Source organism: Candidatus Woesebacteria bacterium (genome assembly GCA_016700095.1).
Lineage (GTDB): Bacteria > Patescibacteriota > Microgenomatia > UBA8517 > UBA8517.
In genome coordinates this window covers 749,126-806,494 of the sequence record CP065002.1, presented here as the reverse complement: position 1 = coordinate 806,494, position 57,369 = coordinate 749,126, and the positions used below count along the sequence as shown (strand labels likewise).

Here is a 57,369-nt window from a genome sequence, read left to right as displayed (position 1 = left end):
TAAATAAAACGTTAATGAACTGTGAGCGATGGACGGGAGTCGAACCCGCGACCTTCTGCTTGGGAAGCAGACGCTCTACCAGCTGAGCTACCATCGCATATACGATATTAAATTTATTCATAATTCGCTAAAAACCGTTGGCAATTAGCCCGCGTCTCAAGCGAAGCTGTGAACAAACTTTTCGAGTTTTTTTAAGAAAACCACGGGATTTAAGCCGTAGTTGTTTATTCAATTTTATTCAATCCACCAAAACGTATATCTTGGCTCATAAAAGAATCAAATAAACCAAAACTCGTTTGCTACGAGTAGTATATCAACCAGTATAACACGTGCACTTATCGAGGTATTACAAACACGTTTCCTGCGTGAATAATACTAGGATTAACCAGTTTGTTGGCTTTGGCAATATCAACCCATTTATAACCGTCCCCATATGCTCTTTCGGCGATTTTCCAAAGATTATCGCCTCTAACGACGGTATAGGTTTCTCCTTCAATTTTATCGCTTGGCATGTCACTCTCGCCTGTTTCGTCTGCATTGATAGTTGTATCTACGACTTCATCGCTTGCGGCTTCAGACAAAAGAGTTCCGCGATCAGGCTCGTTTGTGGGTGTTATTTCCACTAGGGTAACCAAAGGTTGCGTTTCCATAGTATTTGTTGGTATTACGGTCACATTTTGATTGTCGGCTAACTCTGACCCGATTAATTTCGGTTCTGTGTTAGGAAGTGTAAGCACTTGTCCTTCCTTGATGCTACCAGGACTTGTAAGATTATTAGCTTGTGCAATATCGGTCCAGTTATATCCGGTTCCGTAGTAGTTTTCTGATATTTTCCACAGATCTTCACCGGCAACTACTGTATGTTGATTTGTTGGTGTTTCCAATTCGTTAGTTGTAATTTCCAATTCGTCTTGAGGAAGAACGGAAGGTGTTTCTATCGTCTTGAAATAATTTACTACTAATACGCCAACGATAATTATCACAATAGTACCTAACCCCATGCTAATCGTGGATTCATTTAATTTAATTTTCTTTAAAAATGATTTCAATGTGTATCACCCCCAATTTTATAATTGTTTTATAAATTTACGTAGGCAGAAGAACAGAATTGGTAAATTTGTCTACCAAGTATGTAGATATAGGTTAGTAAACTTATTATATTCTACTACGCCGAATGTAAACTATAAGGTGTCTGTTGTCAAGTAGATTTGTGCGAAAAAACGACACAATTCGACTGGTTCTCTTTCGTTATCGCGATAAATATAAGTAAAGTAATATTTTCACGCATTAACACGATATGGCAATAAGAGTAATATTTATACTCATTAATATTTCACGTACATACACGAAGGCTAATACTTACTAAAATGTATCACGATAAGAAAAATATTGACAGGCAACTTTGTATTAATTTATTTATAGTAGAGATATTAATAATTACTCAGTGATATAAATTTGTTTACTAATAACGGAATACTAGATAATTTAATCAATTGAAGTGGCCGATACTTTGTTGTAGTTATTTGTTTAACCTTGTCGACTAACTAATTCTGAGTTATAATTCTCATGCATAATTAGCTTGGCTAATTTGTGGGGTAGTAGCTCAGTTGGATCAGAGTGTCCGCCTGTCACGCGGAAGGTCGCGGGTTCGAGTCCCGTCTACCCCGCAAACAAGAAAATCCTCACCAGAGTGTGAGGATTATTGTTTTATGGATCGGGACGAGAAGTTTATAGTGAGCTTGTCGGGCTAAGTCCCGTCTACCCAGGAACAGTTAAATCTGTGTAGTACGATGGTTAGAATAAGACGAAATAAAACAGCAGATGACGTAGTTTATCTAACTGCAGAAGAAGGACCAAAAATAGTTGGAAGTGCTGTAGGGGGGCTGATGGCCATTTGGACAATATTCAAGTTGACAAAGATTACAGAAGAAAAGGTGTAGGAAGCGAATTGTTGCAAGGTTTTGAAAGTCATACAGGTGGAATTACTGCAGATTTTAGACCTCAGGGAATGAGCGATTCAGAGCTAGAGGAATTCTATAAGAAAAATGGTTGTACGGTCGAAAATGGAAGAATTCGTCGTGTTTGATTTTATATATATAACGCGATTTAGCATTTATAGTTTATCTGCATCCTAATGCATGCCTCTGTGTCTTTGTATTTGCATCAAACTTTAAATTTAATAATGACCGATAATGAAAGGTACACTTATTGAAATCAATGCACAAATGCCCCCAAAAATTATCATGAACCATTCCAAACAGGTTACAAAACCGAAAGTATATAGTTCGTAGATATGCTTTTCCAATTTCAATTCTTTCCCTGTTGGATTTATCTTATCTTTTCGATATTTATTTATGTTAAATTGGTTTCGACATAGTAGACTGAAAAAATTAGATGGCAATATTTTAGCAATATATTTAATTATTCCCGTAAATGGAATAAGTGTTACTGATAAAAAGAAAATAGGAACTAAAATATAAATGAAAACATTATTTGTTCGATCGATTTTTAAAATATTAGTAATTACCCAAAGCAATATTAGAGGAACAATAAACCCAAGTATTAGTAAAGTTTTAATGAACTTATTCTTGATCAGTATAGGAAGCTTACTTTGGACTGAACTTAAGTTGTTATTTGAAACAGGAATTTCACTTACATAAGCAGACTTTTGATATTTGTTTGGTTTTTTATCTTTTTCGCATTGTTGAATGGCTTCTTGAACAGCTTTACGTTCTTCTTGGCTCGTAGTTTTTTCAATATGAGTTTTAAAATCAGATCTAGCTTGCTCAATTTCTTTATGATTCATTATTGACTTTGAGTTAAACATAATATCTTTATTCTAGCAAAGCTAAATATATAAACACAGACAAGGAAATTGTTTGTACCCGATTTGATTAAATAACCTAAAAATTAGTCGTTTAAGCATACACAAAGTCATGATATTCTTTCAGTAATTTTATAATAGTAATTACGAATGATTCTAGATGGAGTCCCGTCTACCCCGCAAACGAAAATCCTCACCAAAGTGTGAGGTTTTTTGTTTTATGGATCGGGACGAGAAGTTTATAGTGAGCTTGTCGAACCAAGTCCCGTCTACCCCGCTTCGTTTTTAGCTTCAATGATTAACCAAAATTGTATAGACAGTAGTGTTGGTTCGAACCTTTGATTATACTAACTATATGGCACTTAAACCACCAAAACTAAATGCTGGAGATACGATTGGTGTAGTTGCTCCAGCCCATCCGTTCCCCAATAACGATAATAAAGAATATCTGGAACAATATATGCTTGGACGAAAAGAGATCGAAAATATGGGTTTTAGATTAAAGGAATCAAAAAACCTAAGGAAAAGAGAATGGTGGAGGGCAGGTTCCCCACAGGAAAGAGCAGATGATATAAATGCTATGTATGCAGATCCAGAAGTTAAAGCTGTTATTGCTCATGACGGCGGAAATGATTGCATCACTGTACTAGAGCATTTAGATTACGAATTAGTTAAGAAAAACCCCAAACCATTTATTGGTTTTAGTAATATGACCAATATTCACAGTGCTTTTTACACCAAAGCTAATTTAGTGGGTTTTCATATGGGTTTGCTTTCGTATGAGTTAGGATGGGTATGGAACCAATTTGCACCGAACAATAAAGATAAAGGTTCAACTTACTTTAAGCAGGTTCTCACATCAGACACTGCTATCGGGGAGGTAAAACGACTAACTAAATGGCACAGTTGGAGGTCAGGAAAAGCTGAAGGACTCCTCTTTGGAGGCAATTTGAGTATGATAGACTCACTTATGGGTACGGAATATTTTCCAACAATTTCTTCACTTAGAGATTCTATTTTCTTTTGGGAGTTGGATAACTCACCTTCATATAGAGTTGAACGAGTATTAACACATCTAAAATACGTTGGGCTATTCGACGTAATATCTGGTATGTTGGTGGGTAAGTTAGTTGACATGAAACAGACATCAATAAATGGAATGACTGAACCTTCCTTTAAAGAAATTGTCTTAAGATGCACAAATGAATATAATTTTCCTATTCTCGCGGATGTCGACTTTGGTCATAAGATGGTTCAACTTCCGATGCCTATCGGAATAAAAACTTCAATAGATAGCGAAAAGCTAACGATGGCATTTCTAGAAGCAGCAGTTGTTTAAATAATAGGTTCGAACATCGTTCACTAAGTCCCGCCTCGATTTTTAGCCTCAATTGTTGTTTGTGATATCAGCATATTCTTGTATAATCCAACTATGACAGAAAGTCTTCCAGATGAAAATTCTAAGCGCTTTATGGCTATTCTTAATAAAAAAGTAGAAACGGGTAAACTACTTAATGCACTCGGACACATAACAGCTGGATTGGCTGGTGGGTCTGGAAAAAATAGTGAGATGTACTTTCTGCAATACAGGGATAAGGATGGCGGTACACATCCAAACATTTCACACTACCCATTCATTGTATTAAAAGCTGATAACTCCAATAAAATCAGAAAAGTAAGAAAAGAGGCAATTGAAAGAAATATTCCCTTTTCTGACTTTACCAGTACCATGACAATAGGAACATCACAGGAACAGCAAAATGCAACAAGTGAAACACCAGAAGAAGATCTTGAATATTACGGAATCGTTTTGTTTGGGTCAACTGAAGAACTTAGAGAATTTACAGGTAAGTTTTCTCTGTACAAATAATAGGTTCGAACTTCGTTCACTAAGTCCCGCAAACAAGAAAATCCTTACCAAAGTGTGAGGTTTTTTGTTTTATAGATCGGGACGAGAAGTTTAGAGTGAGCTTGTCGAACTAAGTCCCGTCTACCCCGCACACCTTTTGTCGTATTCGGGTGTTGGATTAATAGCTATAATAATGTAATGACATCTGAAATTGATATGCCTTCGATGCTTCTTGAATCATTTCTTGCCAGTATCCCCAATGCATTGAAAATTACTTGGCCGATTTGGGTATTTTTGTTTGTATCTCTGGTGGTAAGAATTGTCTACAAAATATACAAACTAAAAAGATTATCGAAGGCAGGAATGAATGAGATTGACAAAATGGATGGTCAGGCATTCGAAGAATACCTAACTAATTTGTTTAGGAATATGGGATATTCAGTAAGACATGTAGGTTCATATCACGGTGATTATGGTGCTGATTTAATTGTTTCAAAGAATGGAAAAACTATTGCTGTTCAAGTAAAACGGCATAAGTCATATATTGGTGTGGATGCAGTTAGAGAAGCGCTAGGATCAATCAAAATGTATAAGTGTAATGGAGCAATGGTTGTGACAAATAGTTATTTTACACGTCAAGCTAAAAGATTAGCACGAGTTAATGGAGTGGAATTGTGGGATAGGAATGTGTTGGTGGGTAAAATATTAGAGTTTATTGATTAGATTGCTTCAATAGCATAATCCACAAACTTCATATTCACAAATCTCGTTATTAACCGATGGTATCAGCATTTTACTTTGTCACTAATTAGTAGTATAAAGAGCCAAATAACAACTAAATTAAATTATGCGGTATATATTTTATATACCTGCCATTGTTCTCTTCTTATTTTTATTGTCAACAGATTATATTAATGCTCGCTCGGGTTGCTGTTCTCACCATGGCGGAGTGTGTGGTTGTGGATGTTGCGATGGGACATCATTATCTAGTACATGTGCTCCATATTATCCTAATTGCTCAGCGCCTGTATATGTTTATCCTACAAAAATGCCAACAAGGGTACCAACTTCAAAGCCTGTTTACGTTACTTCTACTCCCAAACAAAACTACAATCAATATAATAACTTAATTTCGGACTCTGAAAATAACTATAATCAAGAAGCTGACGATGATACTAATGATGACTCTGGTTGGGTATATACAGCGCTTCTTACGAGTGGTTTAGCTTATTACTACTATAAAGGATCGAAGAATAAGAAACAGTGATTGGGAAGTTGGATTTTTTTACAGTTCCCAAGTTATGGTTTAATTCGCCGTTAATCTAAAATTATCAAAAAAGCTTCCACTATTTCCATTCATTAATCCAGACTTGCCATCGCGTTTGGTTGTCGTAGCATGATGAGTAAACAATTTTACTCCATTTACATAAACATCTATATTTCCACTATCACTATCAGCAAAGGTTTTAAAAGTGTACCAAGTGGAATAGGCTGACAAATATGGATACTTGGTTACACTTGAGACTCCATTCTCCCATTGTTCTACCCATATTTCTGCATAACCAGGATACATTCTTATATAAATTAGGTTGTCATAATCTTGAAACCAAATAACAAAACCGCCATATCCAGCAGGATCATTGTGCTTCATATCTACTTCAAGTGTTTGTGTACTTAAGTTAAGGTTATCGGCAAAAATCATATACCCATCACCTCCGTTGGTTTGAAGCAATTCTCCATTTTCAACTCTCCAGCTACCTAGATCAGAATGTACTTTATGTGAACCAATGATTTCCCAGTTGTCTATGTTGCCGTCATTAAAATCACCTGAGAACACTACTGAAGAATTAGGGCATATAAAACTAGCATTATTTCTTTCTTGTTCTGCGTAAAACGAAATGTTTGCTGTGAAACTATCTGTTTGTGCAATGTTCCCAACATCACTCGGTAATGACCATCCAAATCCTAAATAATAGCTCTCATTTCCGTTTAAAGATTGACCAGATATTCCAGTAAAGATGTTGCTTGTACTATCGGCAAGTGCAAAAGTCGCTGATTCATTATTTACGTTTTCAGTTATATTCTCATCACAGTCTTCTTTATAAATATTATCTCCGGGAACTGCAGGAAATAAATCGCAAACATCAGCCCAAACATGGAAGGTCATATTTTGCCTTAATTCACCATCCCAGAGATTAGCTGCATCTTCCTGAGTTTCTCCCAATTCCTGCAATTCAGGTTCAGTCGAACTCGTATCATCATTTGAGGTTGAAACAATTGCCATACACAGCCAAGACGGATTATCTTCTACTCTTAGATTTATAGTGTTTTCTCCGTAATCACCTGGTTTGATATCGGAAAAATTGAATAATTTCTCGAGCGCTAAATTAGTTGAGTCCCATGTGCCACACTCCGTTGAAGCCTGTCCATTATACGTACATTCACTACCGACAAGTAAATCCACCTTTCCCGCCTCAAACACATTACCTTTTGAAGTTTCTGTGTCACTGAAGAAAGCATTTGTTGAATAAACGACTAATATCCCAATAATACCGATTACAAAAAAACTACTTAATACTTTTTTCATATTAATTCCTATTTACTATATACCCTAATTCTATATTTAATATGATAGTAAAGGTGAAATAATACAAGGATTAAATAAAGTGTGAAGTTCTAAACTCATCCCCCTTCGGCAATGCTCAGGACAATGCATTTAGCCTGCCACGATTTTTTACTTCTGATATAATTTATTCATGACAAAGTTGTTGAATATTGCCACTGACCCTAAGCAGTATGATCGCAAGGATGTTAAATATGAAGGAGTGAAAGGTCTAGATGATCCCCACCGAAAACATTTTCTTTATTGGATTGAAAAAGTACACCCCAAATGGAAAGACAAAACAGTTTTAGACATAGGTGCTGGCAGTGGGTGGTTAGTTAAATATGTAAAAGAAAAGGGGGCAAGAGAGGCTGTTGGTTTTGATCCTTCATCAAACAACGTAAAGCTAGCTAAAGAAAATTTTGATATTGAGTTAATAGAATCTAGTTTACAAGATTTTTTTTATCCCGAGAAAGAATCTTTTGATACTGCTATTGCACTTTATGTTTTGACCCACGTTGAAGATTTAGATGGTGCGTTTGAGAAGATCTCAGAATATCTAAAAAGTGGTGGAATGTTTATCGCAATTATTTCGGATCCTGAATATGCTAAACGACCCAAAGAAGGTGTGAGAAAAGACATTGAATATCTAAAGGGTGATAAATATAACACTTTTATAATCAGAGCTTACAGAAAGACAGGGACCATAGCTGACATTGTAAGAGATCCAAAAGCATATATCGACTCTGCTAATAAAAATGGATTCATTCTTAAAAATCAGATTAACATGAAACCGAGTAAGTATTTAACAGAAGCTTACGAAAAACACCAAAAGCTAAAAGAAAAGAATGTAACTTTATCTCAAATGCTTGTGTTTGAAAAGAAATGAAGCTTTTTTTTGCTGTGTATTAATTCACATAAAACAGGTTCGAACATCGTTCCCTCCAGAGGCGGGCATCCACTAAGTCCCGCTAAGATTTTTTATCTTCTATTTTATAGTACCAAATAAAGAAAATGTGTTATTCTTTTATATGGATTTAGAAAAATCATCTAAGAATCTTTCATATTTTTCTTCTATACTTTCTGTCATATTATTTCTCGGTAGTTATTTTTCTTTAAATATATTAGATCAAGACTCTATATTTGTGCTTTATTCTCTCGTAGGGTCTTTTATATTTATAATTTTAGTTGCTGCTCTAAGGTTCTCAAAATATAAACTATCGAAAGTTTATATAACTCTAGTAGTAGTTTTCTTATGGTTTAGCAGTATATTAAGTTTTGTAGATGGGTATGGAATCGACATCATACCAGTATTACTTTTTAATATCCCGCTTACTGTATATTCATATCATATTACAATAAATCATGATAAAGCTGGTAGTACATTAAAATTTAAAAGAACTGAACGAGATAATGTCTATAAAGGGCAATCATTGTTTTTGCTACTTATGGTTGCTCTAATAGGAGTCCTTGTTACTGAGGTAAGTGTCAGATCAATCCTAATTTGTGAGAGAGAGTTGATTTTCTGCATATATATATTTTTTGCACAAATAATTGGAGGTATGGTCTTCTCAGTTGGCGTAGGATTAATAGCTGGTCTGTTTTATTTTATTTGGAAGAAAATAAAGTCAATGCCAATATACCTCTGGGAGTTTACCAGATTCGTTCTGCTTGTATCACTATTAGTTTCGATAATCGCATTGCTTGGGACTAAATATACTTAAATTTAGGTATGGCAAAAAATAAAGGTTATCAATCTGATCTACTAAAGCCTGTTTCGATTATTAGTCTCAGGAATGTATATCTTGTTGGGACCAATTATTCTTGATATACGAAATACGAGTTATGAAACTCTCTGAAAATGCTATTGATAAGTTATTAAAAGTTATACGTGCATTCTACCTGTTCATGTTCTGTTTTGGTATTATTTCTATTGCAGCTCATTCTACTTCGGAATTAGTTTGTTGACGGGCGTATTGGGAATAATTATGGGAGGATCAATATATATGGGACTCAATCAGAGAAAGCCTTGGGTTGTTTCTGTAATATTCTTTTTAGCTTCACTTGGGTTAATTAGCCAATTATTCACCTTCCCAGAAAATATTAAGGAATTAATTGTAAAAGTATTTATCCTACTCTTTAATTCCTTTGAGTTATACTTTTTCACCCGTAAGGAAGTAAAGAGACACTTCAAAGCAAAAAGTATATTACTCTTTGGTTACTAGTTCTGGACATACCAGTTTCAAACATCGTTCCATCCAAAGGCGGACAGGCACTAAGCCATGCCAACTTTAGTTCACGATTTGCCAAAATATGAGGAAGGTTTTACATCTTGTTTGTTCGACTGCGGTGCGAATATCAGACTGGCTACAGAACGGTGAGTTTCGTAGAGAAATCTTTTGTTATTCCCGTAGTTTTGTCAGTAAAGGTCATTGTTCCTTCATAAACACCTTCAGGAACGTTGCTAAACACTTGTATCTCTAGTTGTATTGTTTGGCCTGCATAGTTTGCTCCTGAGGCTGGACGCCAATTTATGCCTCCCTGATACTGTGGTGTACCTGAAAACAGAAAACTTGTGGATCCTGTAGAAGTGAATGAAAGTACTCCATACACTTGACCGGTGTTATTTACGACAGTGTCAATCGAGTTTTTACTAAATACATATCCCATCTGATTCTTTGGGGCAGTCGTGGGTGGTGTTGCTGGCGAACTAGTAATTATTTGTGTAGAAGTAGGTGCTGGGGTGCTAGTGCTAGTTGGATTTTGTTTTGTGTTAGTATTACTGTTTGATGAGTTCTGTGCAGCGGTTGGTGATGGTTTAACTGTTTTTGGTAACTTGACACTTTGACCAGTTGGCGTAGTGGTTTCGGGTTGTGGGTCAATGTCCGTTTTCTCAACAACCATCTCAGTATCGTTTTGAATATCAGTTAATTTATCTGGATTAGATTTATTTCTGTTAAGATAAAAAAGTGCACCTACAACAATCAAAACAAGAACAATTGGTGTCAAAAGATGGACAAAGCCCTTCCTCATTGTTATTCAGTGTAGCACTGTTTGCCGGATAAACAAAAACCTCACTGTTTATTTGCAAACAACAACTACGCTCTCAAGTTGCTTGTGTGATGAGTTCCGCTCTTAATTGCTTTTGATATACTTCAAGTATGAAATGGCATGCTGCTGAAATAAATGATTTGGCTAAAATTGACCAAGAGCTGAGAAAAAAGTTGGAAAGCGAAGATTCAAAAACACTTTGGGATAAAATAAATAAAGTTGATAGAGAAAACACCAAAAGATTAAAGAGCATAGTCGCAGATATCGGACTGCCAACTATCTCAAAAGTGGGCAAGAAGGCTTCGTGTAATGCATGGCTTTTGGTACAACACTCACCCGATTTGAAATTCCAAAAAGCTTATCTCAAAATGATGCTGAAACACAAAAATGACATTGCCCTAAAAAATATAGCATTTTTAACTGATAGAATTTTAATGTATGAAGGGAAAAGGCAGATTTATGGTACACAAGTGTCATTTGACAAAAAGACTAATAGATGGGAATTATATCAAGTAACAGATAAGAAGAAATTAAATAGACTTCGAAAAGAAATGGGATTAGGTACAATCGAAAAATATCTGAGAGGTTTTTGCTAATACTTATGTAAATAGGTTCGAACATCGTTCCCTCTAAAAGCGGGCAGGCACTAAGTCCCGCAAAGGTCATAATTACGAACTTTTTATTGTCTTGTATTAGTATCTGTAATCTTCTCGTTTATAAGGTCCTGTTTTCTTAACGCCGAGATACTTTTCCTGTTCGTCAGTAAGTATAGTCAACTTGCCACTAATGCCAGGGAAGTTGAGTCTGGCTGCCTTCTCGTCTAATTCTCTTGGTAAACGATATATTTCTCCCTTTTTATATTTCCCTTTGTTACCTAATAAATCCAATATTGCAAGAATATGATTGGTATATGTAATACTCATTACTCTTGGTGGATGCCCGTCACCACCAACGAGGTTTACTAAATACCCCTCCGCAAGTAAATAAAGTCGTTTGTCTGGACTTAACGTTATCTTTTGTAAATTATCGCTTATTTTTTCGACAATATGTTCCCTAGATCGAAGAAGGTAATCTGTATCTATTTCCATATTTCCATGACCCATATTCATAAGTACAGCTCCGTCATTCATTTTTTGAAGATCTTCTCTTGCAACTGTCTTAACACATCCTGTTGCGGTCACGAATATCTCTCCAATCTCAGCAGCCTCGTTTCTATTTACTACACTAAAACCTTCCATATATGCCTGCATGGCAATTATGGGATCAATTTCCACGATGTGAACGTTTGCCCCCAAACCTCGAAGTACTTTTGCACACCCTTTTCCTACTTCACCATATCCATAAATTACAGTCTTTTTTCCGCCAATCTGTAAATTTATACTTGACTGAAGACCCTCAATTAACGACTCTCTACTTCCATAGATATTGTCGAACTTAGATTTAGTAACAGATTCATTCACGTTTATAACTGCCGTATTCAGTCTTTTTTCCCCTTTTAAATTATAATGGGCGTTAACTCCACAGGTTGTCTGTTCGCAAGTGCCCAATATTGTTTCATATGCTTCTGGGTACTTTTCGTGTAAGAATCGAGTGATATCGCATCCATCATCAATTGTGATATCTGGCCAAACTGTATTCCCGTTTTTGTCTTTAAATTTAGCAGCTTGTTCAAAGCACCACTCATATTTTTCATCTGTTAGTTCGCTTGTTGCAAAGATAGGTATACCTTTTGAAGCAACAAAAGCACAGGCATCGTCTAGTGAGGCATACTTATTATCTGAGCACCAACGGAGATCTGCACCTAATTTTTTTAGAAGCAGTATAAATGCTGCCGTTTCATAGGTTACTATTACACAACCTGTGATTTTAATTCCGTTTAGTGGTTTTTTATCTTCATACAATCTAGCCAACTCCTCTAAACCTGGCATGTCCATCAATGAGATCTCAACAGCCTTTTTACCTTTTTCTGCAAGTGAAATGTCTTTAACGTAATAGTCCATGAGGTATTTTACACATTTTACCTATAATTGTACAAAACTTGTGTATGTCACTGAAGAATAACAGTTTCAAACATCGTTCCCTCCAGTGGCGGGCAGGCACTAAGTCCAGCCCCTTTTTGATATAATTTAGTTATGAACGAAGTAACTGATTTAGAACCACAACTTCAGTACGCAATTGTAATACCTGAAATAGTTAGACAATTAGTCACTGCTAAAGAAAATTCAATTCCATACCCTCCACTCCGAAGAGAAGTACTGCAAAATCCGACAGATGCAATTGTGAATTGGATAGATGTGCATGACGGGAATGGAATTGTTGTATATGGAGAAGCACATCATCACGGCGAGGGAACGCTGATGCATGAAGTGGAACTTGTTGAAAGTGTTGCGAAAAAACATGACCTTAAAACAGTTTTTTTAGAAGAAGACGAAAGCCAATCAGAAAATTTGAGAGCTTATCTCAAAACAGGAGTAATGCCAGAATCCTTAAAAGACTACCTAACTAGAGATAGTCTACGTAAAGACTCTATCGGACACAACTATAAGCTACAACTCGTAAGTAAGTGTTACGAACTCGGTGTTGAGGTCGTTTTTATTGATGATAAATCAAAAACTGACAGAGACGCAGATTGGATTACTAGAGTAGAAAACATACTCGGAAACAAAGTGGAAGGGGTGCATATATTAATCGCAGGTCGAGCACATGCATACAGAATGCCGATGCAGACAGTAAAACCACACTTCGTTGGTCAACCAGAGATACCCGGTCCAATAAAAACCAGCGTTGCAGGTCTTCTTGAAAAAAGATATGCAGGCAATGTTTTGACTGTTAATTCTTTAACAACAGAATGCGTGGAAAACAGTGATAGTCGCGTAAAGCTTGTTGACACTGGATTTTTACAGGGCTTAGCTGACCTTGGTGTAACAGAACCGGTAGCAATTGAAACACAAAAATCACCATATGGTGATAGATTGCTTGAAAATTCTAATACTCTAAAAGCTGGTGAATATGATCTAACTCTCATGTTGCCAGGTCGAGATCTATCGAAAGTACATTCTTTAATAAAACACAAAAAGTGAGTAAGAGTGGGGATTATATAGCCAAACCGGTTTTTTACTCACCCCCATCTTTCATTAGAATTTCAGAATGGCAGGGTATTTTACCCGTCATGATTTTTATAAAAGATAAATTAGAGTTTACTGAAATGTAGCTACTTTTTTCTCAACCTTATCTACTCTCTCGACAAGCTGATCAAATTCGTCAACCGTTGGTGCACCGTCTTCTAGCTCAGCAATCTGTAATCCAAGTTTATTTATTCTTGATCCATTTTTGTCAATCTTTTTGGAAAGTTTTTCTTCAACATACTTTATATCTTTACGAATTTGAACTTGTCCATCAAGAATTGCTTGAAGTATTTTTGTATCACTCATAATCCCATATTCCCATATGAAAACTTTTCGGTCAAGATGAATGGGCAGTAGTATGTCTAAATGGCGAATCCGGTTCTAAACTCATTCCCACCTTACATTGAAATTTCAGAATGGCAGGGCATTTAGCACGCCATGATTTTTCGCTTTTGATATACTATAAAAATGCCGAAAGTTAACAAATTATTCAGGCTATCAAAGTCTAAATCTAAAAATATTCACTTGATACCTATTATTTTATTGACTATGGGAGTATTTACGTTTGTTTTAGTTTCATATATATTTCTTCAAAAAGTGGAGAATACACTAAAAAGTTCTACATTTTCCAGACGACCTTGGGACAATGATGAGCAAACAATCAACCAACCATCAGCGATTATGCCTAGAAATCTTGCTGAGATGAGTCAACCTCATGAACAAATATATAGTTTCACAGACTTCGGAATTTATTCGCCACAATTTGTGGATGTAAGTATGGAGAAAACTGAATATAAATATAGCGGAGCAATAATTACAAAAAGGCAAATATATTTAAAGAGTAATATAAGCGTTAATAGTTGGACTATCGGTATTGATCCAAGTAAAAATGAAGTGGAACTTCCCCTATTGCCCAATAGATTACTAAACACAAGATCACCTTCAGGTGTTTATTATGATTTCCCAATTTTAGATGGCTACGAGGGTGGACCTTTCGTGTCTGGTGAAAAATATGTTTCTTGGAGAATCCCAGAAAACATCTCACCTGATAAAACATATATAAATGATGTTGGTATAAATGTAATCAAAAAATATAAAGCGTGTCCAAAGTCTGTATGTGGCGTAAGAATGGAGTTTCATACAATTAACAGCGAAAGTAATAGGCAAGTTTTTTTTACACTTAGTAAAGAAGTAGATTATTTTGATATAGACGAGAAAGAATTAAACATGAGACTCGAAGCGGCGTTTGTTGAATTAGAACATTTTTTTGATACGCTTTCATTTGAGAAATATTAAAAGGAAGATCTTAAGATAGTTCACTAAGTCACTTTGTAATTATCAATCTGAAGTAAAGAAATACTTTTACAAAGAAGCGATTTTCTTTTCCACTTTTTCTACTCTTTTTTCCAGTTCATCAAATTCCTCGATTGTTGGAGCACCCGCCTGCAGAAGCTATGCTTTTAGCATTGCGGGCAGGTCATCTTCTAACTCGGCAATCTGTAATCCGAGTTTATCTATTCTCGATCCATTCTCGTCTATCTTTTTGGAAAGTTTTTCTTCAACATACTTTATATCTTTACGAATTTGAACTTGTCCATCAAGAATTGCTTGAAGTATTTTTGTATCACTCATAATCCCATATTCCCATATGAAAACTTTTCGGTCAAGATAAATCGGTAAGTAGTATGTCTAAATGGCGAATCCGGTTCTAAACCCATCCCCCTTCGGCAATGCTCAGGACAATGCATTTAGCCCGCTTCAATTTTTAGTCTCAGAAATTAATGGTTTATTGTATAACTAGTTCTAGCTCAAACTTATCTCAATGCTTTAGTTTTGATATACTTCGCTAATAGACAACTCTGATTATGCAAACGTTTTAAAACTAGTGATTTCCAACATTCCATCAGAAAAGTATTTGGTATTGGGTTCTGTAGCAACTCTCTCTTATACAAATGAGATTAATTATACAAGACAAATACACGATATTGATATTATTATGGACAAAGAACAAGTTTTGAACGTAAAAAAATCTTTGTTAAGACTTGGGTTCAAGTTGAGTACATTTATAGATAAAAGAATGCCATTCTATAAAGCGTTAGTTAAAAAATCAAAGTCGAGATATCTCCGCTTTTCGAAAGACGGTATTGCCATAGAGATATTGTCTACATATTTTGAATACGAGGGAGATACATTAAAATTTGATTTGTATCCTAAAATTTGGGTTAAAATCCCTGCAAAGTACTTATCGAAATCTAACTTTGAAAATGTATCTTTTAGTACATTAAATATAGACGTTCTCTGGGGAATAAAGAAAATATTAAATAATACAATTGGACGGATAGTAAAGTTTAAAGAAGCACAAAGGATGAATGACTTATTAGCGTTGGAAAATCTTGTAGACTTAAAATCAGCAAAAAAGAAAATTTCAAGCTGCAGATTCGGGGTTAGTAAATGGAGTTTTAGAGTTCCAAGTTTACTTCTCAGATAATAAATACCAGTTTCAAACATCGTTCCATCCAAGGGCGGACAGGCACTAAGCCATGCCAACTTTAGTTCACGATTTGCCAAAATTTGAGGAAGGTTTTACATCTTGTTTGTTCGACTGCGGTGCGAATATCAGACTGGCTACAGAACGGTGAGTTTCGTAGAGAAATCTTTTGTTATTCCCGTAGTTTTGTCAGTAAAGGTCATTGTTCCTTCATAAACACCTTCAGGAACGTTGCTAAACACTTGTATCTCTAGTTGTATTGTTTGGCCTGCATAGTTTGCTCCTGAGGCTGGACGCCAATTTATGCCTCCCTGATACTGTGGTGTACCTGAAAACAGAAAACTTGTGGATCCTGTAGAAGTGAATGAAAGTACTCCATACACTTGACCGGTGTTATTTACGACAGTGTCAATCGAGTTTTTACTAAATACATATCCCATCTGATTCTTTGGGGCAGTCGTGGGTGGTGTTGCTGGCGAACTAGTAATTATTTGTGTAGAAGTAGGTGCTGGGGTGCTAGTGCTAGTTGGATTTTGTTTTGTGTTAGTATTACTGTTTGATGAGTTCTGTGCAGCGGTTGGTGATGGTTTAACTGTTTTTGGTAACTTGACACTTTGACCAGTTGGCGTAGTGGTTTCGGGTTGTGGGTCAATGTCCGTTTTCTCAACAACCATCTCAGTATCGTTTTGAATATCAGTTAATTTATCTGGATTAGATTTATTTCTGTTAAGATAAAAAGTGCACCTACAACAATCAAAACAAGAACAATTGGTGTCAAAAGATGGACAAAGCCCTTCCTCATTGTTATTCAGTGTAGCACTGTTTGCCGGATAAACAAAAACCTCACTGTTTATTTGCAAACAACAACTACGCTCTCAAGTTGCTTGTGTGATGAGTTCCGCTCTTAATTGCTTTTGATATACTTCAAGTATGAAATGGCATGCTGCTGAAATAAATGATTTGGCTAAAATTGACCAAGAGCTGAGAAAAAAGTTGGAAAGCGAAGATTCAAAAACACTTTGGGATAAAATAAATAAAGTTGATAGAGAAAACACCAAAAGATTAAAGAGCATAGTCGCAGATATCGGACTGCCAACTATCTCAAAAGTGGGCAAGAAGGCTTCGTGTAATGCATGGCTTTTGGTACAACACTCACCCGATTTGAAATTCCAAAAAGCTTATCTCAAAATGATGCTGAAACACAAAAATGACATTGCCCTAAAAAATATAGCATTTTTAACTGATAGAATTTTAATGTATGAAGGGAAAAGGCAGATTTATGGTACACAAGTGTCATTTGACAAAAAGACTAATAGATGGGAATTATATCAAGTAACAGATAAGAAGAAATTAAATAGACTTCGAAAAGAAATGGGATTAGGTACAATCGAAAAATATCTGAGAGGTTTTTGCTAATACTTATGTAAATAGGTTCGAACATCGTTCCCTCTAAAAGCGGGCAGGCACTAAGTCCCGCTTCGTTTTTAGCTTCAGAAATTACATAAAATTGTATAGACACCTGTGTTGGTTCGAACTTCTGGTATACTTCCTTTATGGATGCTGTTCTTATACTTGGGGCATTTTTTACTTTATATTTAGCTTTTTATTTAGCAAAAAATACCAATATAAACAACTGGCTCACGAAAAAACAGAAGAAAAAACGTGAACGTTTCATAATAATATTGTTGGTTCCTTCGTTTATTGCAGTGTTAGGATTTTTTATATTCTTAGACTATATACTCGTACTTTCTTACTACAGTTTAAGTGTTAGTAGGGGATTGAACCAAATTTACTCTATCTTGTTATCAATTTCTATAATACTCATTCCTACGCTAAGGCTTGCAAAAACAAAAGACAACTCTACTGAATGGAATCAGTTATCGGGTTTAATGAAAGTTATGAGCTTTGTACTTTTGGTACCCTCATATTTCTTCTCAAGAGGATTGCTGATATTGGTATTTGCAATCGTGCTAGATTATTTTAACAGCTTATCCAGCGGTGGTTTAATTATTTACTCTGTATTATTAATTGTCGATTTCTATTATTGGAGATATATAGCCAAAGTATTTTCATTGAGGAATGATCCGCTGCTCTGGAAATACTTCAAATATAATTTCCTAGAGCTAGTACTGTTTGGTCTTCTATCACTCACTATGGCAATCCTAAGATTAAATATCATTTTATAAAAAGTGAGTAAGAGTGGGGATTATATAGCCAAACCGGTTTTCTACTCACCCCCATACTTTGCCAGAGCCATGATGTGGCACGAAATTTTATCTGCCACAACTTTTATAAATAAATGAGGGTTTACTGAAATGTAGCTACTTTTTTCTCAACCTTATATACTCTCTCGACAAGCTGATCAAATTCGTCAACCGTTGGTGCATCATCCTGAAGATGTGCAACATCGGAACCGATTATGTCAAGTCTTGTATTTACCTGTTTGAATCCATCTTCAATTTGTTTTTGAAGTTTTACTTGTCCATCGATAAGAGTTTGAAGTATTTTTGTATCACTCATAATCCCATATTCCCATATGAAATCTTTTCGGTCAAGATGAATGGGTAACAGGATCCAGGATCGTTGCCAGTAAAAGTTGTAAAGAACTTAAACTTCAGGAGGTGTTTAAAGATATAATGATAAAGAAATTATGAAAAATATAATGTTAGATGTTAAATCATTTCAAGAAACTCTTGGAGGTGGTTACTGTGGTCCAGCTTCGCTGAAGATCGTACTAAATTATTACGGTATGAAAAAAAGCGAGAAAGAATTAGCAAAATTGTGCAATAGAGATGCTGACTTGGGTACAGATGACAAATCTATGAAGAAAGCTGCTGAATCACTTGGATTTAGGGTAGAAATAAAAAATGAGTCTAATTTTGATGATATCTTGGGTTGGCTTAAGAAAGGAGTACCTGTAATAGTTAACTGGTTTACTAGGGGTCGATATTATTACCCAGAAGATGAAGTTGCAGATGGACACTATTCAGTCATAATTGGTTTGGATGAAACGAGTATTTATTTACAAGACCCGGAAGTGGGGAGAGTGCGAAAAATAAAACGAGAAGATTTCTATAGAGTTTGGTTTGATTACACCTCTAACTTCATTGAAAAATGGGAAGATTTAATCATCAGGCAAATAATTGCGATTTATAAATAATATCCAGTGTTTATTGTGGGTGTGTGGATCATGATTTCAAATATGTTCTAAACTCATCCACCTTCGGCAATGCTCAGGACAATGCATTTAGCCCACTACAATTATCAATCTGAAGCAATGAAATACTTTTACAAAGAAGCGACTTTTTCTTCCACCTTTTCTAGTCTTTTTTCAAGTTTATCAAACTCTTCAATTGTAGGTGCGTCGTCTTCCAAATCTGCGATTTGCAATCCTAGCTTATCTATTCTCATCCCATTGTTATCCACTTTCTTTTCTACTTTTTTAATATCGTCTCGAATAGATTTTTGTCCATCAAGAATTGCTTGAAGTATTTTTGTATCACTCATAATCCCATATTCCCATATGAAATCTTTTCGGTCAAGATGAATGGGCAGTAGTATGTCTAAATGGCGAATCCGGTTCTAAACTCATTCCCACCTTACATTGAAATTTCAGAATGGCAGGATATTTTACCCGTCATGTTATTCACCTCTGATATACTTCATATATGCCAAATACAAGATTTGCAAAAAATACAAAAATAGATACATATACATTTAGTTTGTTTGAGTTGGCAAAAAAGATTTCAAAGACGGCTGAAAACTATACCAAGGAGTATTTCATAGGTGGAGGATTGGCGATTGATTTATATGTAGGTAAAGTAACTAGAAATCATCATGATATTGATTTTCATCCGATGTTAGATGACTATGAATGGTGGAAAAGTTGGTTCGTGGAAAACGGATACAAAATTGATGAGCCTGCCTCTGATAGTTATCCCGAAACGTGTAAAGTGCTTGACAAAGACTGTCAGGAAATTGTTGATATGTGGCCGTTCAAATTAACAAATGGTGTTCTGGAAATAAATAAAGAAGGGAAATATGTTGATGCACATAGAAAATGGTATGAAAATGAGACAGTTGAGTTTGAAGGTATAAAAATTAGAATAGAAAATCCGTTAAGAGTATTAGATCAAAAGAAAAGGCACTTTAAAGAAGGTCAAGACCTCAGGATTCAAGATAAACACGATTTTGAAGTACTAGGAAAATATTATTGAATAGCTTGGGAGCTTTGGCTAAATAAGTCCTGCACTTATCCACATCTTGTTTTTTCACACTAATGCGGCATTTTGCCCGTCTTTGAAGGCTTCTTGGTTACTTGTAAAATTGGATTTCTTTAAGTTCACAAAATATTTTTAGATAAATGATTGTCTTGACTGGATACAAAGTAGAAACAGTAACTTCTTAATTATGATTATTTTCTAATCAAATGCTTTCTATGTTTGATATGACTTCTTCGATGTTTTGGTGAACTTCTTCGGTGCTACTGTGCGTTGTAAAAAATGAAGGCAATATTTCGATAATTGTGCCATTATCTAACCTCAAGATGTATATCTTTCTACCGTCTCGAGTAATTTTATTTGTTACGGACAATATTTGAACAAGCTTCTCATTAATGGTTTTTGTTGATGTTGAATTTAATTCATCCTCAGATTGCAATAGACCTATTGCAAATATTTCTTCTCACGATTATATTTTTTTAGAGTTATCGCGTTTACTTGAAAAAATTGTTAGTGGAATCTATAAACTCCACTAAATTACCCGAAGGGTCATAAGCAAAGTAATTACGTTTGGGACAATCTAAATTAGTATTGGTGTCTTTCATGGAAGTGCCATCGTCGGTGTCAAAGACTCGAACACCTTTACTGATTAGATTTTGTAAAAATGGGATTAAGCCTTCTATTGTTATGGCAAAATGGTGAAAAGTATTCTTTCGTATTTGATTTGGATTTTCGTTAATATGGATATATTGATTTCCAACTTTCACCCACAAAGATTTTCCAATTACTTTTTTCTCTAAACCCAGTAAATCGCAATAAAAATATTGAGCTTTACTTTTGTCGTTTACGACAATGGTTACATGGTTTATTCCAACATGCATTGATTATTTATAGCATAAGATGATTATTTCATAATTTTGCGATTCTTAGCGTGCATTGTCCGACCATTCTGTCATAAATTATCTTTCAACTTTATTAAATCCTTTATGACTAGAAAAGCATGCGTAACTGGATTTACGTTTTCATAAACTTTCGCGATATTACCTTTTGGATTAATCAAAAACGAAGTTCTGGCAATGCCAAAATATTTTTTACCCAACATGTTCTTTTCTTGCCAGACTCCATAAGCGTTAATTACTTTTTTATCAATATCGGAAAGAAGTATAAACGGTAAAGTATACTTTTCTTTGAACTTTTTATGAATCGCAATGCTATCTGCACTTACACCTAAAACTACAGCATTGAGTTTTTCAAATTCTGAAAAATTGTCACGGATTTTGCAAGCCTCTTTGGTGCAACCAGGTGTATCGTCTTTGGGATAAAAGTATAAAAGAACCCACTTTCCGCGATACTTGTTTAAAGTGTTAATCCGACCATTCTCATCGGGTAAGGAGAATTTGGGAGCTTTAGTGTTTTGACTTGGTAATGCCACATTGTAAGTATACAAATTTTCTTTTAATTTGAATACTTAAGTTTACATTACACAAGTCGCAAAAAAATAGTAAGAATTAGGTCCATTATTGATTTATGAGATGACAAAGTATCCCTTAAACTAAACACGTTTTCTGCATAGTTATAATTAAGCATTGATAGAAATTCTGGAAGTTTAACTTTTTCCATACAATGTCCGACCTTTGCCGTAAGGCTAGTCAACATTAATTGATCTCTTGAGTATAATTTTACTTATGACAACCGAGCACTCAGATTCGAGATTTAGTTATCATCCCCATGTATTTTTTGGCCGATGAGGTAGTAGTTAGCAAACAAAAAAGTGTTAGATTGCTAATTGTCTTTTTAATAATTACTTTGGCTTCGATTTCACCATACGCCATTTCTAGTAACAAAATTGTTATTGGTATAGTGACCAGTTTGGTGAGTGTTTCATTGTTACTGCTTATTTTTGACAAAGGCTATACCGTCAATAAGCTTAATCAATAATTTATCTATATTAATAGTATTCAAGATACACATATTATTATCTTTTCGGTAATATATGTGTTTTTAATTCGATACACCTCATTAACGTCAAAAATATGACAGACTTAAACAATCCAGTTGCATATAAATGCACCTTATAAATTCGCTATAATTAATTAATGTCGGAAGAAGTTACCCCAAACCAAAACAAATTTGAACGAACTCCTGCCAACGAAAAAGATATCGCTTACTTAACTAGTATAATTGGTGCGGATGCAGTTCTATTTTTGGAGAAAATTGGAGCAAGTGTTGGTCTGTATGATGACGTTCATGTTGGCGAAAGACGACCTTTAAGAAAATTATTCGACAGATGGTACCCGCGAAAAATGGATTATGTAGTTACCTATGGTGAAAGGGAAATTGTTTTGTTTACTTCGCTGGCAAAATCAGGTGAAAAAAGCGTAGAGCCGATTATGCATTTTGAGGAATCGGTAAACAAAATCTCAGACAAGATTCAACAAGGTCATAAAAAATTAATTTCGATGGCATGTATACCCGAACCGTCAGGGATTTAGACAAACCGCCAACAATAGACGCGGTTGATTTCATGGTCAATATGTCTACTTTTTTGAAGACGATTGATCCCACTTGCCAAGTAAATTTGTTTCCGTCCGATGAAAAACGCCGAAAAATATACACTAATAGATTCAAAGGACACGACAATATTAATATTTATTAAATTGTAACAATAGTTATAATTTGCCAGTCTTGCCAATCTGCATTCGAAACATAGGTAAATATTTTTTACATTGTGATAACGGTATCTTCCTGGTTTGTTAATACTACTTCAATTTATTAAATCAACCTACAAACTGTCGATAAACAATTCTTTTTTTGAAATTACGTTATAGTTAAAAAAGTAAGTACCACCAAAGTGATAAGGTCTTTCAGCAACAATGACTTCATTTTCATTAATCCATTTTCTGCAGAAAGAATATTGTTGACCGGATTTAAGTTTGCTAACGGGAGTCAAAGTTACTATTTCATATCCCCAGTAACCCGAACTACCCCATTCAATGCAGGCATGTTTGAGATCTGGTGATAACAAGATATTTCCAAGATAATCAATTTGGGCGCTACCGGGAATAGCGAAAGTTTTTGTTTCTTTATCTGAATTAAGTACCAGCGTTTTGTCTAGATTGGCGCTTTCTTTCCATTCCGCTGTGCCGCTTTGGTTGGGGATTGGATATTGATTGAACTTACTTTGGTACTCGGTAATTTCACCGCTTGCAAGATGAAGTTTAAATATAGATTGTTTTGGGGTTGGCCCAAAATAAAAATACTTACTGTCACCGGAAAAGAACATCCGGTATGACTGATTATCGCGTTCACCGAGTTCTGGTTGTTGAAATGTTTCAATGTTTTTTAATACCAATGCCTCTTTGTAGTCGATTGAATTACTGTCAGCCGGTTGTAAGCGTGTGCTATATGGACTTGTCACATCAAAGTAAAATATAACAACTTTATCGGGAGTAAGAAGTGCCATCACATTATTCGAGTCGTTCCAGGTAATTATTCCCGTGAGATCGGAACTGCTTCTTAGTTTGCCAAGGGTGTTAATTTCCTTTGTGAGAATATCTATGTAAGGATCGTTTTCATTTACTTCAAACGACCATCTGATCGGTTCTTTTCCTGATGAGTCGGCGGTATAATAATCGCGTGAACGAGGTTGTATGTTAAGTGAGGCTGTCCAGTTTTCGTGCATATCAGTTCGGGAAAAATAAAGAAGCGCGACGTACTTGCCGTTTGGACTTTCAACCGGATCGATATTTATATAACTACTATTTTGTTTTGGTGTGCTTGATGGCACGGTTGGGGATGTAATTGGGTTCATGGATGGCACACCTTTTGTCGGTTCCTTGAAAACAAAAGTGGAAAAATTATTTGCAGTTATAATAAATAGCAATACAGTAATGATCAAAATGCCCAATAGCGCGAATTTTAGATATCTTTTGCGGATTATATATTTACGGAATCTATCCCAATACATGTTATAAATAATTCTACTGTTATAAAGTTGTTTAGTAAAACTGGATGTTTTTTGTCAGATTGTGAGATTGAAAACAATATAGGATATTAGATGAAAGACTGAAATGAACGAAGATTGGAGAAATAATGTAAATACCACTATGGTTGGTATGGAGACAGCGCTTAATTATCCAAAGATGTTTATAACACAACAAAATGGGGTAACAATTCTGACCTTGGCATATTTACATTAGATGAAAGTCAGATTTCGTTAACCAACATTTCTTCATGGACAATGGTGTTTATTTGTATAAGTGGTAATTTTCATTACGTTTCTCAAATAAGCCTTCGGTCTATGTAAACATACTGTGGTATCGATTGTGGTTTTAACAATAATTATTATGGCTATTCACGTAATAATTTTTTTCTCAAAATATTATATGAGATAATAAGTTTATGGCTGAAGAAAAGGGAATGGATAGAAGAACTGCTATGAAGATTATTAGTGGGACAATTTTGTTTGGTAGCGCAGCTGCAGCCGCAGCTACAAAAGGGATTAACCTAAATAAAGTAGCCGAGGGTCATAATAATCTGCCAACAACGCCAATTGCTCCAGACAAAAAAGCTACTCCAACCGAACAATTAGTTTTTAACGAGAATGGAGTGAAGGTATGGTACATAGACGGCATTCCCGTTAGCTGGGAAGACAATAACAACAAAGGCGAATTTGATAGAGAAAAACTTTTGGAGATTCAAAGACAAGCGGATGAAAAAAATGAACACATGGTTGCTCAGGTTGTACGTGTGCAAGGTAACGAGGTAGTCTCTACACCTACGCCAAAGGAAGTATCTGCAAACGAAGGAATAAAAAAATTACCAAAGGATGTAGTTAGTAGAAAAGATCTAGCTGACCGAGGGATTGAAATATTTGATACTCCCAATGTAGGATTTCATATAAGGCAATCAGCATTTAGTGAAGGTGGATTAATGGAGCGATATAAAAAAGGTGGAGAAAGAAAATTAAAAATTTTATTAACAACTAATCCTACTTTAACCCAAGAAGCTTTTTTGGGTTTACAAAATGTAGACCATAAAGTAATTTTACAAACACTAATTTCGGCAGACGAGGCAAAACATCGTTTTCAGGTAAATTGGAAACCTGGGGATAATGAACAGCTTGAGCGTCACGAGCAATTGTTGCCATTTATTACAACAGATGAGATTGTGAAGTGGGGTTTAGTTGGTGGAGTTGGGATTGCTAAAGGATGTGGGGATGAGGGAGGCTCAGTGGATACGGATTATTTATTTCTTGCGATAAGTGAAAAGCAGGCAAAACCGCAAAGTATTAAATGCATTCAAATATTGGTTGGTCCGGAAAATTGGAGCGACGCAGGTTTTAATGTCAGTTTGCATCAAGTAGATTTAGATGAAATGTTTGCCCCTACAAGACCAATTTACCTTGATCCGACCCAAAGTTATACCGATCCAAAAAAATATACCAGACTCGCTTCACATGGGGAAGGTACTTTCGAGTGGAAGGTTTTAGCAGGGGTAGATCCAGCTACCAAAGATCCTTACTTTGTTGCGATGCATGAGTTGGAACATATGAATTTTTATGCCCAAAAAGCCGCACAGACCGTCAACCCAGAAGGAGTTGAGAATATGCGTTTTTATAGTGAACAAGAAGTTGATTGGACTACGTGGAGTAGACTAAAACTTGCATATGATAATTATATACTAGGTGATGATTCTGATTATCCAATTGTATTAGAAAACAAAAAAGACAATTATTTTGTTATTGGATAAAACTTTAAAAAAACAATAGTTGTATATTAATTTCACCTACGCCAAGATAATAAACTTGGGTGAAAAGTTGACAGGAAAAAATTACATTATTCGGTAATTATAAAAATATAATACTTGTGTAATATGGGATATTAAGTACTAATAATTGAATAAGGAATTGCTACTAGGTTTATTAAATGAAGAACGAAATTAAAAGAGATGTTCCTATCGAGCCTAGTTATTTTTGTGCTTACCCCAAAGGTTCTAAACAACCTGATCAAACAAAAATAAATACATACTACTTGTCAATTGGGTGTCCACACCTGGTTGATCTAAACCATAGAGACGAGGAGTCAAGAAAGAATGATACTAAATGATTAATGAGAATTAAGTAAACTAGCTACTTTCTGGTGATTGATTTTTAGTTTAAACTTATTTATCATTGCTTATGGGTGAAACTTTACAGCCATTGGAAACCAATACGTTTGATTTTCGTCAACTCAAAGCGCTAACAGAAGATCTTCATGGCAGAGGTGCTGTTCAAAAGCATACAAGAGAAACAGTTGTTACTAAAAAGTACGATGTTTATTGGGCACGAACACCAGATCGACTAATGGGTTATGATGTGCAACTTACGCTTAACTCGAATGAGCCTGTTGATAAGATGAAAATTACTAGCCAAGGAAGAGATGAGCAAATGGGTGTTTTGGCTAGAGTTTGGAAGTATTCCGAAATAGAGGGGGTTCCGCACGCTATTTGCTACAAACTTCTACGTGGTGCAAGTGGAAAAGACATCTGGATAAAACAAACATCAGATAAGGTTTCCAAGGACACAGAAAAAGGAGTTGATTATTGGGACCTAAGTGAGTCGTATCAGGTTCTCGATAAAGTAGATGGTAAAATGTTAAGTATGGATCTCAAGACTTTCTCACAGGCACAAAAACAACTCCAATCTAAATAATCACTGTTGTTTGAAAATTTAATATCTATTAGTAATCCTTATAGTTCATTGATTACTGTGTCTATGTAAATAATGCTAATGTTTTATTATCGTTGGTATTATAAATTGTAATCGATACTTTGTTTTTCTTTAGTGTTATGCTTCGAATGTAGCTCATCTAGCCGTAGGTTGAAAATTATGTGTCTATCCGGCCTCGTTCAGCTGTATTAGACGAAAAAAGTAGTGTGGTTATTGACAAAATCAGCTAAACAAGAAGAGAAAATAAATTTTGCGTGAAAATACTGTGAGAAGTTTGCTGAATTACAAAAATCATTTACAATATGCCAAGTGAAATTCCTTGTTTGACACATATCTATGAGTAAAGAAAACACAATGTCACCACATGTGGCCGGCACTTTAACAAATGTCGGAGCCGGTATGGCGTATGTTGCTTCACTTTACGAAAGAACGAGAAGTTCATTTCCGAACGATCCTCGTATTGAAGTATCAGCCAATATCGCAGCCTATGTATTGATAGCAGCAGTTATGACCAACTTAGTTTTATTAGTGCGACAAGTGGGTGAAGATTATGCATCTGGGAAGCCTCGTATAAGTGAAGATGATAAAATGTTAATAGCCAATATAGCTACGACTGCCGTGTTGATCGGCCTGAATGTAATAAATGGTAATATTTCATTCTAAATACTTCTTTACCAGAGTAACTTATGATTGAGGTATATTTAATTTTGCGAATTCTACGTGTCTAAGATATGGCTAGTAATTTGTATTAGGATAAATAAAAAATAATATAAGAAGTATAAAGTAAAATATCGTGTATAATTTCTGACATGTCAAAAGAAGGTACGCCGGCACTTGATTTAATGCTAAAAATAGATGCTGGTGCAGGTGCGTTTGCTTTGTATTCAAACTTCAATAGGGGCATGGGAACCGTTTCTGCAGAATTGGCAATTGCTAACGTGGCAATAAATGCTGTGGTATTGGGATTGGTGCTATATGCACATAAAAATAAATTTTCTTCGGACAAAGAACTAAATAAGGCTGGATTGAGCACGATGTTGTCATTAATGGTTGTGGGTATAAATGTCCTGGCGGGTAACATCAACATATGAAAAGATAGTCTGAATTATCAGTAACACCTCGTGGAGCAAATGGAAAAAAATTAGATACAGTTAGAGTTTCAATTATAGAGCCTGAACCAGAGATTATACCAACTGATAGTGAATTAACCGATTATGAAATTGGAGTTAATAAAACGCTACGAGAGATAGCAAGGCAGGAAAAAGGTACTTATGTTGATTATGTTTCTAGGTCTAAAGAAAGATAAGATTTCCTGTAAATATTTAGTACATAACAAAACTCACGGACTAAAGTTCTTGACATTTTTATTACACCTTCGGTGGTAAGACAATTTTTCATTCACGCAATAATCGTGTGGCAATATGGATAGGAAAAATAAAAAAGAAAGACTAGAGTTTAAAAATTGACCACCTCGGTTTCGTCATCTTTTTCACCGGGGCGAATAAAAGTTACCTCTCTTGGCTTTTCCGGGTTATAACTTATTGCTCCCGTAAAATTACCCACACCGCCTATTTCAGCCTTTCTGCCGATCGCAGTGACCCCACCCGGACCTGCACATACGATCCAAACGGTTGAGTCTTCACTATTATATTCTTCGTAGTGTGGATGTCCCGGGAAAATTGGTCGTAATTCCTCAGTTGTATTAAATGATTCGATTAACCCCCTTACCCACGCATTGTCTTCTGGGGCGTGCATCTTGGCATCATCTAGTGCGGACAAAAAAGGTATGTAGGGACCGCCCAGAGCATCAAGGGTTACATTTATATATTCAGAAGTCAACGGTTTGCCAACTGTTTCAGTAAGAATCCCGGGTAGAGTTTCGCCTTCTGGAACTTGACCTTCACTTACCGATCCGTCTTTTCCTATTTCAAGCCACTTAATGGCATCTGCTTTATTAAAAGACACAGTAGATTGAACGCATGCGATGAATACTCCACCTGGGTGGATTGTCATATAATACGAATCACGTCTTAGATCGTTGTCGACAGGTCTTGTAATTACAAGACCGTGAGCTATATTCCAATCTGGCCTATCTTCTGGGCCACTAGTTAGAATTTTGTCAGGTTCAATTTTTTTTAAGGCATCCTTAAAATCTCCAGGAATACCTTCGGAATCGGAAAGACGCTCAATCACACCTTGTGCATGAGTTTGTGCTGCGGTTAAAGGAATATCTTTATTGAGTTGAGATGTAGGTTCGTTGTCACTCATAGAATTATTCTAGCAAAGTTAAGTCTTATTTACCACTTCGTATAGTTTTTCAACTGAGGAAGGATCGTAAATTGATAGACAATAGATGGGTAAATGTAATTTTTTAAAATATTTTTCTACTTTTACTAAATCTTTTTTGTCGACCAAATCACTTTTGGTTATTAGGATAACCTCTTTTTTATTTAGTAAATTTTGATCAAACTCTTTGAGCTCGTTTCTAATTGTTTTGTAGTCTTTAGAAGGATTTGTGCTTTCGGTTGAAATGCAATGGAACAAAACCGACACTTTTTGTATATGTTTAAGAAATTTAATTCCTAAACCCTTTCCCGTACTTGCTCCCTCAATTAACCCCGGAATGTCGGCAATAACTTTTCCGTTGGGCAATACACCAAGATTAGCCGATAGGGTGGTGAAATTATAATTGGCGGTTTTTACTTTAGCGTTAGTCAGTGCGTTTAAAAGTGAACTTTTCCCTGCGTTTGGCAGTCCGATAAGTCCATAGTCTGCAATGTAGCGCAAAACAATTTTTACTTGCCGTTTTTGTCCTTTTGTCGCAGGAATTGTGTTTTTCGGAGTGGTGTTTCTGGATGACCGCAGATCAAAATTACCTATTCCTCCTATACCGCCATTACAAAAAAGAAAAGTTTCTCCTACCTTTTCAAGTTCGTACTCTTCGTTTGTATCCTGGTCGACGATAAGCGATCCGACAGGAAGACTTACGATAATATCGTTTCCCTTGCGGCCGGCTTTTTTATCCTTGCTTCCATGGTAGCCAAACTCGGCAGTAATTATCCTTTTTCCTTGGAATTGAGAAAGCAGTGTCAAATCACTACTTGTTGTTATGTAAATATTTCCGCCATCACCACCATTGCCGCCATCGGGACCTGATTTGGCGTGTTTTCCAAAAGAAACGGCACCTTCACCACCGTCGCCGGCTTTAAGAATTATGTGTGTTTCATCGATCATACCCTGATTTTATACGAAATATGCTTTTTTACCTAGAAATAAGTAAATATGTTATGCTAAATAGAAATGAGTACTATCGACAAAGTTAAAGCTTATCAGCGCTTTGACTCGCGTGGCAATCCTACGGTAAAAGTTGAAGTTACGGTAAATAACCACACTGCTTCAGCAATGGTTCCTTCCGGTGCTTCAACAGGTGATCACGAAGCTTTGGAGTTACGAGACCACGGTGAGCGTTTTTTGGGATTAGGTGTTGAAAAAGCTATCGGCAATGTAGAGGAGATAGAAAAGATTTTGGTTGGTCATGACATTTTCGATCAGGTAAACATTGATAAGCTGATGATCGAACTTGACGGAACTGAGAATAAATCAAGACTTGGAGCCAATGCCATTCTTGCGGTTTCGATGGCTGTTGTGCGAACTGCTGCTTTGGTTTCCGGCAAAGAAGTATTTCACTACATAAATAGCTTGTTTGGAGAACCCAAGATGAGTCTTCCCATTCCCATGATGAATATAATAAACGGCGGAGCACATGTAAATTGGGAGGGTTCGGATTTCCAGGAATATATGATTGTGCCCAGTGGAGCCGATACTTTTTCACAAGGGTTAATGTGGGGAGTAGAAACATACCACGCCCTTAAATCGCTACTTGGTAAAAAAGGTTATTCGACTCTTGTTGGTGACGAGGGTGGATTTGCTCCGAATATCCAGTCAAATACCAAGCTGATTGACTTAATTACCGATGCTATTGTCCAAGCAGGGTATAAACCCGGGGAGGAAATTTCAATCGCCCTTGATCCAGCCGTATCTGAAATTTATGACAAAGACAATAAAAAATACAAACTGCACACGCAGAATCGTGAATTAACAAGTGATGAAATGATAATTATGTGGGAAGAGCTTGTAAATAATTATCCGATTATTTCACTTGAAGATGCCTTGGATCAAGATGATTGGGAAGGGTGGACGGCGTTGACCCAGAAATTAGGGAAAAAAGTACAAATAGTCGGTGATGATTTTTTGGTTACAAACACTAAACGGATAGACCGGGCGATTCAGGAAAAATCAGCCAATGCACTTTTGGTTAAATTAAACCAAATCGGAACGGTTACAGAAACCCTAAATGCGATTGCAAAATGTAAGGAAGCTAATTGGAATACAATTGTCTCTCATAGATCAGGAGAGACAGAAGATGCTTTTATATCTGATCTTTGTGTAGCAACTGCATCCGGACAGATTAAAACTGGTGCCCCGGCAAGAAGTGAAAGGGTTGCCAAATACAATCGTTTACTGGATATTGATGAGATTGATTTGGTAAAACTTAGTCAGACTGTTGAATTCACCGGTAACACTCCGTTTACAGGAAAACAAAGGTAATGAGCAAATTGCTTTGAAGCACGTAATGTTTTTAATTATTACAAAACACACTTAGATAGTGTAAATAAACGGTATATGAAGATCGTGAAAAACATGACGAATATTGAAATCGTTGATTTGTTACGCGCGGTTGCCGCCTCTTATAAAATCAAGGATCAGACAAAAAACAGGTTTCGAATTATCGCCTATGAACGCGCTGCGGATGCAATTGAACATTTATCAAGCGAGGCGAAAGATTTGTGGGATGACAATAAATTGTCCGAGGTTGGAGGAATCGGGGAAAGTATAGCAGGACACTTAGGTGATATTTTTGAAACCGGAAAGTCGTCGCATTTTGCAACAGTGCTTGAAGGAATCCCACCGTCAATATTTGAACTTTTAAAAATATCGGGGATTGGTCCAAAAACCGCTTTCAAATTGGTAAATCAATTTGAAATCTCGGACGAACATCCATACGAAGATTTTGTAAAACTGGCAAAAGAGGGTAAGTTAAATCAAATACCGGGATTTGGAAAGAAATCAATAGACTCACTCATTAAGTCAGTCACAGAGGTTGAGGGTCGGGAAGTTAGACTTCTTCTGCCATATGCCCAGGAAATTGCCGAAGAGATAATTAATTGGATACAAAAAGATAAATGGGTACAAAGAGCCGATGCATTGGGTAGTGTAAGAAGAAAGGTTTCTACTGTCGGTGATATTGATATTGCCGCAAGTAGCGATAATCCCCAAAAGACGTTGGAACATTTCACCAAATATCCCAAAGTTTCAAGAGTATTAGAGAAAGGAGACAGATCCGCCTCGATTATAATACCGGGACAAAGACAAGTTGATTTGATGGTGGAAAACCCTGATGCTTATGGTGCTTTACTACAGCATTTCACGGGAAGTAAACATCACAATATTGCTCTTAGGAAATATGCTCAAAAACGAAATTTAAGTCTATCGGATTATGGATTTAAACCCTTGGCGGGATTTAAGACTTTAAAAGAAAACGCGAGATTCTTTAATAAAACTCTCGGAACATATCAATTTGCCAACGAAGACGATCTTTATAGATTTATCGGTCTTGAGCCTATTCCACCTGAACTGAGAGAAGACCGCGGAGAAATCCAAATGGCGGAAGATAAATCTTTGCCTTGCCTTGTAGTCCTGGATGATATTAAAGCCGATTTGCATATGCACTCTAATTTCAATATAGAAACCTCACATGATTTAGGGCTATCAACGATGGAAGATATGCTTGAAATAGCAGATAGTCTAAATTATGAGTATCTTGCTTTTACAGAACACAATCCAAGTAAAAGCAAACATGACACTAACTCAATATATAGTCTATTAAAGGAGAAAAAACGTATAGTTGAAGAAATTAATTACTCATTAAAAAATAGTACTAAACACAGAGTAAAGAAAGTGTTCAATAGTTTGGAAGTAGACATGTTGCCTGAAGGTGGCTTATCTATTGACGACAAAGCGATGGATGTTCTGGACTTTGCACTTTGTTCAATTCATTCATCGTTTAATCTTGACCGGAAACGCATGACAAGACGTGTAATAAATTCACTTATGCATCCTAAGGCAAAAATATTTGCTCATCCGACGGGAAGAAAATTAAACGAACGGGAAGGCGTTGAGTTGGATTGGGAAGAAATATTTGCCTTTTGCAAAACAAACAATAAATGGCTTGAAATTAACGCATCACCGTCGAGACTCGATTTACCCGATATGTTGGTGCAAGAAGCTCTTAAACACAAAATTAAATTGACAATCGGTACCGATAGCCATCACAAAGATAGTATGTTAACGATGAAGTACGGGGTATATGTTGCAAGGCGTGGACACGCGCAAAGTAAAGACATTGTTAATACGTATTCTTTAAGTGACTTCGAGTCGATGCTATAATTTATTTTGTTCTACGAAACTTCCGATACTTATATCAAAGATGTAGTATAGTTGTATTGTAAGAACTAAATTTTACGGCATAAAGAGTCGTACGAAATTACTTTTCGTATTTGAAAGGTGGTGATTAAATATGAATATATTAATAATTGTTTTAGTATTGGCGGTTGTAGTTTTGGGCTATGGTGTTTCTGTATATAATTTTTTCGTATCCAGTAAGGCCCGCATAAAAGCTGCTGTACAAGAAATCGGTAATCAACTGAAACGTCAAGCCGAATTGATTCCTAATTTAGAAACGTCGGCGAAAGGTTATCTCAAGCACGAAAAGGGTATTTTTGACAAATTAACCGAAGCTAGAAAAGCAGTTGCTTCTGCCATTAAATCTAATGATGTCCAGAAAATGTCAGATGCAGGAAGTCAATTGGCTTCCGTTATTCCCGCTTTGCAGATTGCTGTCGAAGATAATCCTGAACTGAAAGCAGATGGAGTTGTCACCAAACTTATGGATGAGTTGCGTGATACTTCTGACAAAGTAATGTATGCACGCAGACTTGTAATCGATTTAACGGCGGACTATAACGTTAAAAGAGTAGCTTTTCCATCGAGCATAATTGCAAACATTTTCAAATTTGCCGAACAACCAGGTTTAATTACACCTGAAAAAGGAGAACATGTTGAAGTAAGTCAATCTGATACAAAGACACCTAAAGTCAATCTTGAATAGTAACTTTGGTCAGATATACTTAGAGAGTTTTCTTTGATTGAAGACTTAGTGTTTTTATGAAAAATATATACGAATCTCAATCGGCGAATAAGCAAAAAAGCGCACTTATAGTAATTTTGTTTGCTATATTTATTGCGGTTGTTTTTTATGTAATCGGAAATGCGTTTTCTTACTATCTGGGTTATCAACCGGGAGGACTGGGTATTGTCGGGATTGCGTTAATATTTTCGGGACTTACCAGTTTGGGTAGCTATTATTATTCAGACAAAATTGTTTTGGGCATTTCGGGCGCAAAACCAGCCAGTAAGGAAACGTATTATGATTTTTATACGATTAGTGAAAATATTTCACTGGCAACAGGATTACCGACTCCAAAATTATACGTAATAGAAGATACGGCTCCGAATGCTTTTGCAACCGGAAGAGATCCGGAACATGCAGTAATTTGTGCAACAACCGGATTACTAAGCAAGCTAACCAGAACGGAACTCGAAGGTGTAATCGCCCATGAATTCTCTCATATTAAAAATTACGATATCCGACTAATGAGCATCGTATCGGTTTTGGTCGGATCGGTTGCTCTACTTGCAGATTTTTTCTTGCGCATGACCTACTTTGGCAGAAAAGGAAATTCTGACAGAAAGGGATCTCAACTTGATGCGATACTGTTTGTTGTTGCTATAATCCTTGCGATTTTGTCGCCATTCATTGCTCAATTAATCCAACTTTCAATATCAAGGCGGCGAGAATTTTTGGCAGATGCTTCAAGTGTTGCAATAACTAGACAGCCGTCGGGATTAGTATCAGCCTTGAAAAAAATATCCGGTGATCATGAAGCGCTTGAAGCAGCCAATAAAGCCACCGCGCATTTATATTTTGAAAATCCATTCAAAGACAAGGCTAAAAGTGGAGTTGGCCTATTTGCTAATCTTTTCAACACACATCCGCCGGTTGAAGATCGGATTAAAGCTTTGGAGGAAATGGCATAATTAAGCATCTCACCTCGAGAATACGTTATTAACGGTTAATATAGATATTCATTCTTTCGATTAGACAAGTTTACGATTGCTTTAACTCCAAGTGATTGGGGTTAAAAAAATCCAAGCGATCCACGACCACGCTAGTCGTATTGAAAACATTAAAACAAGCTTATTAAAAATAGACTGGACACATTCTTAAGGCAATATGGAATGTGAATACCTTTTGGAAATATATAGAGGAAAAACTAGCTCTTTTTAGCTTTAGGCTGATCCGAGGTGCAAGCACTGCATTTACTGGCACGGTAGGGAATGTTTGTTAGACAAAATGGGCATTTTTTGAAAGTTGGATCGCTTTTTTTTGCATCATCCTTTTTTCCAGTGATTACTTGTATTTCCGAATCAAATTTATTAATTGTTTTAATAACGAAAAACATAGCAACAGCTACAATAAATAGAGAAAAGACGTTATTAACGAAAGTCCCGATATTTAAGGTGGCAGCATTGGCATTTACAGCTTCCGAAAGAGATTCGTATGGCCCGGAAGGGTTGCCGTTTTTAATTACGAAGTAGAAATTGTCGAAATTGGCACTACCCAGAAGCACGCTAATTGGCGGCATTATGATGTCGGTTACCAGCGACTTGGCAACGGTAGAGAAAGCACTACCAACGGTAAAACCGATTGCCAGATCGACGAGATTTCCATGAATCAGAAATTTTTTGAATTCTTTGATCATCAGTTGATAATAACAAAATAATTGCAGTTAATAAACACTTTGAGCTTGCAAGCGATCCCAATCAAGCATTAATTAGCAGTCTTGACATAGGAGTGCTAGTAGTGTTTAATATACGTATGACAAACGGCAATGAGCATCGGATTATAATAGATACTCCCAAAGAGGAAGGGCCTTTTTTGCCCAAATACACTATTAATCTTACTACAAGAGCAAAAAGCGGAAACCTCGATCCCGTGATAGGAAGGGATGTTGAAATAAGACGTACGATGCAAATACTTTCAAGACGAACAAAAAATAATCCCGTTTTGATTGGTGATCCGGGGGTTGGTAAAACGGCAATCGTAGAAGGTTTGGCGCAAAGAATTGTGGCAGGAGATGTACCCTTTTCTTTGAAGGATAAGGATTTGCTCGTCCTTGATATCGCCTCACTTCTTGCGGGAGCAAAATTCAGAGGTGAGTTTGAAGAGCGGTTGAAGTCGGTTGTTAAAGAGGTTGAGGAAGCTTCGGGCAAATATGTGTTATTTATTGACGAACTGCACACCATTGTCGGCGCCGGTGCATCCGAAGGTGCAATTGATGCTTCGAATATGCTTAAGCCTTCACTGGCTAGGGGAACTCTTCGTGTCATTGGGGCAACAACCATTAATGAGTATCGAAAGTACATCGAAAAAGATGCCGCACTGGAAAGGAGATTTCAGCCAATTCTTGTGAACGAACCCTCCCTGGAAGACACGATTGCGATATTACGTGGTATTAAGGAAAAATACGAGATTCATCATGGTATTCGCATAACCGATAATGCCATTGTTACGGCGGCGAAGCTTTCGATGCGCTATTTACCCGACAGATTTCTGCCCGACAAAGCAATAGATTTGATTGACGAGGCGGCAAGTTCGTTAAGAATTGAAACCGAAAGTATGCCTTCCGAGCTTGATCTCAAGAAACGAAAAATTACACAACTGGAAATCGAATTAGCCGGTCTGAAAAGGGAAAAAAGTGAAGGAGTTAATATAAAAAGAAAGGATTTGGAAAGCAAGATTAACGTCATAAAACAAGACGTAAATAGTCTTGAAAAAATTTGGAATGAACAAAGGGGGATATTGAAAAAACTCCATGACCACCGAAGTAAGATTGATGAATTGAAAATTGATCTTGAAAAAGCGGAAAGAGATGTCGATCTTACAAAAGCGGCTGAAATTAAGTATGGCAAATTACCCGTTGAAGAAAAGCAGGTTAAAGACCTGGAAACGCAATGGAAAAAAATTCCCGAAAATGAGAAATTATTACGCGAAGAAGTAGATGGTGAAGATATTGCCATGGTGGTATCTAAATGGACAGGTATTCCCTTAACGCGGTTAATGGAAAGTGAAATTTCCAAACTTACCAACCTGGAAAGTGAACTTGCTAAAAGAGTAGTAGGTCAAGATCGGGGGTTAAGTGTAATAGCCAAAGCGATAAGAAGAAATCGTGCGGGTGTTGCTAATTCCACCGGACCGATTGGTACATTTTTGTTTCTGGGGCCAACCGGAGTGGGAAAAACAGAAACTGCAAAAGCGTTGGCTCAATTTATTACAGGTGATGAAAACAACATGATCAGAATTGACATGAGTGAATATCAGGAAGAACATGCACTTGCGAGATTGATCGGTTCACCGCCCGGTTATGTCGGATACGATGAAGGCGGGCAATTAACACAAAGTGTTAGGCGTCGACCATATGCTGTTTTGCTTTTAGATGAAATTGAAAAAGCACACACCAATGTTTTTAATTTACTTTTACAGGTTTTCGACGATGGCCGATTGACGGACGGAAAGGGAAGAACTGTCGATTTTAAAAATACGATTATTATAATGACGAGTAACTTGGGTAGTGGCATTATTGGTGCACACGATAATCTGGATAGTGTCGAAGAAGATATTAATAAATTACTTAAGCAAACCTTCAAACCCGAGTTTATAAATCGTCTGGATGCAGTTGTGTGGTATAACAAATTGGATATAACAGTAATCAGGAAAATTGTTGATATGCATTTAGCCAAGGCGCAAACACAACTTCTTGAGAAAGAAGTTGTTATTAATTTCAGTGACAAGGTGCGCGATAAATTAGCAACCAAAGGTTACGATCCGGCTTATGGCGCCAGGCCGATTAAACGTGTATTGAATGATGAAATTATGGATGAAGTCGCTTACGAATTTTTGGAAAAGACTATCCGTCCGGGTGATGAGATATTTGTCGATTTGGATAAAAAGGATAAAGTTGTAATTAGCAAAGTAGACTGAGTTATTCGACTTCCCGATTTGAAATAATCACGTAAAATTTTCTGAGTGCTACCGCGGTTGTACCCCAAGCCATAGGAAACCATAAGGGAATAGCTTGTAATTTATGATAATCCATAATGAGATCCCAGTTTTTGAATTGACCTATGATGGACATGACAATTGCCAAGCTTCCAAGAAGGAAGAAAAACCAGTCCCACTTTTCTTGCAGAAACATAAAATAAAATACGACAATGCCTATTGAGAATATATTTAATAGTTTAATATCGGGGCTGATAAAAGTAATCACGGTAAGCCAAATAAAATACATGACATAAAAAATTATGATAGAGGTTTCTGTTGAAATTAACTTCTTTTTAGTCATTAATACAGTTTAGCATATATTTAGAAAGTGTATTTGGCTAGCATTGACATAACTAATGGTAAATGTAAAATAACGATATAATGTTAGATGGTTATCGATATCAATTTTGGCGTATCTGATGGGCTATAAAAGATAATAATCTACAAAGTATAAACTAGTCTGAACGCTGGTTTTTTTAAATGACATGGCAAAAATAAACTTAACAAACGAAGAAGTTGCGCATGTGGCTAAGTTAGCCCGTTTGAAATTAACCGACGAAGAAATTGAAAAATTCAAAGTTCAACTTTCGGAGGTGGTCAATTACGTCAGAGAACTTGATGAAGTGGATACTTCTTCGTTGGTACCGACATCACAGTCGATAAAAATGAAAAATATTACAAGGATTGATGCGACTGATCCTTCGCGCACTCTAACACAAAAAGCGGCTATTGCAGGATCAAAAAGAGTCGAGAATGCATATTTTAAAGTACCAATATTATTGAAAAAGAGAAGTATTAAACGATGAAAATTCCACTAACGATTAATGAAACCAGACAAGGTTTAAAAAATAAGGATTATAGCGTAGTCGACGTGGTCAACGCTTATTTGGACAATATTAATAAACACGATAACAAATTAAATTCTTTTATCACGGTTTCGACTAGTAAAGCACTAAAAAAAGCCGAGGACTTGGATCTGGAAATACGCGATAAGGGTGACAAAGCATTTGATGAATATCCGCTACTTGGGGTGTGTGTCGCACATAAAGATCTGTATCTAACCAAGGGCATACGAACAACGGCAGGAGCGAATGTGCTCAAAGACTATATCCCGCCGTATTCTTCAACCGTGGTAGACAGGTTGGATCGGGCAGGATGTGTAACACTGGGAAAAACCAATTGCGATGCATGGGCGCACGGTGCTTCGGGAGAAAATTCGGATTTTGGTCCGACAAAAAATCCGTGGGATATGACGCGAGTTCCCGGTGGTTCATCAAGCGGTTCGGGAGTAGCTGTTGCCTCAAATTTTTCTCTCGTTGCAACAGGTACCGACACAGGGGGATCAATTCGTTGCCCGGCAAATTTTTGTGGTGTATATGGATTCAAACCGACATATGGTGCTGTATCGCGATACGGTGTTGTTGCCATGGCGTCGTCCACCGATTCCATGGGTAATTTTTCAAGATGTGCCAGAGATTGCGAAACACTATTTAACGTAACTAAAGGTACTGATGGATTTGACAGCACGGTTACTAATTTTGATTACCCGATCGAAAAATCCGCCAATAAGGAATATGTAATTGGCATACCCAAAGAATATTTTGTTGAGGGTATCGAGAAAGAAGTGGAAAAAGCGGTTATGGACGCTTCAAAAGTATTTGCAGAAAATAAAATTAAATTACAAGAAATAAGCTTGCCGCACACTAAATATGCAATTTCAGTTTATTACATAATTCAGACGGCAGAGGTTTCATCCAATTTGGGTCGGTATGATGGCGTGCGTTTTGGTGAAAACAGAGCGGCGTTTTCTCCGGAAGCAAAACGGAGGATTATGTTGGGTAGTTATGTCTTGTCAAGCGGTTACTATGATGCCTATTATTTGAAAGCCATGAAAGTCAGATCAAAATTAATAGAAGATTTTGACAATGCCTTTAGTCAAGTTGATGCCATTCTTGCCCCTGTTATGCCCACCAGTGCCTTTAAATTAGGTGAAAAGACGAGTAATCCTTTGCAAATGTACTTGGCAGATATATTAACGGTATCTGCAAACATGGCGGGTATTCCGGGTCTTGCTATACCATCGGGATTTACCAAAAACGGATTACCTCTTGGATTTCAGTTAATGGCTCCAAGGTTTGGCGAGGCAACACTTTTTAATTTGGCCAGTATGTATGAGACGTGGGTCGGTTATACACCCCAAGTTGCCGTGTTGTAGTGTCATGTTGTCAGAATTCAAACCGCTTCTTAGAAACAAAAACTTTGTGCGTTTGTGGATTTCGCAAATACTCTCGCAGTTGACGGTCAATGTAATGAACTTCCTTCTTCTAATATTGCTTTTTAACGAAACCGGATCTGCGATTGCTGTTGCACTTTTATGGGTCGCTTATGCCTTACCTGCAATTCTCGTTGGCCCCATAGCTGCAACATATGTAGACATGTCCGATCGACGGAAAACCTTGTTATACACCAATTTGATACAAGCACTAATTATTGCAGGTTATGCATATGTTCAATCCCTTAGTATATTTTTACTTTATGGTGTTGTAATCATTTATTCTTTCTTCAATCAGTTCTATGTACCGGCGGAGTTTGCAACTTTGCCTTCCCTTGTTAAAAGAAAACAATATTCGTTTGCGAACGGTCTTTTTTTCTTGACACAACAGTCGTCTGTGGTTTTGGGATTTTCGCTTGCGGGTATTTTAAATAGTAAACTAGGATTTGAAAATACGATGTACTTGTGTTCTGTATTTGTTTTTATTGCCTTTCTGAGTGTAACCGGACTTCCCAAAACCGTCCTTAACAAAAAAATACCTAAAAACTTTGATGATGCCTTTTTTGCTTTTTTCAAGGAAATATCGCTTGGTTACCGATTTTTGAAAAGTAAACCAAGTATTTATATTCCTTTTATTCTAATGCTTTGTTTGCAGATCACTACCGCTGTTGTTGTTGTAAGTGCGCCGATTGTGGCTTTACATATATTTAAAATCAACCTCGATCTGGTGGGTGTATTTGTGGCTGCACCGGTTGGAGTTGGCGCAGTTTGTGCGTCGATTATTGTACCAAAGTTGTTGAAAGTTAAGCTGAGGAAAATTACTCTAATCAAATACGGGCTCGTATTCCTATCGTTTTCGATGCTTTATTTGTCGTTGGTTGCTGGTAGGTTAAACATTATGCTCAGGATGTCAACCGGACTATTTGCGCTGATGGGAGTGGGGATTGCCTTTATTTCAATATATATTCCTTTACAAACACAACTTCAGGAAGTAACTCCCGTCGGAATGCGCGGAAGGGTATTTGGAAATTTTTGGTTTATGGTTACAATAGCAACAGTATTTCCGGTTATATTGTCCGGGACAATTGCAGAACTATTGGGTATTCGGGTTTTATTGTCTATAATAGCTTGTGTATCAATTGCTGGTATATATGTTATCAATACATATGGATATCAGTTTTTGGAAAAAAACGGTATGGGTAAAAAGGCAAGTGGTTGAAGTAGAATAAGTTTTTCGTTGGGTGATTCTAAAAAATATGTTGACTAAAAAAATTAGAAAATAAAATGACAAATGATTTAACACCGGTTATTGGACTTGAAGTACATGTCGAGCTTTCAACTCAAAGCAAAATGTTTTGCGCATGTTCAGCTAATCACTTTGGCGTAAAACCGAACTCCAATACGTGTCCTACATGTCTAGGTCTTCCCGGAGCTTTGCCTTATATGAACGAAAAAGCAATTGAAGATACGATACGTTTTGGTCTAGCCTTTGATTGTAAAATCGCAGAATTCAGTAAATTTGATCGGAAGCATTACTTTTACCCCGACTTACCGAAAGCATTTCAGACAAGCCAATACGATCTGCCGTTTTGTTCCCTGGGTATGTGGAAGTCTGACAAGTCAACTATTCGTATAACTCGCATTCATCTTGAGGAGGATACGGCGAAATCGCAGCACCGAGTAATTGATGGAAAACGGGTGTCTTTGATTGATTTCAACCGAAGTGGTGTACCGCTTATGGAACTTGTCACCGAACCTGATTTTGCTAACGTTGATGATGTTGTAAGTTTTCTAAAAGAGGTGCAAAGAATTGTCAGATATTTGGGTATATCAGATGCCGATATGGAAAAAGGAAGTATGCGGCTTGAAGCAAACGTATCAGTTGGACGAGTTGAGGATGTCGAAAAAGGAAAACTGCCAAATTATAAAATCGAATTGAAAAATATAAATTCCTTCCGTTTTCTTAAACGTGCGGTAGAAATTGAGATAGGACGCCATAAAGAGCTAATCAACAAAGGCGAGAAAATCGCTCAGGAAACCAGGGGATATGATGAAGCACAAGACACAACTTTCTCACAAAGGAGCAAAGAAGAGGCGAAAGATTACCGTTACTTTCCTGAACCCGATTTACCTCCTATAACTTTTGACAAAAAGACCATCGAAGCGATTCGGGCGACTCTGCCCATGCTTCCTTCGCAAAAACGTGCAAATTACAAGAAAGATTACCAATTGTCTGATAGTTATATAGAATTTCTTGTTGAAGATAAAATAATTGCGGAATATTTTGAAACCGCAATGTCATGCGACACGGGAAACAAGCTGGGTCCAAAAACAATTGCAAACGCTATGGTTAATCAAAAACTGCATGAGAAATATCCGGAACCTGCGGGTTTAGTTAAAAAGTTAATCGAAATCACCCAGATCAGCTATGCCAGTACCGAAGAAACGTTGGCTGCGATTGATAGTGTAATTTTTGAAAACCCGGCAATTGTTAAGCAATATCAAGAAGGTAAAGGACAAGTAATCGGATTTCTTATTGGCCAAGTACAAAAAATACTCGAGGGAAAAGCAAATGTAGTATATGTTCGCGAAAAATTGCTTGAAAAAATAACTAACTAATTCATGGTGCGTCAATCTCAAGGATGGGATTAACGCTAATACATGTTAACAATCTAAGGGCAAAATTTGTGAAGTAAATTAACAAGTTGAAAGCTTATCAAAAGACGTGTTGGAAATTTCAACCGTTATGTCAAAGGTTTTCTATACTACGACAGTATTTACGCTTCTGGTTACCAATATTGCAATTATCAATAGCACAAAAAAGATTATTAGAACAAGGGCGAGTAGCTTTTTGTTTGGAGGTGAAAAAACAGGCTTAATTACTTTTATTTTAGTAGTAGTCAAATCCTTGGCTTGTGTGCTACTTGGGGAATTGGGTGATTGAAAGTTTTCCATAAGCTATTATAACAGTATATTATTTTAGCAGTAATTATTTAACAAACGGAATTAACTAAATGGACAATAAAAGACTAAATGAGTTTCTTGATGAGGTATTTTACAAATTAAAAGAAGCGGGTATTGACGTATCGGACATGCAATTGGATCATGTTGCATACCAAACCAAAAATAAACAAGAATACGAAAACTTGACCGGGAAGGTGTCTAAGTTCTACAAAAATCTATGGGAAATTGTGATAGACAATCGGAGAATAAGCGTAAACGAGTTTACTCCGCATATCAAATATCGCAACTATGTAATTTCAGCTATCGAAATAGTAGAGCCCAAAGACAACGAGAAATGCAATTCATATTTCCAGCACGCGGAATTTGTTATAACTTGTGAGTTCCCTGACCTAATCAATAAATACCCCAATCTTGACTGGAATACGACACATATCTTTCGTAAAGATTTTCCCAGATTAAAACTTGAACTCGGTAATACTATTGAAGTTAAATTTCATCATGCTTCAATTTTGGCGAAAAAATAATATGTATCGTCGCATACATAATTGACAATCAAACGCCCCCCGGTTACTTATTGGACTCTTTTGGGTACGGGTATATTTACTTAAAGAACTTGCTGAGTGTGCGTTGACATATTGAAGTACTTTGCCATGGCACACTTAAAATACGTATGATTTTTCATACGAGCAACTTTAAGTTTATGTACACCAAGTGCTGTTATCGCGACTATAGTTTTTAGTTACACTTCGTGGTGATGATCAAGCTCCGCCTGATCTGCTTCGGCTTTGGTTGTGTGAACTGTACCTTCCGGATGATTGCTAGGCGCGTAAATAGTGTAGAGTTTGAGAACTTCAGTTTCGTGTATGTTAACTACATTATGTTTACTTCCCGCAGTGACAATAAAAACTTCATCTTCGTTTACTATAAATTCTTGATTTTCGACAATAAACTTTGCACTTCCTTTTTCGACCCGAAAGAATTGATCAACATTTTCGTGAACTTCTTCACCGATTTCTTCTTTCGGTTTAAGACTCATTGCCACCAATTGCATCTTTGTGCCGGTAAAAAGTACTTTCCTGAAATTATCATTATTTAAAGTTTCTTTCTCTATGTTGGTTGTATAGCTAGTCAAATTAATCACCTCCATTTTCAGGATACACATAAAAGGCGAAGTAATAAACACCTGGTACTAATAATTATTTATTTCATGTTTGTCACGACAAATATCAAAACGACAAACTTGAGCACGAGGATGAAGACTATCCGAACACGACGTATGAAATTAAACAACACATGCTTGAAGAATTAACAAAAGTATAAGATTGTGAAGCTTCAAATATTATGCAAAAAATTTACTTGTTTCAAACCAACTTCGATGCTAAGAACAGTGATACAGTCGCATACAAAGTGAATTAAATTAGTAATAGCAACAAAATGTCTTGGAAGTTAATGTTATCACAACATATTAAACTTAAAAGTCTTTACATGGGATTTACATAACTTGCTATAATGAGCCGGAATGGCTAATAAGTTTGTTCATCTACATCTACATACCGAATACTCCTTGCTTGATGGTATGAGCAAAATAAAAGATTTGTTCACCCATGTCAAAGAAAATGACATGGATACGGTTGCCATAACAGATCATGGTGTTATGTACGGTGTGGTTGAGTTTTATAAAAAAGCACAGGACGCGCAAATAAAACCAATTATTGGAATGGAAGCATACACCACAAATATCGATCTGGACAAACGTCCCGAAAGAAATAAATTTAAAAATTTCCACCTTCTATTATTGGCCAAAAACAACGAAGGATACAAAAATCTAATGAAGTTGACATCGATTGCGCATCTGGAGGGTTACTACTATCGACCGCGTATTACACGAGAAATATTGGCAAAGCATGCAAATGGATTAATCTGCTCTTCCGCTTGTCCGGCAGGAGAATTGGCGACAAGTTTAATAGACGGCCAGTATGATGAAGCACGAAAAACCGCCCAATGGTTTTTGGATGTTTTTGGTGATAATTATTATCTGGAAATTCAACGCCATAACTATAAAGACTACATTGACACGGCAATTAATAGCGACGTCAAACAGGAAATTACTAAAATGGCAAATGTTGAGGAGATAATAAATAAAGGTGTCTTGAAACTAAGTAGAGAACTTGCAATTCCGATTATTGCTACGAACGATAGTCATTATATAAAGAAGGAAGATGCCCAAGCGCAGGACGCTCTTGTGTGTATTGCGACAGGTAAAGATGTTTCCGATACCAAAAGATTGCGATTTATCGACACTCCTGAGTATTACGTAAAATCACCCAGTGAAATGATAGAGCTTTTTAGGGACGTTCCCGATGCAATCGAAAATACTGTAAAAATTGCCGAGAAGTGTGAAATCGAAATAAAACTTGGCGAATGGTTTTTCCCTAAAATTGATATCCCCAAAGGCAGTACGCCGGATAGTGAACTAAAAAAATTAGCTGTTGAAGGTCTTAAAAAAAGGTACGCTGAAATTACACCGGAATTAAAACGCAGACTGGCTTATGAAATCAAGGTAATAATTGACAAGGGATATCCTGAATACTTTTTAATTTATAAAGACATGACCGATTGGGCTGCAAAAAATAAAATTCCCATAAACACCAGAGGTTCGGCGGCGGGATCTTTAGTGTCATATTGTCTTGGTATAACGACAGTTGATCCGATACGGTATGTATTGCCTTTTGAGAGATTTTTAAATCCGCTTCGTCCAAGCGCGCCGGATATTGATTTGGATATATCAGATACAAAACGGGAAAAAATGATAGCCTATCTGACGAAAAAATACGGTGAAGACAAAGTGGCTCAGATTTCAACTTTTGGAAGAATGCTTGCCAAAGGTTCTGTTAGGGATGTGGCGCGTGTCCTCGGTTACCCATACAATAAAGGCGATGAATTATCTAAACTCATACCTCTTGGTTCGCAGGGTTTTCCCATGTCGATAGATCGTGCTTTCAAAGAGAATCCTGATTTTAAAGCTCAGTATGACACTGATGCCGATTCGAAAAGAATAATTGATTTGGCAAAACAAATTGAAGGAAATGCCAGGCATATTTCGGTGCATGCAGCCGGGGTGGTAATTTCTCCAACCAAAATGACGGATTTCACCCCCGTTCGCCACGAACCTTCCGGAGATAAAGTTATTACTCAATACGAAATGCATGCGTGTGAAGATGTAGGTCTTATTAAACTCGATATTTTAGGAATACGAAATTTATCCATCCTCGAAGAATCGATTCATTTGACTAAACAAGTTAGAAATGTTGATGTTGATTTAAGTAAAATTCCTCTAGATGATAAAAAAACTTTCGAAATGCTCACCAGAGGTGAAACTTTTGGCGTATTTCAAATGGGTGGAAGCGGTATGACCAAGTGGCTGATGGAACTTGCTCCGGAGAGAATAGAGGATATTAACGCGATGATCGCCTTATACCGACCGGGTCCTATGGCGAATATTCCTGACTATATTGCCAGAAAAAAAGGGAATCAAGAAATTGTATATGCCCATCCGAAGATGGAGAAATATCTCGATAAGTCATTTGGTATTTTGGTTTATCAGGATGATCTTTTGTATACCGCATTGGAACTTGCGGGATATGACTGGAAAGAAGTGGACAAATTCAGAAAAGCTGTTGGTAAAAAAATACCGGAGGAAATGGCGCTTCAACACATTAAATTCGTTGACGGATGTGTTGAGTTCTCCAACATGACGAAAGAAGAAGCTGAGGACTTATGGAAATTATTTGAACCTTTCCAGGGTTATGGTTTTAATAAAGCTCATGCCGCAAGTTACGGAATGGTGTCATACCAAACTGCGTACATGAAAGCAAATTACACCGTTGAATATATGTGTGCTTTGCTTACCGCGGAGTCTAACGATATTGATAAGGTATCCGAAGCCATTGCGGAATGTAGACGGCTTGGGATTAAGGTACTTGCTCCCGATATTAATGAAAGCGGAACAGCTTTTACTGTTGTTAAAGATGAAGATTCACTTGATAAGCGCGCGATAAGGTTTGGACTTGAAGCCATCAAAAATGTTGGCCAAGCTGCAATTGAGGCGATATTGGAGGTAAGAAAAGATAATGAATTCAGTTCATTTTTGGATTTTCTTAAAAGAGTTGATGCAAGAAAAGTTAACAAGAAAGTACTTGAAAGTCTTATTAAAGTTGGCGCAATGTCGCGATTTGGAACTCGCGCATCGCTTCTTGGTGCCATGGATGAGATGAGAAATAAAGTTGCAAAACCAAAAGGTTTTGAAAATCAGCAAGGACTATTTGGTGTCGATGAAGTTAAGACTAGTATAACCAAAGAAAGTGATGATATTTTGCTCAACGCCGAGGAATTTTCCAAGGATGAGATGGCGAATTTTGAAAGAGAATTGATGGGATTTGCCTTGTCTGCAAAACCCTTGGGTGAGATAATTGGACCCCTAAAAAGTGCAGCCACACATAACATTGATGAAATAGTATCAGAAAACAGTGCGGTTAAAAACGTAAAAATTGCCGCAATTATTGACGATATTAGGTTGGTAGTTACAAAAAAGTCGGGTAAAGAAATGGCATTTGTCAGATGTAAAGATGAAACGGGTGCGATAGATTTAGTTGTTTTTCCGACTATTTATACAAAAGCTAAAGCGATGCTCTTTGAAAATCAGCCGGTTTTAATTACGGGTAAAATGGATATGCGTGACGATTCAATTTCAATTTTAGTGGATGAAATTGATACGATTGAGAGTTTAAAACAAGGTACCAATACTTTTAATATTCGGATTCCTGAGGGTGTTGATGCCGAGCAATTAAAGCAATTGAAGAAAATATTACTTGATAACCCCGGGTCGCAAAAAGTATGTTTGATTTTTGAAGGGAGTAATAGCAGACGAGTTGATTTGAATTTCGGGATAACATGGAGTGAAAATCTATCAGCGCTCATAGCTTATGTATTTGTGAAACCAGTACTTATTGCTGGAGATATTGAGGAACCTCTTAACTAATCATTTAATGATCTGGTTTTTAGATATAATTTATAGTAAAATATCCAAGATTACGAAATAGATAAAGTATTTATAATAAAATGGCACTATACGCAACACACAATAATACAAAATTTGGAGTAGGTGATACTATTCGGGTAAGTCAAAAAATTAAAGAAGGAGACAAAACCAGAATTCAAGTATTTGAAGGTATGGTTATTAAAATCAAGGGTAGAGATGTAGGAAAAACCTTTACTGTTAGAAGAATCGGTTCTCAGAGAGTGGGAATAGAAAGAATTTATCCTCTATTTTCGCCAATTATTCAGGAAATTAATGTGGTAAAAAGTGGTGTTAGAGGTGTCAGACATGCAAAGATTTATTATACGAGAGATAAATCCACCAAAGAAATAAGTAAAATACAATCAAGAGCAAACAGAAGAGGCGCGGCAAAACTTAAATATTCAAGCAAAAAAGATATTCACAAGGTTCTAATTGCTAAAAATACTTCTTTACACTCATCTAAGAAATCAAGTAAAAAAATATCCAAACCTGCCGATGCGGGAAGCAAAAAATAATTCTTCAAATTTGGGCAAAAAAGGTGAAGACTTTGCCTGTAAATTTCTTGTCAGACAAGGCTATAAAATACTTAAACGTAATTACAGATCCAAATATGCAGAAATAGATTTGGTTGCCCAAGTGGATGACATCTTGGTTTTTGTTGAAGTCAAAACAAGAAGATCCGCTCGGTATGGTTTACCCGAAGAAGCAGTTAATACTAAAAAGATAGAAAAGATTAAAATGGCTGCGTACTATTACATTCAAATGGAAAAACCTAAAACCAACAAATATAGAATCGATGTAGTTAGTATTGTTGTCGATAAAAACGAAAATGTTTCAGCACATATAATTCAAACTGGATGAAAGTAATACGACTTGAAGTGGGACAAATGAAGGCTAATTGCTATCTTGTTATTGACGAAAAACATGATAGCCTTCTTGTAATTGACCCCGGTGATGATGCCGAATATATAACTAGGATAATTAGCGATTTGTCGGCTAAACCGGAAGCTATTTTAATTACTCATGGTCATTTTGATCATCTTTTGGCGGCAACTGATTTGAAACTTATTTACAATATTCCGATATATATGGACAAAGAAGATGAATTTTTACTTAATAATATGGAAAAAAGTGTTAAGCACTATTTGAATCTCGATAGTCCTCCCAGACCGCAAGTTGATCACTATTTAGAAAATACACATCTTACTATTGGCAATTTTAATATTAAGATAGTTAAAACACCGGGGCACACACCGGGAAGTGTATCGTTGTATATTGAAGATGCTAAGTGTATTTTTGTGGGCGATGTGATATTTAATAATGGTTATGTGGGTAGATATGATTTTAAATATTCAAATAAGGAGAAGTTGTTTGAATCAATTGATACTATTCTTACATTACCCAAAGAGACTGTCGTTTATCCCGGCCACGATACCAGTACTGACATAGCTTCGTTGAAAAAGTTATTTTCGTCATCCAAAAGTTGATTTTTACCCAAGTAGCGTATATAGTACCCTCTTGTATCTTTAAAGTAGTGTTTTTTTTGAGATAGATTTGCGTAACTAGCCTGCCAAAGGGCTTTATGTGGCGTAAAATACTTAGTGTTGACGGCCAGTTAATAGCTACGGGAATAGTGGTTTTAGTTTTTGCTGTTATAAATCCCGGGCTTGGAATTAAAGAGAGCAAGACGAGTTTTGATATTGAACCAAGTTACTTATCGCACGATTTGGTAGATGTGGCGGTAAAACAGGATGATAAAAAAGTCGCACCCGTGATTGTACAAATAACTCCATTACCAACCCTGATATCAAAACCCACCACTTCATTTGTTGCAAGTATAACTTTCGATGTGGCAAGAAATAAGGAAATAAAAGATATTGAACCAACACCGAAACCAACCGAAACCCCACAGCACTTTGTTGATGCTACCGATACCCCGAATGCCATAACTGATTTAATTGATAAATACGCTGTTGACTATAACGTAAGTTCGACAAAGATGAAAACGATAGCCAAATGTGAAAGTGGCTTTAGATCAGACGCCGCAAGTGCGACGGGGACGTATGTCGGATTGTATCAGTTTCATCCATCAACCTGGATTTCCAATAGAAATGCCATGGGCTTGGACCCGGATCCTTCTTTAAGGAGTAACGCTGAAGAGGCAATTAAAACAGCTGCATATAAAATGGCGCGTGATGGATATGGTGCCTGGCCAGTTTGTGGAAAAGTGTAATCATTGATATACTTTTGCCATGCGAAAAGAAAGCCGTGAATTTAAAGATTATAAGTATAATGTTCTAAGTTACTTTGAAAAATTAGCCAGTTTTCCAACACAAGCTGACCCCAACGGACTTACGAAACTTGCTCAGAAAAGATTTGCAAAGTGTGCTACCTATATTGCCACTTCATTGAAAGAAATCGGTTTACGGGATGTAGTTCTAACCAAAGAGGGATATGTTTATGCAACCATTCCTTCAAACGTAAAAAACACTTCTCCCGTTGTTGCGCTGATGGCGCATTACGACACCGCACTTGAGAATCCGGGAAACGGAACGAAGATTTTGATACATAAAAACTACCAGGGTGGTGATATTAAACTACCCAAAGGAAATATTGTTATTGCCGAGAAAGACTTAAAAGGAAAAATCGGTCACGACATTGTTACGGGATTGGGAGACAATCAATTGGGGGCAGATGACAAAACGGGTGTAGCCGCGATACTCGATTTGGCACGCTTTTTGATACAACAACCAACTATCAAGCACGGCACGGTAAGGCTAATTTTTAATAACAACGAGGAAGTCGGCCGTGGTACCGAGTATTTAGATTACAAAAAACTGGGGGCCGATTTTGCGTATTGTGTCGACGCGGGAGAGGTGGGTTTACTTTTTGAAGAGAACTTCAATGCTGAGGCGGTAACTATTTCACTTACCGGAGAAACAGTTCACCCGGGATTTGCCAAAGGAAAAATGACCAACGCATTGCTGGTGGCTCAGGAATTTATAAATATTTTAAACAATAATTTTTTGTCACCCGAGAGGTCAAACAAAAGAGAGCCGTATTTGGGTTTAAATAATATTAGTGGTACATGGACAAAAGTGGATATCCATTATTTACTTCGTGCCTTTGACTCACAAGATATTGATAAAATGAAAACAGGCATAAGTGAGGCAAAACAAAAAATTCTTAAAAAATATAAAAAAGTTCAAATCGAGGAAAAGTGGGATGAAGTTCACGTTTACAAAAATGCAGGAGAAGTCATGAGAAAATTCCCGCTAGTCAATAACATGGCAGTAAAGGCTTATAAAAGTGTCGGTGTGAAACCGAAAAAAGATTTGGTTCGTGGGGGATTTGACGGAGTTCGCATGAGTTTTGATGGTTTACCAACAAGTAATGTATTTAGTGCGGCTATTAATATGCATGGACTTAATGAATGGACGACAAGACAAGATCTGGAATTGACGGTACAGATGTTAATTAAACTATGTACTTTATGGAGTAAGGTAAAAAAATGACATTATTAGACAATTTAAAAAACGACACTCAACAATTGGCAAATCCCAATAAAGCCAAAGATTTGCAGCGCTACTTCAAAACCGGCAAAGGGCAGTACGCTGAGGGTGATATCTTTTTGGGACTCACAGTTCCACAAAGCAGAATAATTGCCAAGAAATACATAAACTTATCAATTACACACATAAATAAGTTGCTTTCTTCGACGTATCACGAGGAGCGTCTTATCGCACTTCTTATTATGGTGCACCAATTTGCACTAAGTGACGATGTAAAAAAGAAAAAACTTTTTAACCTATATCTGAAAAATACCAAACATATTAACAACTGGGATTTAGTTGATTTGTCGGCAGGTAAAATTGTGGGTGCTTTTTTATTCAACAAAGACAAAGCAATACTAGCGAAATTGGCAAAGTCAGATCTTTTGTGGGATCGACGAATTGCGATTATTGCAACCGGTTATTTCATTGCACACGACAAATTTGCTAAAACATGTGACATAGCGCGCATTTTGCTTTACGACAAGCATGACTTAATTCATAAGGCGGTGGGGTGGATGCTTCGTGAAGTCGGTAAGCGTGACAAAAAAGCTTTGGAAGTATTTCTCAAAAAATATTACAAAAACATGCCAAGGACAATGCTTAGATATGCAATCGAAAAATTCCCGGAAAATATCCGTAAATTATATCTTCAAGGAAATATTTAGGAAATGTGTGAGTGACCGCATTGTTTAATAAATTGAAGAAAATATATTTTAGTGGTTTTCGATCGTGATATTTATGTTTAAACTGTATATATGAAGGCAACTTTTGCACTTGGGTGTTTTTGGCATCCCGATGAAATATTCTCAAAACTCCCCGGTGTTACTAATGTTATTGTTGGGTATGCGGGCGGTAGTCAAGAAAATCCAACATATGATATGGTGTGTAGCGGTAAAACAGGCCACGTGGAAGCGATTGAGGTTTTTTATGATCCTGAGGTAATTTCTTATGAAAAATTACTAGATACTTTTTGGTCGAGTCATGATCCAACACAGACAAACGGTCAAGGCGTTGATATAGGTACACAATATAAATCAGTAATATTTTACCACGATGATAAGCAAAAATTACTTGCAGAGACATCGAAGTTTAGTCAGGCAAAACTACACAATAAAGAAATTGCCACGCAAATAATCCAAACCCCAAAATTTTATCAAGCCGAAGAATATCATCAAAAATATTTATTGAAAAAAAGAAACAAATGAAAAAATTAGTCTTTCATGGAGCGGCGGGAACAGTAACGGGATCATGTCATTTGTTAATCGGTGACAACAACCGTGGTTTGATGGTTGATTGTGGTATGTTCCAAGGAACGAAGGAAGTATGGGATTTAAATTTTCAGACCCCGACGTTTACCGCGGGTGAAATTGACAACGTTCTTTTAACACATGCACATTTGGATCATTGTGGGCGATTGCCTTTGCTTGCGCGCATGGGCTTTACGGGAAATATTTATGCAACGAAGGCAACACGCGATTTAACCGAAATAGTGTTATTTGATGCAGCCCGAATTCAATCGCTTGATGACGGCGTCGATCCTCTTTATACCGAAGAAGATGTCGAGAACATACTTTCCCGGTTTAGAATTGTAAACTACGAAACGGAGTTTACAGTGAGCGGATATCAAGTTGTATACAAAGATGCCGGGCATCTTCTCGGTTCGGCAAGTATTTTGGTGACGCAAATTGATAATGCTAAATCAATCGTATTTAGCGGTGATTTAGGAAACACCCCCGACATGCTACTAAAACCTACAAGTTATTTTTCCAAATCAGACACTGTTGTTATGGAAAGTACTTACGGTGATCGGGTACATCCCAAAGAAGATGCTCTTAGAATTTTACAAATGGAAATTAACGCCTCAGAGAATGATAAATCGGTTCTCATGATTCCGGCATTTTCACTTGAACGCACACAAATGCTACTTTATATGATGAAAGAATTAAAACGGCTCGGATATATCAAAGAATCAACACCGGTATACTTAGACAGCCCGATGGGGATAAACGCAACCGAAATTTATAAAAACTACATCCCTCTTTACAACGAAGGTATTATTAAAGAATTTAGTGAAGGTGACCCCTTCGATTTTCCAGGTTTAATTGTAACCAGAAGCGCGAAACAGAGTAAGCGTATTGAAGGTGCCGGTGGTGTCCGTATTATTATCGCAGGAAGTGGCATGATGACCGGAGGAAGAATTGTCGCGCACGCAGCCAAGTATTTGTCGGATGCAAACAATCGGCTTGTTATGGTTGGTTATCAGGGCGAAGAAACTTTAGGGCGTGAGATTAAAGAAGGCGCCAAAGAGGTTGAAATTGATGGGGAGACGATACCCGTTAATGCCCAGATAAAGGTTATCGATAGCTTGAGTGCACACGCCGATCAAAAAAAGTTATTAACTTGGTTAGATAAAATCCAAGGTGTAAGTAAGGTTATTTTGATTCACGGAGAAGACGATGGTCCGAGAGAGCAACTGGGCGATAAAATTAGGGAAATGTACAAAATTGATAATATTTACTTACCAAAACTTCACGAAGAGGTGCACTTGTAAAGTGTGAAAATATGTATTTCTACTTTGCAAAAACGACTATTGAAAGTGCGACTGAAGCCAAGCGGTGATCAATCTTTTTCATAGAAAGTTTGTGGTCGTTTAGACTGTGGATGTCTATTTATTCCATTTGCGATATTTGCTTTTGGCGATTTTATAAAGGGTGGAAAAGATGTAACCGGCTCCGTCCAACTTAACACTATCTTTAATTTCACCACTTGCCTGTCTTACATCCAAGAGCGTTTCTTGAATTAATTTAAGTGTCCGAATAGCAAAGTAAACAACCAAGATAATTGCAACTGTTGACGTAGCTACACCGATAGACAAAATAATTAAAAACACGGTTAACGCATCCATATAAGTTATTTTATCGATCTAACCTTAAAAGAGCAAATGCATCCAAATAAAATATTATAGTTTAATGTATTAAACTATATGTTCTACTAATAATTATCGATGTTTTTTATTGCTAAATTGGAGTGTTTATACTTTGATATAAGAAAGCGTTTCAAAATAAGATATGTATCCCAATCGAAATTTCCGGGGAAAAATTCTTCTACCGGATCCATAAGTTCTGACGAAATAGTTATAAGTTTGTAGTATATCCAGTTATTAACTATATGTGTTTGGGTCATGTGTGTGTTTGATTCACTTATTGCAACAGCAGATTTGAATGGCCAAGGTTTAACACGTGTATTAGCAAAAGCTTGCGTAAAGCGTAAATTATATTTCATATTTTGTTCTTTGCATGAGCAGGCACCATTACATTTACCGATTTGATATGAAAAACACGGTCCATCAGCATGTTCAAGGCCAAGAAATCTGGGGCACAATAGGTAAGTATTAGCTAAGTCGCGTAACGCTTCTATCATTGCCTTTTTGGATGTGTAACATGACAGAATTGAATACATATTATCCTTATTAATTTCACTTTCCGATACTTGTTTGATCGCCCTATATCCATTAATTACTGTTTCCTGTAAAAATATACGGGCTCTAATTTGGGAAAGAGATTTATTCATAAGCGGTTTACCCTTTATTATTTCGCGTTTCTCCAATAGTTGAGCACTTAAATCTCCGGCTGTTTCTATGGTTTCAATATTTTGAGTATATTTAGCCAGTAAAAGGTCGGTTTGTGGTCCTTTACCGGGAGTGAAATGGGAATATATTCGTGTACGCAAAGATGTGCTTTTGCCAACATATAACAACTCGTTGTCCATGTTGTTTATTCCACCAAAAAACTTGTAAATACCCGATTCACTGGTAAATTCATCAAAGGATTTTTGATTTGAAAAAATAGGTAAGCTCGGACCTTTCAGTATTTTTCGTACCGCCTCTTCAAAAGTATCCTTTCCAAGGTCGGTTTTTGCCTTTTGAAAAAATTCCCAGATTGCATGTGCATCATCATACGCGCGGTGCCTGTTGGGAACATCAATCGAAAATCTTTCAACGATACTTGATAAATTATGTTTAGAATGATTGGGGTAAAGAAAGCGCGATAGTCTGACCGAACACAAAACCTTAGCCTTAAAAATATCATTTAGTCGGATGAATTCTCCCTGAAGAAACGAATAGTCGAACTTTGCATTATGTGCTACAAAAATTGCTCCTTCGGTAATTTCTCGTATGTCAGATTTTATTTCTTCAAACACAGGAGCCTTGTCGGTAAGCTTTGGATTGATACCTGTCATATGTTGAATAAATATCGGAATATGAGTTTGCGGATTAATTAGCGATTGGTATTTGGTGACAATTTTTTCGTTTTCAACTCTGATAATCCCAATTTCGGTTATTCTGTCCTGGCTGGGACTACCGCCGGTTGTTTCGACATCGACAAAAACCATCGGGCTTTTGGGGGAATAATGAGTTTTAAACATGCCATCTAATATAACATATAATAATTTACTACTAGTAAACGATGCCGCTTAAAATAAGTAATGTCTATTTTCAATAAATGCTATAATAACTTATGCAAGTCATTCCCAAAGGCGACGAAATTGAAATAAGGATGCAAGGCTTCGAAATTATCTGGGGATTAAAAAGACTAATTAGGATTAAAAAAAATCAGATCAAATCTGTGAGTACAACTATGCCAGAAAATACGATTTGGGAATTACGCATACCGGGATCATTCTTCCCGGGAATTATAAAAGCAGGAACATACTTCACGAAAATGGGTAAAGCCTATTGGTATGTAACGATGTTTAAAAAGCATGTCATCACCATTGAATTAGAAGGTAGTAAGTTTAAGCGTATCGTTATTGGTTTCAGGAAAGAAAGCGAAAAAGTAGCGGCAAAAAATATTTTAAGTTAGAATAAAGCATGACACCAAATGACCCCGAGATAGAAACGTTCGGATCGAAAATGGACGCACCAAGACCCTTTGGAAAATATATTTTCGCCCTCTCAGGCGTGCTTCTTTTGGTTATAGGTATATTTTTTATTTACAAGTTATCAAACAGCCAAATTTCGCCATTTGGCCAACATGATGACACATCAAAGCCGGCAGACGAGATGAAGGTTGAAGCTTTTAAATCAAAGGATGACTTTATCGGTTATTTACAAAAAGCGAGCATAAATACAAGCATGCTAACCAACGGGGTTAGGGAATTAGCTGACTTAAACTCACTTAAATTACAAGCTCCGTCAGTCGGATTTGGGGATCAGATGGATTCCACGATTTCAGAGATTCAATCACCAGATAGGGTATCACAAACCAATGTTCAAATTGCGGCTCTCGATGAACCCGATATTATTAAAACTGACGGTAAGTCTATTTTTTACTCACAAGAGTACGGCTACTTA

63 protein-coding genes and 2 tRNA genes (1 of these 65 running past the window's edge) are annotated in these 57,369 nt (G+C 36.6%); 43 read left to right on the top strand and 22 right to left on the bottom strand.

Annotated features, from left to right (window positions below):
* Nucleotides 1–24: 24 nt before the first annotated feature.
* Nucleotides 25–97, bottom strand: a tRNA-Gly gene (locus tag IPM62_04115).
* 238 nt (nt 98–335) lie between these two features.
* Nucleotides 336–1,049, bottom strand: coding sequence for a LysM peptidoglycan-binding domain-containing protein (locus IPM62_04110; protein QQS38540.1), 714 nt, complete (start codon nt 1,047–1,049; stop codon nt 336–338).
* 543 nt (nt 1,050–1,592) lie between these two features.
* Here IPM62_04110 and IPM62_04105 point away from each other — a divergent pair.
* Nucleotides 1,593–1,667 (top strand) — tRNA-Asp (locus IPM62_04105).
* Nucleotides 1,668–1,894: 227 nt separating this feature from the next.
* A complete protein-coding gene (locus IPM62_04100; GenBank protein QQS38539.1) occupies nt 1,895–2,086 on the top strand; it encodes a GNAT family N-acetyltransferase in 192 nt (63 codons plus the stop codon).
* 90 nt (nt 2,087–2,176) lie between these two features.
* On the opposite strand, the gene IPM62_04095 is transcribed toward IPM62_04100, so the two are convergent.
* Nucleotides 2,177–2,806 (bottom strand): hypothetical protein, encoded by a 630-nt coding sequence (locus IPM62_04095; protein QQS38538.1) that lies wholly within the window; start codon nt 2,804–2,806, stop codon nt 2,177–2,179.
* Between the two features lie 373 nt (nt 2,807–3,179).
* Between IPM62_04095 and IPM62_04090 the strand changes: the two genes are divergently transcribed.
* The 4 genes from IPM62_04090 (at nt 3,180) to IPM62_04075 (ending at nt 5,940) form a co-directional block, all read left to right on the top strand.
* Nucleotides 3,180–4,163, top strand: coding sequence for an LD-carboxypeptidase (locus IPM62_04090; GenBank protein ID QQS38537.1), 984 nt, complete (start codon nt 3,180–3,182; stop codon nt 4,161–4,163).
* 93 nt (nt 4,164–4,256) lie between these two features.
* Nucleotides 4,257–4,694 (top strand): DUF2000 domain-containing protein, encoded by a 438-nt coding sequence (locus IPM62_04085; protein ID QQS38536.1) that lies wholly within the window; start codon nt 4,257–4,259, stop codon nt 4,692–4,694.
* Between the two features lie 177 nt (nt 4,695–4,871).
* Nucleotides 4,872–5,396 carry a restriction endonuclease gene (locus IPM62_04080; protein QQS38535.1) on the top strand — a complete coding sequence of 175 codons (525 nt, stop codon included), beginning with the start codon at nt 4,872–4,874 and terminating at the stop codon, nt 5,394–5,396.
* A 325-nt stretch (nt 5,397–5,721) separates the two neighbouring features.
* The gene (locus IPM62_04075) at nt 5,722–5,940 is read left to right on the top strand and encodes a hypothetical protein (GenBank protein QQS38534.1); all 219 of its coding nucleotides are present in this window, start codon (nt 5,722–5,724) and stop codon (nt 5,938–5,940) included.
* Between the two features lie 39 nt (nt 5,941–5,979).
* Here IPM62_04075 and IPM62_04070 read toward each other — a convergent pair whose 3' ends face one another.
* Complete coding sequence (locus IPM62_04070) at nt 5,980–7,260, bottom strand: hypothetical protein (GenBank protein ID QQS38533.1); 1,281 nt, start codon at nt 7,258–7,260, stop codon at nt 5,980–5,982.
* A gap of 169 nt (nt 7,261–7,429) precedes the next feature.
* Here IPM62_04070 and IPM62_04065 point away from each other — a divergent pair, with 169 nt between their 5' ends.
* Nucleotides 7,430–8,164: a class I SAM-dependent methyltransferase gene (locus tag IPM62_04065; protein ID QQS38532.1), complete on the top strand. Its 735-nt coding sequence runs from the start codon at nt 7,430–7,432 to the stop codon at nt 8,162–8,164.
* 142 nt (nt 8,165–8,306) lie between these two features.
* Nucleotides 8,307–8,999: a hypothetical protein gene (locus IPM62_04060; GenBank protein ID QQS38531.1), complete on the top strand. Its 693-nt coding sequence runs from the start codon at nt 8,307–8,309 to the stop codon at nt 8,997–8,999.
* A gap of 643 nt (nt 9,000–9,642) precedes the next feature.
* Here the strand turns inward: IPM62_04060 and IPM62_04055 are convergent.
* The gene (locus tag IPM62_04055) at nt 9,643–10,308 is read right to left on the bottom strand and encodes a hypothetical protein (protein QQS38530.1); all 666 of its coding nucleotides are present in this window, start codon (nt 10,306–10,308) and stop codon (nt 9,643–9,645) included.
* A 128-nt stretch (nt 10,309–10,436) separates the two neighbouring features.
* Here IPM62_04055 and IPM62_04050 point away from each other — a divergent pair, with 128 nt between their 5' ends.
* Complete coding sequence (locus tag IPM62_04050; GenBank protein QQS38529.1) at nt 10,437–10,922, top strand: hypothetical protein; 486 nt, start codon at nt 10,437–10,439, stop codon at nt 10,920–10,922.
* A 96-nt stretch (nt 10,923–11,018) separates the two neighbouring features.
* Here IPM62_04050 and IPM62_04045 read toward each other — a convergent pair whose 3' ends face one another.
* On the bottom strand, nt 11,019–12,326 hold the full coding sequence (locus IPM62_04045) for an adenosylhomocysteinase (GenBank protein ID QQS38528.1): 1,308 nt from the start codon (nt 12,324–12,326) through the stop codon (nt 11,019–11,021).
* Nucleotides 12,327–12,458: 132 nt separating this feature from the next.
* On the opposite strand from IPM62_04045, the gene IPM62_04040 reads away from it, so the two are divergent.
* Nucleotides 12,459–13,406: a hypothetical protein gene (locus tag IPM62_04040; protein QQS38527.1), complete on the top strand. Its 948-nt coding sequence runs from the start codon at nt 12,459–12,461 to the stop codon at nt 13,404–13,406.
* Nucleotides 13,407–13,523: 117 nt separating this feature from the next.
* Here IPM62_04040 and IPM62_04035 read toward each other — a convergent pair whose 3' ends face one another.
* On the bottom strand, nt 13,524–13,757 hold the full coding sequence (locus IPM62_04035) for a hypothetical protein (GenBank protein QQS38526.1): 234 nt from the start codon (nt 13,755–13,757) through the stop codon (nt 13,524–13,526).
* Between the two features lie 162 nt (nt 13,758–13,919).
* On the opposite strand from IPM62_04035, the gene IPM62_04030 reads away from it, so the two are divergent.
* Complete coding sequence (locus tag IPM62_04030) at nt 13,920–14,747, top strand: hypothetical protein (GenBank protein ID QQS38525.1); 828 nt, start codon at nt 13,920–13,922, stop codon at nt 14,745–14,747.
* Nucleotides 14,748–14,903: 156 nt separating this feature from the next.
* Here the strand turns inward: IPM62_04030 and IPM62_04025 are convergent, their stop codons facing one another.
* Nucleotides 14,904–15,083: a hypothetical protein gene (locus IPM62_04025; GenBank protein ID QQS38524.1), complete on the bottom strand. Its 180-nt coding sequence runs from the start codon at nt 15,081–15,083 to the stop codon at nt 14,904–14,906.
* 364 nt (nt 15,084–15,447) lie between these two features.
* Here IPM62_04025 and IPM62_04020 point away from each other — a divergent pair, with 364 nt between their 5' ends.
* Nucleotides 15,448–15,939 (top strand): hypothetical protein, encoded by a 492-nt coding sequence (locus IPM62_04020; GenBank protein ID QQS38523.1) that lies wholly within the window; start codon nt 15,448–15,450, stop codon nt 15,937–15,939.
* A 137-nt stretch (nt 15,940–16,076) separates the two neighbouring features.
* On the opposite strand, the gene IPM62_04015 is transcribed toward IPM62_04020, so the two are convergent.
* Complete coding sequence (locus IPM62_04015) at nt 16,077–16,799, bottom strand: hypothetical protein (protein QQS38522.1); 723 nt, start codon at nt 16,797–16,799, stop codon at nt 16,077–16,079.
* Nucleotides 16,800–16,869: 70 nt separating this feature from the next.
* Between IPM62_04015 and IPM62_04010 the strand changes: the two genes are divergently transcribed.
* On the top strand, nt 16,870–17,355 hold the full coding sequence (locus IPM62_04010; protein ID QQS38521.1) for a hypothetical protein: 486 nt from the start codon (nt 16,870–16,872) through the stop codon (nt 17,353–17,355).
* A gap of 137 nt (nt 17,356–17,492) precedes the next feature.
* Nucleotides 17,493–18,125 carry a hypothetical protein gene (locus tag IPM62_04005; protein QQS38520.1) on the top strand — a complete coding sequence of 211 codons (633 nt, stop codon included), beginning with the start codon at nt 17,493–17,495 and terminating at the stop codon, nt 18,123–18,125.
* Nucleotides 18,126–18,246: 121 nt separating this feature from the next.
* Here IPM62_04005 and IPM62_04000 read toward each other — a convergent pair whose 3' ends face one another.
* On the bottom strand, nt 18,247–18,459 hold the full coding sequence (locus IPM62_04000; protein QQS38519.1) for a hypothetical protein: 213 nt from the start codon (nt 18,457–18,459) through the stop codon (nt 18,247–18,249).
* A gap of 130 nt (nt 18,460–18,589) precedes the next feature.
* Between IPM62_04000 and IPM62_03995 the strand changes: the two genes are divergently transcribed.
* Complete coding sequence (locus IPM62_03995; GenBank protein ID QQS38518.1) at nt 18,590–19,099, top strand: C39 family peptidase; 510 nt, start codon at nt 18,590–18,592, stop codon at nt 19,097–19,099.
* A 128-nt stretch (nt 19,100–19,227) separates the two neighbouring features.
* Here the strand turns inward: IPM62_03995 and IPM62_03990 are convergent, their stop codons facing one another.
* Complete coding sequence (locus IPM62_03990) at nt 19,228–19,446, bottom strand: hypothetical protein (protein QQS38517.1); 219 nt, start codon at nt 19,444–19,446, stop codon at nt 19,228–19,230.
* Nucleotides 19,447–19,607: 161 nt separating this feature from the next.
* Here IPM62_03990 and IPM62_03985 point away from each other — a divergent pair, with 161 nt between their 5' ends.
* Nucleotides 19,608–20,156 carry a hypothetical protein gene (locus IPM62_03985; GenBank protein QQS38516.1) on the top strand — a complete coding sequence of 183 codons (549 nt, stop codon included), beginning with the start codon at nt 19,608–19,610 and terminating at the stop codon, nt 20,154–20,156.
* Nucleotides 20,157–20,653: 497 nt separating this feature from the next.
* On the opposite strand, the gene IPM62_03980 is transcribed toward IPM62_03985, so the two are convergent.
* Nucleotides 20,654–21,040 (bottom strand): VOC family protein, encoded by a 387-nt coding sequence (locus tag IPM62_03980; protein QQS38515.1) that lies wholly within the window; start codon nt 21,038–21,040, stop codon nt 20,654–20,656.
* A 71-nt stretch (nt 21,041–21,111) separates the two neighbouring features.
* Nucleotides 21,112–21,591 carry a thioredoxin-dependent thiol peroxidase gene (gene bcp, locus IPM62_03975; GenBank protein ID QQS38514.1) on the bottom strand — a complete coding sequence of 160 codons (480 nt, stop codon included), beginning with the start codon at nt 21,589–21,591 and terminating at the stop codon, nt 21,112–21,114.
* Between the two features lie 664 nt (nt 21,592–22,255).
* Between bcp and IPM62_03970 the strand changes: the two genes are divergently transcribed.
* Complete coding sequence (locus IPM62_03970) at nt 22,256–22,651, top strand: hypothetical protein (GenBank protein ID QQS38513.1); 396 nt, start codon at nt 22,256–22,258, stop codon at nt 22,649–22,651.
* 290 nt (nt 22,652–22,941) lie between these two features.
* Here IPM62_03970 and IPM62_03965 read toward each other — a convergent pair whose 3' ends face one another.
* Nucleotides 22,942–23,970, bottom strand: coding sequence for a hypothetical protein (locus IPM62_03965; GenBank protein QQS38512.1), 1,029 nt, complete (start codon nt 23,968–23,970; stop codon nt 22,942–22,944).
* A gap of 590 nt (nt 23,971–24,560) precedes the next feature.
* On the opposite strand from IPM62_03965, the gene IPM62_03960 reads away from it, so the two are divergent.
* The 5 genes from IPM62_03960 (at nt 24,561) to IPM62_03940 (ending at nt 27,959) form a co-directional block, all read left to right on the top strand.
* The gene (locus tag IPM62_03960) at nt 24,561–25,910 is read left to right on the top strand and encodes a hypothetical protein (GenBank protein ID QQS38511.1); all 1,350 of its coding nucleotides are present in this window, start codon (nt 24,561–24,563) and stop codon (nt 25,908–25,910) included.
* 176 nt (nt 25,911–26,086) lie between these two features.
* The gene (locus tag IPM62_03955; GenBank protein ID QQS38510.1) at nt 26,087–26,266 is read left to right on the top strand and encodes a hypothetical protein; all 180 of its coding nucleotides are present in this window, start codon (nt 26,087–26,089) and stop codon (nt 26,264–26,266) included.
* A gap of 71 nt (nt 26,267–26,337) precedes the next feature.
* Nucleotides 26,338–26,850, top strand: a complete 513-nt coding sequence (locus IPM62_03950) for a hypothetical protein (protein ID QQS38509.1) — start codon at nt 26,338–26,340, stop codon at nt 26,848–26,850.
* Nucleotides 26,851–27,204: 354 nt separating this feature from the next.
* Entirely contained in the window at nt 27,205–27,531 is a 327-nt protein-coding gene (locus IPM62_03945) for a hypothetical protein (GenBank protein QQS38508.1), read from the top strand.
* A gap of 146 nt (nt 27,532–27,677) precedes the next feature.
* Nucleotides 27,678–27,959, top strand: coding sequence for a hypothetical protein (locus IPM62_03940; GenBank protein QQS38507.1), 282 nt, complete (start codon nt 27,678–27,680; stop codon nt 27,957–27,959).
* A 364-nt stretch (nt 27,960–28,323) separates the two neighbouring features.
* Here the strand turns inward: IPM62_03940 and IPM62_03935 are convergent, their stop codons facing one another.
* Together IPM62_03935 and obgE are read right to left on the bottom strand one after the other, a co-directional pair.
* Nucleotides 28,324–29,136 carry a hypothetical protein gene (locus IPM62_03935; GenBank protein ID QQS38506.1) on the bottom strand — a complete coding sequence of 271 codons (813 nt, stop codon included), beginning with the start codon at nt 29,134–29,136 and terminating at the stop codon, nt 28,324–28,326.
* Nucleotides 29,137–29,154: 18 nt separating this feature from the next.
* Entirely contained in the window at nt 29,155–30,102 is a 948-nt protein-coding gene (gene obgE / locus IPM62_03930) for a GTPase ObgE (GenBank protein QQS38505.1), read from the bottom strand.
* A 66-nt stretch (nt 30,103–30,168) separates the two neighbouring features.
* Here obgE and eno point away from each other — a divergent pair, with 66 nt between their 5' ends.
* The 4 genes from eno to IPM62_03910 all read left to right on the top strand — a co-directional run bounded on the left by eno (nt 30,169) and on the right by IPM62_03910 (nt 35,085).
* Entirely contained in the window at nt 30,169–31,476 is a 1,308-nt protein-coding gene (gene eno / locus IPM62_03925) for a phosphopyruvate hydratase (protein ID QQS38504.1), read from the top strand.
* 93 nt (nt 31,477–31,569) lie between these two features.
* On the top strand, nt 31,570–33,375 hold the full coding sequence (locus IPM62_03920; protein QQS38503.1) for a hypothetical protein: 1,806 nt from the start codon (nt 31,570–31,572) through the stop codon (nt 33,373–33,375).
* 130 nt (nt 33,376–33,505) lie between these two features.
* Complete coding sequence (locus IPM62_03915; protein QQS38502.1) at nt 33,506–34,096, top strand: LemA family protein; 591 nt, start codon at nt 33,506–33,508, stop codon at nt 34,094–34,096.
* A 56-nt stretch (nt 34,097–34,152) separates the two neighbouring features.
* Nucleotides 34,153–35,085: a M48 family metallopeptidase gene (locus IPM62_03910; protein QQS38501.1), complete on the top strand. Its 933-nt coding sequence runs from the start codon at nt 34,153–34,155 to the stop codon at nt 35,083–35,085.
* A 236-nt stretch (nt 35,086–35,321) separates the two neighbouring features.
* On the opposite strand, the gene mscL is transcribed toward IPM62_03910, so the two are convergent.
* Entirely contained in the window at nt 35,322–35,810 is a 489-nt protein-coding gene (mscL, locus tag IPM62_03905) for a large conductance mechanosensitive channel protein MscL (protein QQS38500.1), read from the bottom strand.
* Between the two features lie 116 nt (nt 35,811–35,926).
* On the opposite strand from mscL, the gene IPM62_03900 reads away from it, so the two are divergent.
* On the top strand, nt 35,927–38,089 hold the full coding sequence (locus IPM62_03900; GenBank protein QQS38499.1) for an AAA family ATPase: 2,163 nt from the start codon (nt 35,927–35,929) through the stop codon (nt 38,087–38,089).
* A gap of 1 nt (nt 38,090) precedes the next feature.
* Here IPM62_03900 and IPM62_03895 read toward each other — a convergent pair whose 3' ends face one another.
* On the bottom strand, nt 38,091–38,450 hold the full coding sequence (locus IPM62_03895; GenBank protein ID QQS38498.1) for a hypothetical protein: 360 nt from the start codon (nt 38,448–38,450) through the stop codon (nt 38,091–38,093).
* A 184-nt stretch (nt 38,451–38,634) separates the two neighbouring features.
* Here IPM62_03895 and gatC point away from each other — a divergent pair, with 184 nt between their 5' ends.
* The 4 genes from gatC to gatB all read left to right on the top strand — a co-directional run bounded on the left by gatC (nt 38,635) and on the right by gatB (nt 43,040).
* Entirely contained in the window at nt 38,635–38,955 is a 321-nt protein-coding gene (gene gatC, locus IPM62_03890; protein QQS38497.1) for an Asp-tRNA(Asn)/Glu-tRNA(Gln) amidotransferase subunit GatC, read from the top strand.
* Nucleotides 38,952–40,364, top strand: a complete 1,413-nt coding sequence (gene gatA / locus IPM62_03885) for an Asp-tRNA(Asn)/Glu-tRNA(Gln) amidotransferase subunit GatA (GenBank protein ID QQS38496.1) — start codon at nt 38,952–38,954, stop codon at nt 40,362–40,364. The genes gatC and gatA overlap by 4 nt, the downstream gene beginning before the upstream one ends.
* A 4-nt stretch (nt 40,365–40,368) precedes the next feature.
* Nucleotides 40,369–41,640: an MFS transporter gene (locus IPM62_03880; GenBank protein ID QQS38495.1), complete on the top strand. Its 1,272-nt coding sequence runs from the start codon at nt 40,369–40,371 to the stop codon at nt 41,638–41,640.
* A 65-nt stretch (nt 41,641–41,705) separates the two neighbouring features.
* Entirely contained in the window at nt 41,706–43,040 is a 1,335-nt protein-coding gene (gene gatB / locus IPM62_03875) for an Asp-tRNA(Asn)/Glu-tRNA(Gln) amidotransferase subunit GatB (GenBank protein QQS38494.1), read from the top strand.
* A gap of 141 nt (nt 43,041–43,181) precedes the next feature.
* Here gatB and IPM62_03870 read toward each other — a convergent pair whose 3' ends face one another.
* The gene (locus tag IPM62_03870) at nt 43,182–43,376 is read right to left on the bottom strand and encodes a hypothetical protein (GenBank protein QQS38493.1); all 195 of its coding nucleotides are present in this window, start codon (nt 43,374–43,376) and stop codon (nt 43,182–43,184) included.
* Nucleotides 43,377–43,435: 59 nt separating this feature from the next.
* On the opposite strand from IPM62_03870, the gene IPM62_03865 reads away from it, so the two are divergent.
* Nucleotides 43,436–43,909, top strand: coding sequence for a VOC family protein (locus IPM62_03865; GenBank protein QQS38492.1), 474 nt, complete (start codon nt 43,436–43,438; stop codon nt 43,907–43,909).
* 215 nt (nt 43,910–44,124) lie between these two features.
* Here the strand turns inward: IPM62_03865 and IPM62_03860 are convergent, their stop codons facing one another.
* Nucleotides 44,125–44,517: a cupin domain-containing protein gene (locus IPM62_03860; GenBank protein QQS39586.1), complete on the bottom strand. Its 393-nt coding sequence runs from the start codon at nt 44,515–44,517 to the stop codon at nt 44,125–44,127.
* A 387-nt stretch (nt 44,518–44,904) separates the two neighbouring features.
* On the opposite strand from IPM62_03860, the gene dnaE reads away from it, so the two are divergent.
* The 9 genes from dnaE (at nt 44,905) to IPM62_03815 (ending at nt 54,567) form a co-directional block, all read left to right on the top strand.
* Nucleotides 44,905–48,423, top strand: a complete 3,519-nt coding sequence (dnaE, locus tag IPM62_03855) for a DNA polymerase III subunit alpha (protein QQS38491.1) — start codon at nt 44,905–44,907, stop codon at nt 48,421–48,423.
* A gap of 80 nt (nt 48,424–48,503) precedes the next feature.
* On the top strand, nt 48,504–48,977 hold the full coding sequence (gene rplS, locus IPM62_03850) for a 50S ribosomal protein L19 (protein QQS38490.1): 474 nt from the start codon (nt 48,504–48,506) through the stop codon (nt 48,975–48,977).
* Entirely contained in the window at nt 48,958–49,323 is a 366-nt protein-coding gene (locus tag IPM62_03845) for a YraN family protein (protein ID QQS38489.1), read from the top strand. The genes rplS and IPM62_03845 overlap by 20 nt, the downstream gene beginning before the upstream one ends.
* On the top strand, nt 49,320–49,949 hold the full coding sequence (locus IPM62_03840; GenBank protein ID QQS38488.1) for an MBL fold metallo-hydrolase: 630 nt from the start codon (nt 49,320–49,322) through the stop codon (nt 49,947–49,949). Before IPM62_03845 ends, IPM62_03840 begins: the two co-directional genes overlap by 4 nt.
* Before the next feature lie 95 nt (nt 49,950–50,044).
* Nucleotides 50,045–50,695, top strand: coding sequence for a transglycosylase family protein (locus IPM62_03835; protein QQS38487.1), 651 nt, complete (start codon nt 50,045–50,047; stop codon nt 50,693–50,695).
* A gap of 19 nt (nt 50,696–50,714) precedes the next feature.
* The gene (gene pepT / locus IPM62_03830; protein ID QQS38486.1) at nt 50,715–51,977 is read left to right on the top strand and encodes a tripeptide aminopeptidase PepT; all 1,263 of its coding nucleotides are present in this window, start codon (nt 50,715–50,717) and stop codon (nt 51,975–51,977) included.
* Complete coding sequence (locus tag IPM62_03825) at nt 51,974–52,681, top strand: DNA alkylation repair protein (GenBank protein ID QQS38485.1); 708 nt, start codon at nt 51,974–51,976, stop codon at nt 52,679–52,681. The genes pepT and IPM62_03825 overlap by 4 nt, the downstream gene beginning before the upstream one ends.
* A 90-nt stretch (nt 52,682–52,771) precedes the next feature.
* Nucleotides 52,772–53,221, top strand: a complete 450-nt coding sequence (gene msrA, locus IPM62_03820) for a peptide-methionine (S)-S-oxide reductase MsrA (GenBank protein QQS38484.1) — start codon at nt 52,772–52,774, stop codon at nt 53,219–53,221.
* Nucleotides 53,218–54,567, top strand: a complete 1,350-nt coding sequence (locus IPM62_03815) for an MBL fold metallo-hydrolase (GenBank protein ID QQS38483.1) — start codon at nt 53,218–53,220, stop codon at nt 54,565–54,567. Before msrA ends, IPM62_03815 begins: the two co-directional genes overlap by 4 nt.
* 114 nt (nt 54,568–54,681) lie before the next feature.
* On the opposite strand, the gene IPM62_03810 is transcribed toward IPM62_03815, so the two are convergent.
* Together IPM62_03810 and IPM62_03805 are read right to left on the bottom strand one after the other, a co-directional pair.
* Nucleotides 54,682–54,921, bottom strand: coding sequence for a hypothetical protein (locus tag IPM62_03810; protein QQS38482.1), 240 nt, complete (start codon nt 54,919–54,921; stop codon nt 54,682–54,684).
* 86 nt (nt 54,922–55,007) lie between these two features.
* Nucleotides 55,008–56,441, bottom strand: a complete 1,434-nt coding sequence (locus IPM62_03805; GenBank protein ID QQS38481.1) for a hypothetical protein — start codon at nt 56,439–56,441, stop codon at nt 55,008–55,010.
* A gap of 92 nt (nt 56,442–56,533) precedes the next feature.
* Between IPM62_03805 and IPM62_03800 the strand changes: the two genes are divergently transcribed.
* Both IPM62_03800 and IPM62_03795 read left to right on the top strand, forming a co-directional pair.
* Nucleotides 56,534–56,878 carry a hypothetical protein gene (locus tag IPM62_03800; GenBank protein QQS38480.1) on the top strand — a complete coding sequence of 115 codons (345 nt, stop codon included), beginning with the start codon at nt 56,534–56,536 and terminating at the stop codon, nt 56,876–56,878.
* 8 nt (nt 56,879–56,886) lie between these two features.
* Nucleotides 56,887–57,369: the beginning of a beta-propeller domain-containing protein gene (locus IPM62_03795; protein ID QQS38479.1), read on the top strand. 1,611 nt of this gene lie beyond the right edge of the window; the window shows 483 of its 2,094 coding nt (coding positions 1–483); its start codon is at nt 56,887–56,889; its stop codon lies beyond the right edge, outside the window.

Bases quoted from the DNA above. Each gene is read 5' to 3' on its own strand.
- IPM62_04095 (QQS38538.1), bottom strand. From the start codon at position 2,806: ATGAATCATAAAGAAATTGAGCAAGCTAGATCTGATTTTAAAACTCAT.
- IPM62_04090 (QQS38537.1), top strand. From the start codon at position 3,180: ATGGCACTTAAACCACCAAAACTAAATGCTGGAGATACGATTGGTGTA.
- IPM62_04085 (QQS38536.1), top strand. From the start codon at position 4,257: ATGACAGAAAGTCTTCCAGATGAAAATTCTAAGCGCTTTATGGCTATT.
- IPM62_04080 (QQS38535.1), top strand. From the start codon at position 4,872: ATGACATCTGAAATTGATATGCCTTCGATGCTTCTTGAATCATTTCTT.
- IPM62_04075 (QQS38534.1), top strand. From the start codon at position 5,722: ATGCCAACAAGGGTACCAACTTCAAAGCCTGTTTACGTTACTTCTACT.
- IPM62_04070 (QQS38533.1), bottom strand. From the start codon at position 7,260: ATGAAAAAAGTATTAAGTAGTTTTTTTGTAATCGGTATTATTGGGATA.
- IPM62_04065 (QQS38532.1), top strand. From the start codon at position 7,430: ATGACAAAGTTGTTGAATATTGCCACTGACCCTAAGCAGTATGATCGC.
- IPM62_04060 (QQS38531.1), top strand. From the start codon at position 8,307: ATGGATTTAGAAAAATCATCTAAGAATCTTTCATATTTTTCTTCTATA.
- IPM62_04055 (QQS38530.1), bottom strand. From the start codon at position 10,308: ATGAGGAAGGGCTTTGTCCATCTTTTGACACCAATTGTTCTTGTTTTG.
- IPM62_04050 (QQS38529.1), top strand. From the start codon at position 10,437: ATGAAATGGCATGCTGCTGAAATAAATGATTTGGCTAAAATTGACCAA.
- IPM62_04045 (QQS38528.1), bottom strand. From the start codon at position 12,326: ATGGACTATTACGTTAAAGACATTTCACTTGCAGAAAAAGGTAAAAAG.
- IPM62_04040 (QQS38527.1), top strand. From the start codon at position 12,459: ATGAACGAAGTAACTGATTTAGAACCACAACTTCAGTACGCAATTGTA.
- IPM62_04035 (QQS38526.1), bottom strand. From the start codon at position 13,757: ATGAGTGATACAAAAATACTTCAAGCAATTCTTGATGGACAAGTTCAA.
- IPM62_04030 (QQS38525.1), top strand. From the start codon at position 13,920: ATGCCGAAAGTTAACAAATTATTCAGGCTATCAAAGTCTAAATCTAAA.
- IPM62_04025 (QQS38524.1), bottom strand. From the start codon at position 15,083: ATGAGTGATACAAAAATACTTCAAGCAATTCTTGATGGACAAGTTCAA.
- IPM62_04020 (QQS38523.1), top strand. From the start codon at position 15,448: ATGGACAAAGAACAAGTTTTGAACGTAAAAAAATCTTTGTTAAGACTT.
- IPM62_04010 (QQS38521.1), top strand. From the start codon at position 16,870: ATGAAATGGCATGCTGCTGAAATAAATGATTTGGCTAAAATTGACCAA.
- IPM62_04005 (QQS38520.1), top strand. From the start codon at position 17,493: ATGGATGCTGTTCTTATACTTGGGGCATTTTTTACTTTATATTTAGCT.
- IPM62_04000 (QQS38519.1), bottom strand. From the start codon at position 18,459: ATGAGTGATACAAAAATACTTCAAACTCTTATCGATGGACAAGTAAAA.
- IPM62_03995 (QQS38518.1), top strand. From the start codon at position 18,590: ATGAAAAATATAATGTTAGATGTTAAATCATTTCAAGAAACTCTTGGA.
- IPM62_03990 (QQS38517.1), bottom strand. From the start codon at position 19,446: ATGAGTGATACAAAAATACTTCAAGCAATTCTTGATGGACAAAAATCT.
- IPM62_03985 (QQS38516.1), top strand. From the start codon at position 19,608: ATGCCAAATACAAGATTTGCAAAAAATACAAAAATAGATACATATACA.
- IPM62_03980 (QQS38515.1), bottom strand. From the start codon at position 21,040: ATGCATGTTGGAATAAACCATGTAACCATTGTCGTAAACGACAAAAGT.
- IPM62_03970 (QQS38513.1), top strand. From the start codon at position 22,256: ATGTCGGAAGAAGTTACCCCAAACCAAAACAAATTTGAACGAACTCCT.
- IPM62_03965 (QQS38512.1), bottom strand. From the start codon at position 23,970: ATGAACCCAATTACATCCCCAACCGTGCCATCAAGCACACCAAAACAA.
- IPM62_03960 (QQS38511.1), top strand. From the start codon at position 24,561: ATGGCTGAAGAAAAGGGAATGGATAGAAGAACTGCTATGAAGATTATT.
- IPM62_03955 (QQS38510.1), top strand. From the start codon at position 26,087: ATGAAGAACGAAATTAAAAGAGATGTTCCTATCGAGCCTAGTTATTTT.
- IPM62_03950 (QQS38509.1), top strand. From the start codon at position 26,338: ATGGGTGAAACTTTACAGCCATTGGAAACCAATACGTTTGATTTTCGT.
- IPM62_03945 (QQS38508.1), top strand. From the start codon at position 27,205: ATGAGTAAAGAAAACACAATGTCACCACATGTGGCCGGCACTTTAACA.
- IPM62_03940 (QQS38507.1), top strand. From the start codon at position 27,678: ATGTCAAAAGAAGGTACGCCGGCACTTGATTTAATGCTAAAAATAGAT.
- IPM62_03935 (QQS38506.1), bottom strand. From the start codon at position 29,136: ATGAGTGACAACGAACCTACATCTCAACTCAATAAAGATATTCCTTTA.
- obgE (QQS38505.1), bottom strand. From the start codon at position 30,102: ATGATCGATGAAACACACATAATTCTTAAAGCCGGCGACGGTGGTGAA.
- eno (QQS38504.1), top strand. From the start codon at position 30,169: ATGAGTACTATCGACAAAGTTAAAGCTTATCAGCGCTTTGACTCGCGT.
- IPM62_03920 (QQS38503.1), top strand. From the start codon at position 31,570: ATGACGAATATTGAAATCGTTGATTTGTTACGCGCGGTTGCCGCCTCT.
- IPM62_03915 (QQS38502.1), top strand. From the start codon at position 33,506: ATGAATATATTAATAATTGTTTTAGTATTGGCGGTTGTAGTTTTGGGC.
- IPM62_03910 (QQS38501.1), top strand. From the start codon at position 34,153: ATGAAAAATATATACGAATCTCAATCGGCGAATAAGCAAAAAAGCGCA.
- mscL (QQS38500.1), bottom strand. From the start codon at position 35,810: ATGATCAAAGAATTCAAAAAATTTCTGATTCATGGAAATCTCGTCGAT.
- IPM62_03900 (QQS38499.1), top strand. From the start codon at position 35,927: ATGACAAACGGCAATGAGCATCGGATTATAATAGATACTCCCAAAGAG.
- IPM62_03895 (QQS38498.1), bottom strand. From the start codon at position 38,450: ATGACTAAAAAGAAGTTAATTTCAACAGAAACCTCTATCATAATTTTT.
- gatC (QQS38497.1), top strand. From the start codon at position 38,635: ATGGCAAAAATAAACTTAACAAACGAAGAAGTTGCGCATGTGGCTAAG.
- gatA (QQS38496.1), top strand. From the start codon at position 38,952: ATGAAAATTCCACTAACGATTAATGAAACCAGACAAGGTTTAAAAAAT.
- IPM62_03880 (QQS38495.1), top strand. From the start codon at position 40,369: ATGTTGTCAGAATTCAAACCGCTTCTTAGAAACAAAAACTTTGTGCGT.
- gatB (QQS38494.1), top strand. From the start codon at position 41,706: ATGACAAATGATTTAACACCGGTTATTGGACTTGAAGTACATGTCGAG.
- IPM62_03870 (QQS38493.1), bottom strand. From the start codon at position 43,376: ATGGAAAACTTTCAATCACCCAATTCCCCAAGTAGCACACAAGCCAAG.
- IPM62_03865 (QQS38492.1), top strand. From the start codon at position 43,436: ATGGACAATAAAAGACTAAATGAGTTTCTTGATGAGGTATTTTACAAA.
- dnaE (QQS38491.1), top strand. From the start codon at position 44,905: ATGGCTAATAAGTTTGTTCATCTACATCTACATACCGAATACTCCTTG.
- rplS (QQS38490.1), top strand. From the start codon at position 48,504: ATGGCACTATACGCAACACACAATAATACAAAATTTGGAGTAGGTGAT.
- IPM62_03845 (QQS38489.1), top strand. From the start codon at position 48,958: ATGCGGGAAGCAAAAAATAATTCTTCAAATTTGGGCAAAAAAGGTGAA.
- IPM62_03840 (QQS38488.1), top strand. From the start codon at position 49,320: ATGAAAGTAATACGACTTGAAGTGGGACAAATGAAGGCTAATTGCTAT.
- IPM62_03835 (QQS38487.1), top strand. From the start codon at position 50,045: ATGTGGCGTAAAATACTTAGTGTTGACGGCCAGTTAATAGCTACGGGA.
- pepT (QQS38486.1), top strand. From the start codon at position 50,715: ATGCGAAAAGAAAGCCGTGAATTTAAAGATTATAAGTATAATGTTCTA.
- IPM62_03825 (QQS38485.1), top strand. From the start codon at position 51,974: ATGACATTATTAGACAATTTAAAAAACGACACTCAACAATTGGCAAAT.
- msrA (QQS38484.1), top strand. From the start codon at position 52,772: ATGAAGGCAACTTTTGCACTTGGGTGTTTTTGGCATCCCGATGAAATA.
- IPM62_03815 (QQS38483.1), top strand. From the start codon at position 53,218: ATGAAAAAATTAGTCTTTCATGGAGCGGCGGGAACAGTAACGGGATCA.
- IPM62_03810 (QQS38482.1), bottom strand. From the start codon at position 54,921: ATGGATGCGTTAACCGTGTTTTTAATTATTTTGTCTATCGGTGTAGCT.
- IPM62_03805 (QQS38481.1), bottom strand. From the start codon at position 56,441: ATGTTTAAAACTCATTATTCCCCCAAAAGCCCGATGGTTTTTGTCGAT.
- IPM62_03800 (QQS38480.1), top strand. From the start codon at position 56,534: ATGCAAGTCATTCCCAAAGGCGACGAAATTGAAATAAGGATGCAAGGC.